The sequence below is a fragment of the Anabaena sphaerica FACHB-251 genome (assembly GCF_014696825.1).
GTDB lineage: Bacteria > Cyanobacteriota > Cyanobacteriia > Cyanobacteriales > Nostocaceae > RDYJ01.
Window position 1 is genome coordinate 115,343 of the sequence record NZ_JACJQU010000010.1, and the last position, 57,671, is coordinate 173,013.

Annotated in this window: 52 protein-coding genes and 1 CRISPR repeat array (2 of these 53 running past the window's edge); of the genes, 32 read left to right on the plus strand and 20 right to left on the minus strand. The window is 37.3% G+C overall.

Annotated elements, in window-relative coordinates; translation table 11 throughout:
- On the plus strand, nt 1-1,576 hold the 3' portion of the coding sequence (gene cas3 / locus H6G06_RS17015; RefSeq protein WP_190562210.1) for a CRISPR-associated helicase Cas3'. It extends 482 nt beyond the left edge of the window; the window shows 1,576 of its 2,058 coding nt (coding positions 483-2,058); the start codon falls outside the window, past its left edge; it ends in the stop codon at nt 1,574-1,576.
- A gap of 46 nt (nt 1,577-1,622) precedes the next feature.
- On the opposite strand, the gene H6G06_RS17020 is transcribed toward cas3, so the two are convergent.
- Nucleotides 1,623-2,564 (minus strand): RpnC/YadD family protein, encoded by a 942-nt coding sequence (locus H6G06_RS17020; protein ID WP_190562212.1) that lies wholly within the window; start codon nt 2,562-2,564, stop codon nt 1,623-1,625.
- Nucleotides 2,565-2,692: 128 nt separating this feature from the next.
- Between H6G06_RS17020 and H6G06_RS17025 the strand changes: the two genes are divergently transcribed.
- From H6G06_RS17025 to H6G06_RS17065, 9 genes are all read left to right on the plus strand, one after another.
- The gene (locus H6G06_RS17025) at nt 2,693-4,504 is read left to right on the plus strand and encodes a hypothetical protein (RefSeq protein WP_190562214.1); all 1,812 of its coding nucleotides are present in this window, start codon (nt 2,693-2,695) and stop codon (nt 4,502-4,504) included.
- A complete protein-coding gene (locus H6G06_RS17030; RefSeq protein WP_190562216.1) occupies nt 4,497-5,459 on the plus strand; it encodes a DevR family CRISPR-associated autoregulator in 963 nt (320 codons plus the stop codon). Before H6G06_RS17025 ends, H6G06_RS17030 begins: the two co-directional genes overlap by 8 nt.
- On the plus strand, nt 5,440-6,192 hold the full coding sequence (locus H6G06_RS17035) for a hypothetical protein (protein WP_190562218.1): 753 nt from the start codon (nt 5,440-5,442) through the stop codon (nt 6,190-6,192). The genes H6G06_RS17030 and H6G06_RS17035 overlap by 20 nt, the downstream gene beginning before the upstream one ends.
- Nucleotides 6,170-7,219, plus strand: coding sequence for a CRISPR system precrRNA processing endoribonuclease RAMP protein Cas6 (cas6, locus tag H6G06_RS17040; RefSeq protein ID WP_190562220.1), 1,050 nt, complete (start codon nt 6,170-6,172; stop codon nt 7,217-7,219). Before H6G06_RS17035 ends, cas6 (H6G06_RS17040) begins: the two co-directional genes overlap by 23 nt.
- A 79-nt stretch (nt 7,220-7,298) precedes the next feature.
- The gene (cas4, locus tag H6G06_RS17045) at nt 7,299-7,883 is read left to right on the plus strand and encodes a CRISPR-associated protein Cas4 (protein WP_190562222.1); all 585 of its coding nucleotides are present in this window, start codon (nt 7,299-7,301) and stop codon (nt 7,881-7,883) included.
- A gap of 4 nt (nt 7,884-7,887) precedes the next feature.
- Nucleotides 7,888-8,865 (plus strand): type I-D CRISPR-associated endonuclease Cas1d, encoded by a 978-nt coding sequence (cas1d, locus tag H6G06_RS17050; protein ID WP_190562224.1) that lies wholly within the window; start codon nt 7,888-7,890, stop codon nt 8,863-8,865.
- Nucleotides 8,862-9,155: a CRISPR-associated endonuclease Cas2 gene (gene cas2 / locus H6G06_RS17055; RefSeq protein WP_190562226.1), complete on the plus strand. Its 294-nt coding sequence runs from the start codon at nt 8,862-8,864 to the stop codon at nt 9,153-9,155. Before cas1d ends, cas2 begins: the two co-directional genes overlap by 4 nt.
- 210 nt (nt 9,156-9,365) lie before the next feature.
- Nucleotides 9,366-13,852: a CRISPR direct-repeat array (repeat unit 37 nt; unit sequence GTTTCTAAACCACAAATCCCCGCAAGGGGACTGAAAC).
- A 97-nt stretch (nt 13,853-13,949) separates the two neighbouring features.
- Nucleotides 13,950-15,092, plus strand: a complete 1,143-nt coding sequence (gene cas6, locus H6G06_RS17060) for a CRISPR-associated endoribonuclease Cas6 (RefSeq protein ID WP_190562228.1) — start codon at nt 13,950-13,952, stop codon at nt 15,090-15,092.
- 81 nt (nt 15,093-15,173) lie between these two features.
- Nucleotides 15,174-15,653: a hypothetical protein gene (locus H6G06_RS17065; protein ID WP_190562230.1), complete on the plus strand. Its 480-nt coding sequence runs from the start codon at nt 15,174-15,176 to the stop codon at nt 15,651-15,653.
- 78 nt (nt 15,654-15,731) lie between these two features.
- Here the strand turns inward: H6G06_RS17065 and H6G06_RS17070 are convergent, their stop codons facing one another.
- The 4 genes from H6G06_RS17070 to H6G06_RS17085 all read right to left on the minus strand — a co-directional run bounded on the left by H6G06_RS17070 (nt 15,732) and on the right by H6G06_RS17085 (nt 17,774).
- Entirely contained in the window at nt 15,732-15,920 is a 189-nt protein-coding gene (locus H6G06_RS17070; protein WP_190562232.1) for a hypothetical protein, read from the minus strand.
- Between the two features lie 14 nt (nt 15,921-15,934).
- The gene (locus H6G06_RS17075; protein ID WP_190562234.1) at nt 15,935-16,249 is read right to left on the minus strand and encodes a hypothetical protein; all 315 of its coding nucleotides are present in this window, start codon (nt 16,247-16,249) and stop codon (nt 15,935-15,937) included.
- Between the two features lie 188 nt (nt 16,250-16,437).
- A complete protein-coding gene (locus H6G06_RS27470; RefSeq protein ID WP_190562236.1) occupies nt 16,438-16,815 on the minus strand; it encodes a hypothetical protein in 378 nt (125 codons plus the stop codon).
- Nucleotides 16,812-17,774, minus strand: a complete 963-nt coding sequence (locus H6G06_RS17085) for a phospholipase D-like domain-containing protein (RefSeq protein ID WP_242039733.1) — start codon at nt 17,772-17,774, stop codon at nt 16,812-16,814. Before H6G06_RS17085 ends, H6G06_RS27470 begins: the two co-directional genes overlap by 4 nt.
- Before the next feature lie 145 nt (nt 17,775-17,919).
- On the opposite strand from H6G06_RS17085, the gene H6G06_RS17090 reads away from it, so the two are divergent.
- Nucleotides 17,920-18,192 (plus strand): hypothetical protein, encoded by a 273-nt coding sequence (locus tag H6G06_RS17090; protein WP_190562335.1) that lies wholly within the window; start codon nt 17,920-17,922, stop codon nt 18,190-18,192.
- On the plus strand, nt 18,189-18,554 hold the full coding sequence (locus tag H6G06_RS17095) for a clan AA aspartic protease (protein ID WP_190562238.1): 366 nt from the start codon (nt 18,189-18,191) through the stop codon (nt 18,552-18,554). The genes H6G06_RS17090 and H6G06_RS17095 overlap by 4 nt, the downstream gene beginning before the upstream one ends.
- Nucleotides 18,555-18,763: 209 nt before the next feature.
- On the opposite strand, the gene H6G06_RS17100 is transcribed toward H6G06_RS17095, so the two are convergent.
- Together H6G06_RS17100 and H6G06_RS17105 are read right to left on the minus strand one after the other, a co-directional pair.
- Complete coding sequence (locus H6G06_RS17100; RefSeq protein WP_242039734.1) at nt 18,764-19,171, minus strand: hypothetical protein; 408 nt, start codon at nt 19,169-19,171, stop codon at nt 18,764-18,766.
- A 167-nt stretch (nt 19,172-19,338) separates the two neighbouring features.
- Complete coding sequence (locus H6G06_RS17105) at nt 19,339-20,304, minus strand: tyrosine-type recombinase/integrase (protein WP_190562240.1); 966 nt, start codon at nt 20,302-20,304, stop codon at nt 19,339-19,341.
- A 535-nt stretch (nt 20,305-20,839) separates the two neighbouring features.
- Here H6G06_RS17105 and H6G06_RS17110 point away from each other — a divergent pair.
- The 4 genes from H6G06_RS17110 to H6G06_RS17125 all read left to right on the plus strand — a co-directional run bounded on the left by H6G06_RS17110 (nt 20,840) and on the right by H6G06_RS17125 (nt 24,766).
- The gene (locus H6G06_RS17110; protein WP_190562242.1) at nt 20,840-21,394 is read left to right on the plus strand and encodes a hypothetical protein; all 555 of its coding nucleotides are present in this window, start codon (nt 20,840-20,842) and stop codon (nt 21,392-21,394) included.
- Nucleotides 21,395-22,451: 1,057 nt separating this feature from the next.
- On the plus strand, nt 22,452-23,150 hold the full coding sequence (locus H6G06_RS17115) for a hypothetical protein (RefSeq protein WP_190562244.1): 699 nt from the start codon (nt 22,452-22,454) through the stop codon (nt 23,148-23,150).
- Nucleotides 23,147-23,848 carry an iron-containing redox enzyme family protein gene (locus tag H6G06_RS17120; RefSeq protein WP_190562246.1) on the plus strand — a complete coding sequence of 234 codons (702 nt, stop codon included), beginning with the start codon at nt 23,147-23,149 and terminating at the stop codon, nt 23,846-23,848. The genes H6G06_RS17115 and H6G06_RS17120 overlap by 4 nt, the downstream gene beginning before the upstream one ends.
- A gap of 39 nt (nt 23,849-23,887) precedes the next feature.
- Entirely contained in the window at nt 23,888-24,766 is an 879-nt protein-coding gene (locus tag H6G06_RS17125) for a cupin-like domain-containing protein (protein ID WP_190562248.1), read from the plus strand.
- On the opposite strand, the gene H6G06_RS17130 is transcribed toward H6G06_RS17125, so the two are convergent.
- Entirely contained in the window at nt 24,707-24,919 is a 213-nt protein-coding gene (locus H6G06_RS17130; RefSeq protein WP_190562250.1) for a tyrosine-type recombinase/integrase, read from the minus strand. The genes H6G06_RS17125 and H6G06_RS17130 overlap by 60 nt on opposite strands.
- Here H6G06_RS17130 and H6G06_RS27475 point away from each other — a divergent pair.
- Together H6G06_RS27475 and H6G06_RS17140 are read left to right on the plus strand one after the other, a co-directional pair.
- On the plus strand, nt 24,843-25,031 hold the full coding sequence (locus H6G06_RS27475; protein WP_242039736.1) for a glycoside hydrolase family 19 protein: 189 nt from the start codon (nt 24,843-24,845) through the stop codon (nt 25,029-25,031). The genes H6G06_RS17130 and H6G06_RS27475 overlap by 77 nt on opposite strands.
- 133 nt (nt 25,032-25,164) lie before the next feature.
- Complete coding sequence (locus tag H6G06_RS17140; protein WP_242039737.1) at nt 25,165-26,241, plus strand: alpha/beta hydrolase family protein; 1,077 nt, start codon at nt 25,165-25,167, stop codon at nt 26,239-26,241.
- A gap of 314 nt (nt 26,242-26,555) precedes the next feature.
- On the opposite strand, the gene H6G06_RS17145 is transcribed toward H6G06_RS17140, so the two are convergent.
- Nucleotides 26,556-27,473 (minus strand): ribosome-inactivating family protein, encoded by a 918-nt coding sequence (locus H6G06_RS17145; protein WP_190562252.1) that lies wholly within the window; start codon nt 27,471-27,473, stop codon nt 26,556-26,558.
- Between the two features lie 163 nt (nt 27,474-27,636).
- Nucleotides 27,637-28,212, minus strand: coding sequence for a CVNH domain-containing protein (locus H6G06_RS17150; protein ID WP_190562254.1), 576 nt, complete (start codon nt 28,210-28,212; stop codon nt 27,637-27,639).
- A 381-nt stretch (nt 28,213-28,593) separates the two neighbouring features.
- Between H6G06_RS17150 and H6G06_RS17155 the strand changes: the two genes are divergently transcribed.
- The 3 genes from H6G06_RS17155 to H6G06_RS17165 all read left to right on the plus strand — a co-directional run bounded on the left by H6G06_RS17155 (nt 28,594) and on the right by H6G06_RS17165 (nt 32,373).
- On the plus strand, nt 28,594-30,267 hold the full coding sequence (locus H6G06_RS17155; RefSeq protein ID WP_190562256.1) for a hypothetical protein: 1,674 nt from the start codon (nt 28,594-28,596) through the stop codon (nt 30,265-30,267).
- A 128-nt stretch (nt 30,268-30,395) separates the two neighbouring features.
- On the plus strand, nt 30,396-31,124 hold the full coding sequence (locus H6G06_RS17160; protein ID WP_190562258.1) for a chromophore lyase CpcT/CpeT: 729 nt from the start codon (nt 30,396-30,398) through the stop codon (nt 31,122-31,124).
- A 67-nt stretch (nt 31,125-31,191) separates the two neighbouring features.
- Entirely contained in the window at nt 31,192-32,373 is a 1,182-nt protein-coding gene (locus H6G06_RS17165) for a peptidoglycan-binding domain-containing protein (protein WP_338422949.1), read from the plus strand.
- Nucleotides 32,374-32,620: 247 nt separating this feature from the next.
- Here H6G06_RS17165 and H6G06_RS17170 read toward each other — a convergent pair whose 3' ends face one another.
- From H6G06_RS17170 to H6G06_RS17185, 4 genes are all read right to left on the minus strand, one after another.
- Nucleotides 32,621-36,199 carry a WD40 domain-containing protein gene (locus H6G06_RS17170; RefSeq protein WP_190562262.1) on the minus strand — a complete coding sequence of 1,193 codons (3,579 nt, stop codon included), beginning with the start codon at nt 36,197-36,199 and terminating at the stop codon, nt 32,621-32,623.
- 594 nt (nt 36,200-36,793) lie between these two features.
- The gene (locus H6G06_RS17175; protein WP_190562264.1) at nt 36,794-37,087 is read right to left on the minus strand and encodes an HNH endonuclease; all 294 of its coding nucleotides are present in this window, start codon (nt 37,085-37,087) and stop codon (nt 36,794-36,796) included.
- Between the two features lie 125 nt (nt 37,088-37,212).
- Nucleotides 37,213-37,668 (minus strand): hypothetical protein, encoded by a 456-nt coding sequence (locus H6G06_RS17180; protein ID WP_190562266.1) that lies wholly within the window; start codon nt 37,666-37,668, stop codon nt 37,213-37,215.
- 104 nt (nt 37,669-37,772) lie between these two features.
- Nucleotides 37,773-38,435 (minus strand): acetoacetate decarboxylase family protein, encoded by a 663-nt coding sequence (locus tag H6G06_RS17185; RefSeq protein ID WP_190562268.1) that lies wholly within the window; start codon nt 38,433-38,435, stop codon nt 37,773-37,775.
- 582 nt (nt 38,436-39,017) lie between these two features.
- On the opposite strand from H6G06_RS17185, the gene H6G06_RS17190 reads away from it, so the two are divergent.
- Entirely contained in the window at nt 39,018-40,415 is a 1,398-nt protein-coding gene (locus tag H6G06_RS17190) for an ATP-dependent DNA helicase (protein WP_199306761.1), read from the plus strand.
- A 310-nt stretch (nt 40,416-40,725) separates the two neighbouring features.
- Here the strand turns inward: H6G06_RS17190 and H6G06_RS17195 are convergent, their stop codons facing one another.
- Nucleotides 40,726-41,400, minus strand: a complete 675-nt coding sequence (locus tag H6G06_RS17195) for an SAM-dependent methyltransferase (protein WP_190562269.1) — start codon at nt 41,398-41,400, stop codon at nt 40,726-40,728.
- A gap of 270 nt (nt 41,401-41,670) precedes the next feature.
- Here H6G06_RS17195 and dnaN point away from each other — a divergent pair, with 270 nt between their 5' ends.
- The gene (gene dnaN, locus H6G06_RS17200) at nt 41,671-43,443 is read left to right on the plus strand and encodes a DNA polymerase III subunit beta (protein WP_242039738.1); all 1,773 of its coding nucleotides are present in this window, start codon (nt 41,671-41,673) and stop codon (nt 43,441-43,443) included.
- Between the two features lie 17 nt (nt 43,444-43,460).
- Here dnaN and H6G06_RS17205 read toward each other — a convergent pair whose 3' ends face one another.
- Genes H6G06_RS17205 through H6G06_RS17215 form a run of 3 tightly spaced genes read right to left on the minus strand, consistent with a single transcriptional unit; the run spans nt 43,461 to nt 44,440 of the window.
- Nucleotides 43,461-44,066 (minus strand): hypothetical protein, encoded by a 606-nt coding sequence (locus H6G06_RS17205; RefSeq protein ID WP_190562271.1) that lies wholly within the window; start codon nt 44,064-44,066, stop codon nt 43,461-43,463.
- Nucleotides 44,056-44,220, minus strand: coding sequence for a hypothetical protein (locus tag H6G06_RS17210; protein WP_190562273.1), 165 nt, complete (start codon nt 44,218-44,220; stop codon nt 44,056-44,058). Before H6G06_RS17210 ends, H6G06_RS17205 begins: the two co-directional genes overlap by 11 nt.
- Nucleotides 44,213-44,440 carry a helix-turn-helix transcriptional regulator gene (locus H6G06_RS17215; RefSeq protein WP_190562275.1) on the minus strand — a complete coding sequence of 76 codons (228 nt, stop codon included), beginning with the start codon at nt 44,438-44,440 and terminating at the stop codon, nt 44,213-44,215. Before H6G06_RS17215 ends, H6G06_RS17210 begins: the two co-directional genes overlap by 8 nt.
- 574 nt (nt 44,441-45,014) lie before the next feature.
- On the opposite strand from H6G06_RS17215, the gene dnaX reads away from it, so the two are divergent.
- Together dnaX and holA are read left to right on the plus strand one after the other, a co-directional pair.
- Nucleotides 45,015-46,553: a DNA polymerase III subunit gamma/tau gene (gene dnaX / locus H6G06_RS17220; protein WP_190562277.1), complete on the plus strand. Its 1,539-nt coding sequence runs from the start codon at nt 45,015-45,017 to the stop codon at nt 46,551-46,553.
- Nucleotides 46,550-47,545, plus strand: coding sequence for a DNA polymerase III subunit delta (gene holA / locus H6G06_RS17225; protein ID WP_190562279.1), 996 nt, complete (start codon nt 46,550-46,552; stop codon nt 47,543-47,545). Before dnaX ends, holA begins: the two co-directional genes overlap by 4 nt.
- A 99-nt stretch (nt 47,546-47,644) precedes the next feature.
- On the opposite strand, the gene H6G06_RS17230 is transcribed toward holA, so the two are convergent.
- Nucleotides 47,645-47,941: a hypothetical protein gene (locus H6G06_RS17230; protein ID WP_242039739.1), complete on the minus strand. Its 297-nt coding sequence runs from the start codon at nt 47,939-47,941 to the stop codon at nt 47,645-47,647.
- 196 nt (nt 47,942-48,137) lie between these two features.
- On the opposite strand from H6G06_RS17230, the gene H6G06_RS17235 reads away from it, so the two are divergent.
- Nucleotides 48,138-51,242, plus strand: coding sequence for a UvrD-helicase domain-containing protein (locus H6G06_RS17235; protein WP_190562281.1), 3,105 nt, complete (start codon nt 48,138-48,140; stop codon nt 51,240-51,242).
- 576 nt (nt 51,243-51,818) lie between these two features.
- Here the strand turns inward: H6G06_RS17235 and H6G06_RS17240 are convergent.
- Nucleotides 51,819-52,259, minus strand: a complete 441-nt coding sequence (locus H6G06_RS17240) for a hypothetical protein (RefSeq protein WP_199306762.1) — start codon at nt 52,257-52,259, stop codon at nt 51,819-51,821.
- Between the two features lie 228 nt (nt 52,260-52,487).
- Between H6G06_RS17240 and H6G06_RS17245 the strand changes: the two genes are divergently transcribed.
- The 6 genes from H6G06_RS17245 to H6G06_RS17270 all read left to right on the plus strand — a co-directional run.
- Nucleotides 52,488-55,256: a DEAD/DEAH box helicase gene (locus H6G06_RS17245; protein WP_190562283.1), complete on the plus strand. Its 2,769-nt coding sequence runs from the start codon at nt 52,488-52,490 to the stop codon at nt 55,254-55,256.
- Between the two features lie 146 nt (nt 55,257-55,402).
- Entirely contained in the window at nt 55,403-55,657 is a 255-nt protein-coding gene (locus tag H6G06_RS17250; protein ID WP_190562285.1) for a type II toxin-antitoxin system ParD family antitoxin, read from the plus strand.
- 3 nt (nt 55,658-55,660) lie between these two features.
- A complete protein-coding gene (locus H6G06_RS17255) occupies nt 55,661-55,972 on the plus strand; it encodes a type II toxin-antitoxin system RelE/ParE family toxin (protein WP_190562287.1) in 312 nt (103 codons plus the stop codon).
- Nucleotides 55,973-56,073: 101 nt separating this feature from the next.
- Nucleotides 56,074-56,733, plus strand: coding sequence for a hypothetical protein (locus H6G06_RS17260; protein WP_190562289.1), 660 nt, complete (start codon nt 56,074-56,076; stop codon nt 56,731-56,733).
- A gap of 48 nt (nt 56,734-56,781) precedes the next feature.
- Complete coding sequence (locus H6G06_RS17265; protein ID WP_190562291.1) at nt 56,782-57,633, plus strand: DNA methyltransferase family protein; 852 nt, start codon at nt 56,782-56,784, stop codon at nt 57,631-57,633.
- Nucleotides 57,633-57,671 carry the 5' portion of an N-6 DNA methylase gene (locus H6G06_RS17270; protein WP_190562293.1) on the plus strand. The gene runs 603 nt beyond the window's last position, so the window shows 39 of its 642 coding nt (coding positions 1-39); its start codon is at nt 57,633-57,635; the stop codon falls past the right edge of the window. The genes H6G06_RS17265 and H6G06_RS17270 overlap by 1 nt, the downstream gene beginning before the upstream one ends.

The window sequence follows — 57,671 nt, forward strand, 5'->3', positions numbered from 1 at the left end:
AGTTAACCAAGCTTATGCTAATCTTGCGGAAGCAGATATAGATACAGAAACAGAAGCAGCTACCGATAAAAAACCAAGTTTTTTACCTTATGCTCAGGAAACCTGTGAATTAACATGGCAAGTATTACAAGCACATACAGAATCAAATCAAGTACATGAAAATGTGGGATTTCGCACCGAGGAAACTTGGATTAATCAGGTGCATACAGCAGAAGATTTACTGCAACAACAACGCCGACAAAATAATCAAATGCAGTTTGAAAATAATTTTGAAGCGGCATTTTTTAGAGGTGAAAACTACACCGCTACAGAGTTAATTCGTTATGTTGATAGTCGGAGTTTATTTGTTTGGGAAGAAGGTGGATTATTTATTGATTTTACACAAGAACCCATTGATCCACGTAAGTTAATTTCTTTTTCAGTTCCCGTTTCTACACTGTGTAAAGTTTGGCGAGAATTTAAAAACCTAGAATTTGGTGCAGATTGGATTTTCAAAAGAATTGAAGCACCCAAAGACAAAGCAGAAACTTATAGTCAACCTGTTTGTACAGAGATTAAATCCCGTGAATCACTGATAAATAGTATTAAAATTTTGGTGAATCCACGTTATATTTATTATGATGAAAATATTGGTTTACTAATAGGTGTAAATGAATTTGGTAATGGGTTTATTTCTCCACCAAAATCACAGCGTTCAATAGTCAGTGAATATCGTTATCAAATGGATACTTATGTTGGACATTTGGGTTGTATGTGGACTTGTTGGCGTAAACCATTTAAAACATTGTCTTTGAAAAATGGTAAAGTCGAACCTACGATTTATAATAGTGTTAAAAATGAACTATTACCAACAGGGACAAAATTAATTAAAAACAAAATATTTCCCCAGATTCAAGAATCAGAAGCAGCAGTATTATTTGAATTATTGGTGTTTTTTGCTATCTTTACCCATGACCTGGGTAAACTACAAATTAAATGGCAGGAAGTGATGCGAAAATGGCAAGCGATCGCCCATTCTTCATTCCAAGGTCAAAACCCCAAACAACATTTACTGGCACACACTGATTATAACCCAGAAGACAGTCAACAAAAAATAGCACTTAAAGACCACGAAAAAAAACACAAACGTCCTAACCACGCTGTTGAAAGTGCATTCCTAGCTAGGGATATTCTCACACAATCTTTAGTTCCCTTATTACGTGATTATTTTGAGGCTGATAATGAACAAATTCAGAATATTTGGTGGGTAGTTCTCATGGCTACGGGTCGTCATCATTCTGCTTGGAGTAATGGTTGGGAACAATCAGATACAGTCAAAATTAAAAATATACAATTACATCCAGAAGCACAAAGAGCGATCGCCCAAAGTTGGCAAAGTATGACACGCTTTTTACCCCCAACCTTACCATTAAAATCAGCAAATCTCAGCAAAACTATGTATCCAGTTAAAAGTAAATTTGATTTGAGTCAGTTAAACTCTGCTGATACATTCGAGTATTTTCATTTGTATTTGTTGGTAGTCAGAGCGTTAAGGCTGTGTGACCAGCGTTCAGTACAACTGAATTTTCATGTTTAATTTTTATGTAGAGAAGTTATCCACAACATCTCTACATTAATCATTATTAACTATTTTTATTTTCCTGGCTTAATTGTTGCTGAAAATCAGTAATAGAACCTATAGTAATTGCCTGTTCTAATAACTGGTTGAGTCGTTCATGATCATAAATTTGATTGATTTGTTCCACTAATTCAGAAGGAGCATCTTGAAATCTAGTTCTGATGATTTTAACAATAGATTTCTGAATACCCTCAGCTATTCCTAAACGTTCAATACTTGACACATATCTCATTTCTTTTTCACCCTCGAAACGCTGCAATTCAGTTTTGAAATTCAAGTCTAAATCCGGTGGTAAAGTCATCAGTCTATCAATCAAATCGAATAACTGAAGAATTTTTTCCCTACTATATCCTAACTCATACATCCGCTTAACTAAACTTAATTTCCACTGCAACCGTCCTGTTAAATTTTTAGTTGTGGCTTGTGTACGTAGGTGCGCCATCACCAATACTGCAAAAGGATTATCACTTTGTTCTAATTCTGACCAGCGAGGTTGATAATCCAGTAATTTTACAATAGGAAACTGAAGACTTAACCCACATCCCCAACGTTCATAACTGTATTCTTGAGGTCGCCAATTTGCTTGATTATCTCCCAAAATAGCCAAGCTAACAACTTCTTGACCATAACGGTCAAAAATCCTGTAATGATAGGAAAACATCCGTTTAGGAAAACCAGTATCTACTTGACTTTGGATTTCTAAATGGATTAGTAACCAGGTTTCTCTACCATCATTCAGCCAAACTTTAATCAGCTTATCAACAAATTGCTTACCAACCTCCGATTCTCTCATCAATTGCTGGAGTTCTTGGTCAAGAAACTCATAACCTCGCGTCCAGTCAATTTCGTTGTAAATATGGGGAAAGAAGAATGTTAAAAATGCCTCAAAGTATTTTTCTACCCCTTCCTTCCAAGCACCATCATAATCGGCTTTTACTTCACTCACAGTCGTTTTTCAGTAGATGTTAGAACTATCATAACGACTTTTTTCTACATAAAGTTAATCGGAATACCCCTCTTCCAAGTAGGTATATACTGTTTGGAAGTAGACAACTCCTATGGGTTGAAAACCAGATGACACAGCAGTTATTTGTTACCAAAAAATTCGGCACTTATGCTGACACTCTGATGATGTTGGGTCTGGTGCAGCTTGTGGAGTATGCACTGAGAGAAACACATCAAAAACGTGATATTCAAATTGTAGATCAAGGTACGTGCTACTGTTTGCAATTAAAACAGTCTATCAATTTAGAATTGGTAGCTAAACTCAATTATACCGATCCTTTTCCACCAGTTAAAGGTCAAAAAACTGACGTTAGTAAAATACCACAAGAACATGAATATTTTGATGTAGTAGAAGTAAGGGAAAGACGTACACTTTTTTTGAATTATCTTTTTCAACAAAAGGGTAAAGTTGAATTTAATGAAGATGCACCAAAACCACCTCATCCTAGTACCCAAAATGGCGTGATTCTCACTTCCATGCGTCATGACCGAAATCATAATGAACTATGGTTTTTAGGATGGCAAATTGGCGAAAATTATGGTAAATTCTTGGTGGCTTTATTTACTGCATTTAGTCAAGAAACAGACGATTTCACTCAATTAGTAAACGACTTATTTACCCAAGCTACAGGACAGAAATTACCAGAAACAGCAAGTGCAGTCAAAATCTATTTACCAACATCTGTACAAGGGGTGAATCGAGTTAAAGCAGACAGCAATAAAGTAGATCCTCAAAAAACAGATTGGTTAAGTTTATGGTTGATTGCTGGGGGTTTATTTCAATTTGGAATATCAGAACGCATCAAAATAGCTGAACGAGTATTTGATTGGCGAGTTGTAGTTTTAGAACCCCAAGATATTCAACTTACTAAATATCGGGAAGTTTTGGATAAACTTCGTCAATTTAACCCCCCTAGTGGTGGTCATGGAATTGCACGGTTTGATGCGGAATTGGTTTTGAAATTCTGTCAAAAATTATTAGATTATCATCAATCTCAAGCTGATGCAGAAACCGATGAATTTGAGCTTTTTAAACCAGTGAATCAATTTGTTAGTAACTTTATTGGTACTCACTTTGGTTCTAAGGGTCAAGTTTATGGTGTCAAAGAGGTTTTTACGTTAGGTTTACCTGGTTGGATTAGTCCTGAAAATCAGCAAGAATTAACAGAATATAATCAAGTTTTGAGTGAACATTTATCAGTTATCACTACCTTATCTGCGGAAGAAGGACACAGTGAATTATTGGCAGCTTATCGGGATTTTATCACTGGTACAAATTTGTTCAATTTCTTTCGTTTTCAGGTTAGTTATGCTGATTATGTTGTCAAACGTTTAGCAGACCCCAAAGCTAAATTCTTTCCGCGTTTATTTTCTATCAATGGATTAAACCTTATGGTGAAAAATTTTAACCATCGTCAAAATGAAAAAGAATTAGATTTAAGAGATATTACCGAAGACCCTGGATTTTTACGCATTGCTAAGGCTATTAATAGCGCAACTGTCTATGCAGGAAAAGACGAACATGGTTGGGATAGAATCTATGGTTTAGCACAACGGTTGAGTAGTCAAGCGGGTTCTAAAAAGGATTTTATCATTGAATTATCATCTTTTATTGCTAGTTATGAAAACGAAAACTTGCGAATTGATGAAGAACTGAAAAAGAAAGGTAAAACCCGGAGAATTTGGACTAATAAAGATGATTTAGATAGGGTCATCAATCTGATTGAAGAACATGGTTCTAGTTTAGTTGCTAACCTATTAATTGCCTATGGTTATGCTAAGGGTTGGGGTAAATCCCAAGAATCAAATCAAAATGATACTAATGATGGAACAGATACAGAATTAGATAACATTGCAGAAGGAGAAACCGAAAATGACTAAGACACAATTTCCCGTTTATTCCATTTCTATTAGTGGTTTATTATCTCTACAACTTCATGCTTTAAATAACGAAGGTAACGAGGGTAATCAATCTTTAACTAGACGTTATTATGTAATTCAAAATGGCATGGATGAGGCTGAGTATGTAAATGGTATTTCTGGGGATATGTTCAAACATATTCAATCAGAACATTTACAACGCATAGCTGTAGAATCTGGATTAACTTTATCAGAAGGTGGTAAACAATTAAATCCTGATAGAATTGGTTATGATTTAGATAAAAATAGCCAATTTTTCACAGATAAAGATGCTGATTTAGCTGCCAAAACAGATAAAGTAATTCAACTTTGCACTATCAGCGATTTAGAGGGTTTTATGGTGACAGTCAAAGGTGGACAAACCCTCAAACGAGATTCTACCATTGAATTTGGAGCGATTGTTGGTAGACCAAATCAAGTAAAAACCCAGAGTTATTTTCATGCTAAATATGGTGTAGAAAATCCCACTCCCTATAATGTTCAAGTTAGTTCGGGTTTATATGCTACTGTTCTCAATATTGAGGCTTTTAGAATTGGGTATAATCCCCACAATTTTGGTTATAGCATTGATGTTTCTGAGCGCAAAAAACGCCTCGATGCTTTACTAAAAAGTGTGCTGTACACCTATTTACAACCCAATGGAGCAAAACGCAATACTAACTTACCCCATCCTGATAGTTTTGAGGGGATAATTACTGTTAGTTCTCGTCGTTGTCCCGCACCAATGTTAAGTGCATTGGAAGATAGTTATCAAAGTCAAATTAAGAGTTTAGCAGCTACTTTAAATAATCTCAACGGTGTTGATACAATTCGCTGTTTTCAGTTTGAAAATATGGCTGAATTTGCCGACAAAATTGAAATTTTGATCACCCAAAGTTTACCTTGGGAAAGTGAAAATGCCGAAGCAATCTCCTAAATCTAAAACTTCCCCACCATCAGAAACCGTAACTAAATGGCTAACTGTAACCTATCAACCTGTTAGCCTATTTTCTCTCAAACGTTCTGATGCCACAAGTATGGCTGCTAGGTCTAATTTAGTACCTACTCCTTATGCTATCAAAATGGCATTGTTGAAAGTGTTGTTAGAAAGTCAAGGAAGACAACATTTAACAGACTTTGACGCATGGATTAAAACAGAATTTACTTGGATTCGAGATTTAATTATTTATATCTGTCCTCCTGAAAAATTGGTTGTCAATCGCAACGGTTACAAGCTACGCTATTACGATCAAACCGCAGATAAGGCTGATAAAACTCGTCCAACTCTACCTATGCAGGATGGTTTTGTATTTCGGGAGTGGGTACATTTACAAGGACATTTACAAATTTGTTGTAGTGCAGGAAACCGTTTATCAGAATTAGAAAGGTTGTTTAGTCAAATTAATTATTTCGGTAAAAAGGGTTGTTTCTTTCAATATTTACCCGATGGCAAACAAGAAACTTCTGAACCCTTATTTCAACCTAATTTAACTACAGGTTTTACAGTCCAACCAATGGATGATTTAGGTGAAAAAACTACCTTTAATCGCATCAATCCTTTTTCCACTGATAAAGCCCAACTTGGTAAAGACCGAGTAATTAAATCTGGATTTCTTCCCTTAAAACTCGTTGCAACCAGCGCCCGTTATGACATTTACCACAGATACTAACAATACACTAGAACATCATAAATTTGCGGGCATTAGTTTAATTCTCAAACAAGTTCTCAAACAGGATGCAAATTCAACAAATTCTGTAGCTTTAGAATCTTGGTTATCAGATATTCAACCTGCACCTGTTTGGATTCCTTTACAGATTCATGATGGTATTACTAAAATTATGCCTGTGTTGCCAGATTCGGGGTTATATTCACAACTGACGGCATCAATTTGTCAGTATATATGTGGAGGTAATGTATCTCAATGTTTAAATTGGAATAATAAATCTTATCAATTTACAGGTGTTGAGGTTGATAGTGATGCACTTCATGTAATTCTCGTTTCTATTTCTGCCAATGAACCCCTACCACCAACATTAGGTAGGGCGATTCATGCCCAATGTTTTCAATGGTTTGCTACTGCTAATCCTGCATTATCTGAACATTTACATCAACAAAATATTTTACCATTTACTGTAGGTATACAATACACTTCACGGCAAAGAATACAGTTAAAAATTACTTTGTTAAAACCTGAACTTTTAGCACCTTTACTGTGGGGATTGAGTCAAAATATAGGTAGTGAAATAACTTTAGCAGGAATACCCTGTAGATTAGGTCAATGGCTAAATGTTGTAGAATCTAGCAGCTTTGAAAAACTGATGAAATTACCAACACAAAATACCATTGAATTGCAGTTTGTATCACCTACCAGTTTCAAACAACATCAAAATATTCAACCTTTCCCTTTACCGGAGTTAGTATTTAATAGTTTGTTGCGTCGTTGGAATCATTTTGCACCTTTAGATTTACACTTTCCTGAAGTTAAATGGCAAGGTTTGGTTTCTGCTTTTGACCTCAAAACCCATGCTTTAAAAATGGAAGCTGGTGCAGAAATTGGTTCTGTAGGTTGGGTAAAATACCGTTTTTTAGACCCCGAACAAGCCCGTATTGCTACTATTTTATCTCGCTTTGCTGTCTTTTCTGGTGTGGGTCGGAAAACAACTATGGGGATGGGACAGGTGAGAATTAAAAATTAAAAATTAAAAATTAAAAATGGGGAAATAACGAATTACCAAATACCCATTACCAATTACCCATTACCAATTACCAAATAAAATGAATGAAGATTATTTACCTTTAGCTTATCTCAATGCTTGGGAATATTGTCCCCGGCGTTTTTACCTGGAATATGTGTTAGGTGAAATGGAAGATAATGAACACATTATTTTAGGTCGTCATATCCACCGTAATATTAATGAAGATGGTACTTTTCAAGATGGTGAAACTTTAATTTATCAACAACAATGGGTGTGGTCTGAACGTTTAAAAGTTTCCGGTGTTATTGATGCTGTGGAAGAATGTGATGGTCAACTTGTGCCGGTGGAATACAAAAAAGGCAAGATGGCACAGCATTTAAACGACCATTTTCAATTATGTGCTGCCGCTTTATGTTTGGAAGAACGCACAGGTAGAAATATTACCTATGGTGAAATATTTTATCATGCTAATCGTCGTAGACAAACTGTGGCTTTTACTCCCCAATTACGACAAATGACTGAGCAAGCGATCGCATTGGCTCATGTTGCTAGTCAAAACAAAATGCCAGCACCTATTGATCATACCAAAAAATGCCAATCCTGTAGTTTACAACGGATATGTTTACCCTTTGAAGTCAAACAATTAAAATCTCAGGAATCCTAAAATTATGACCACTCTGTATGTAATTCAACCTGATGCTATTCTTAGCAAAGATTATGAAGCTTTCCAGGTGGCTTTAAAACAGGAAGATGGGACTTGGAAAAAATGTAAAGTCGCTGCTCAAACTGTGAATGAAATCATGTTGATGGGTAATCCCCAAGTGACTGGTGATGCTTTTGCCTATGCTTTAGAATTAGGAATGCCTATACATTATCTTTCTAGTTTTGGTAAATACTTGGGTTCGGCTTTACCTAAATCTTCTCGTAATGGTCAACTGCGGTTAGCACAATATCAAGTTTATTATGATCCTGTGAAAAGATTGGAATTAGTAAAAACCATTGTTACTGCAAAAATTCATAATCAATATAATGTATTGTACCGCCATAATGAAAAAGATAATCCCCTCAAAGAACGTAAAAGTTTAGTTAAAAATCAACAAACTTTAGATCAAGTTCGGGGTGTGGAAGGTTTAGCAGCTAGAGAATATTTTGCTTGTTGGCAGAATATGGTAGGCAAACAATGGATTTTTAATGGTAGAAATCGTCGCCCACCAACTGATCCTGTAAATTCATTATTGAGTTTTGCTTATGCTTTATTACAAGGTCAAGTAATGGCAGCAGTAAATGTGGCAGGTTTAGATCCTTATATCGGTTATTTACATGAAGTCCATCATGGTCAACCGGCGATGGTGTTGGATTTAATGGAAGAATTTAGAGCATTGATAGCTGATAATTTAGTGTTGTCAGTGTTGCACAAGAAAGAAATTCAACCCCAGGATTTTAATGAAAGTTTGGGTGCTTATCGTTTGAAGGATAATGCTAAGAAAACATTCTTGCAAGCCTTTGATAAAAAGATGAATGATGAATTTAAACATCCGGTGTTTGATTATCGTTGTACCTACAGACGCGGAATAGAATTACAAGCACGGTTATTGAGTCGTCATTTACAAGAAGGTGTACCCTACAAACCATTATCATTAAGATGACAACACATTTTTATCTGATTATTTACGACTTACCAGATAGCAAAGCTGCCAACAAACGCAGGACAAGATTACATAAAATGTTGGGTGGTTACGGGAAATGGACTCAATATAGTGTGTTTGAATGTTTTTTGACTGCGGTACAGTTTGCGACACTGCAAACTAAGATGGAAAAACTGATCAAGCCTGATGAGGACTCTGTGAGAATTTATGTACTAGATGCTGGGAGTGTGAAAAAGACTATTACTTATGGTTCGGAAATTCCTAGACAAGAGCAAGCTATAATCATATAATTGATACATGAGCTTGAATTTTTGGCAAACCGAAGCGGGGGCAAAAACCCTGGGGGGTCCGCCAAATCGCCAGAACCTTGATAATTGAATACTTTGAGCGTTTCATCAGTTTCAGTTGGCAGTTGACCCGAAGCCTGAAATGAGGTTTTTTGAGAGGTCTGCCAAAATCGTCTCTAGATTCCGGTTCTAGACTGTGTTTCAAAGCGCCGGGTTTCTAAACCACAAATCCCCGCAAGGGGACTGAAACACGCTTGCGACGGGCTTTTGCTTTTTCGGTTTGCTCATAGTTTCTAAACCACAAATCCCCGCAAGGGGACTGAAACCAACTTTTAAAACACCATTATCAAAATAAAAATTACGTTTCTAAACCACAAATCCCCGCAAGGGGACTGAAACATGAAAATGGCAAGTTCTTCGCTGTTCTCAAAGTTGGTTTCTAAACCACAAATCCCCGCAAGGGGACTGAAACTTTTCTGGAAATATCACCAAAAAGAAAGTCTTCATTTAAGGTTTCTAAACCACAAATCCCCGCAAGGGGACTGAAACTCTACCTCTGGCGCTTGCTGCGGCTGCGGGTCTTGTTTCTAAACCACAAATCCCCGCAAGGGGACTGAAACTTGCCTTGACCATCACAAACCACTGTCCCTGATGGCATCGGTTTCTAAACCACAAATCCCCGCAAGGGGACTGAAACATCTTATGTTAACCCAACACCGCATCACAAAGCAAGGTTTCTAAACCACAAATCCCCGCAAGGGGACTGAAACGCTTTGTATTGCTTGATCCTTCAATTACGGCTTGCACCTGTTCAGGTTTCTAAACCACAAATCCCCGCAAGGGGACTGAAACTGTCAAGAGACTTTCCAGAAAAAGTTAAAAACATTGTTTCTAAACCACAAATCCCCGCAAGGGGACTGAAACATCTCTGGGAACAGATCACACAATTCTTTGAGTTGCACCGGGGTTTCTAAACCACAAATCCCCGCAAGGGGACTGAAACTCAAGATAATGGCGATATTTTAGCCAGAATTCCTGAGTTTCTAAACCACAAATCCCCGCAAGGGGACTGAAACCCTGTATCACCACCTGTAGCAGGAGGAGAAGCTATGTTTCTAAACCACAAATCCCCGCAAGGGGACTGAAACTTGACAAGGGTTTTGGATTTATGTTACACTATTCAGTTTCTAAACCACAAATCCCCGCAAGGGGACTGAAACCAAACTCAACTTGCTGGCATTGAAAATGCGATTAATGAGTTTCTAAACCACAAATCCCCGCAAGGGGACTGAAACCTTTCCGTCGATAACCAGATAACAAAAATCCGAACAGTTTCTAAACCACAAATCCCCGCAAGGGGACTGAAACGTACCAGTAGCAGAACGAAAAGTCACTTGCCCCAATTGAGGTTTCTAAACCACAAATCCCCGCAAGGGGACTGAAACGAGAGTTTGTACCGTCAATATAAATTGCACACCAATGTTTCTAAACCACAAATCCCCGCAAGGGGACTGAAACTTCAAATGCGAAGAGTTGGCGCTCGTTCTCCAGAGAAAGTTTCTAAACCACAAATCCCCGCAAGGGGACTGAAACAAAATCATGGAATTTCAAGTGAATCAATTAGCTCTGTTTCTAAACCACAAATCCCCGCAAGGGGACTGAAACGTTCAAGAGTGCCGAGGGAGGTCATAGCGGTTGGGGTTGTTTCTAAACCACAAATCCCCGCAAGGGGACTGAAACTTTCAGGTAGAAGCGGAAAAACAAAGCATTTGGCTAGTAGGTTTCTAAACCACAAATCCCCGCAAGGGGACTGAAACTATTTTTTTACATTAAATGTATCCGGAATATCACTGGTTTCTAAACCACAAATCCCCGCAAGGGGACTGAAACCTTTTAACTGATTTATATACGCTTCATGAACACGGGTTTCTAAACCACAAATCCCCGCAAGGGGACTGAAACTTGATTTTTTGCGGGTCGTTGGCCAATGCTTGCAGAAGTTTCTAAACCACAAATCCCCGCAAGGGGACTGAAACGCAATATAGATACTCTAATGGTGTACGCTCCGCTTTAGTTTCTAAACCACAAATCCCCGCAAGGGGACTGAAACTGTCATCAAATCAGCCGGTCTATTTAGCAGAAATTGTTTCTAAACCACAAATCCCCGCAAGGGGACTGAAACTTTAATGCACATATTACAGGTGGAAAGTTTGCAAACGAGTTTCTAAACCACAAATCCCCGCAAGGGGACTGAAACATGCCCATCCATTGCTGGGCATCGTAGGAATAATCGTTTCTAAACCACAAATCCCCGCAAGGGGACTGAAACGCATAAATGATATATTAAAAATATCCAAATTACTTTATTGTTTCTAAACCACAAATCCCCGCAAGGGGACTGAAACATAGCATCGAGTTCAATTAAATAGATTTTTTCCTAGTTTCTAAACCACAAATCCCCGCAAGGGGACTGAAACTTAAATTGTGGGGGCGGGCGCTTAAAGTTAATTGGAGGTTTCTAAACCACAAATCCCCGCAAGGGGACTGAAACGAAAATCCTGTAGTGTAGCCTTTTCAGAGAACGACGCGGTTTCTAAACCACAAATCCCCGCAAGGGGACTGAAACACTTAGTTTTACTGCCCGGATCTTTATCCATTTCCGACCGAGTTTCTAAACCACAAATCCCCGCAAGGGGACTGAAACTTCCCGTTACGGTTTTTCCGTTACGGTTCGTCCGTTCCGGGTTTCTAAACCACAAATCCCCGCAAGGGGACTGAAACCAATACATTTCAATGGGTTTTGGTTAACGATCTGTAGCGTTTCTAAACCACAAATCCCCGCAAGGGGACTGAAACATCATTGTGTTATCAAGATGGCGTAGCTCGGCTGTTGTTTCTAAACCACAAATCCCCGCAAGGGGACTGAAACAAGTCTAAACTCGAAGGCGAGCGGATAACAAAAGCTGTTGTTTCTAAACCACAAATCCCCGCAAGGGGACTGAAACGATTTTTGGAGCAACGGTTCACCAGTGGCTTATTGTTTCTAAACCACAAATCCCCGCAAGGGGACTGAAACCAAATCTGCTTAAACTCTCAACACTTTATTACTAAGTTTCTAAACCACAAATCCCCGCAAGGGGACTGAAACAATTTATATACCTAGATGTAAAGGCATAGTATTTTTGTTTCTAAACCACAAATCCCCGCAAGGGGACTGAAACATGCTGTTTGCAGCATTACGAGTAACTTGATTAAAAGTTTCTAAACCACAAATCCCCGCAAGGGGACTGAAACTTATCTGTAAATAATTGCCTCATAGATGCGTAAAGAGTTTCTAAACCACAAATCCCCGCAAGGGGACTGAAACGCTTTATTACCTTAATATGTTGCCGGAAGCCCTAGGTTTCTAAACCACAAATCCCCGCAAGGGGACTGAAACTTGGTCTTCTGATTCAAACATACTCATTTTGCTGTGTTTCTAAACCACAAATCCCCGCAAGGGGACTGAAACACAGATTGAGAGGGGGCAGTTCCCTGTAGGTACACTGTTTCTAAACCACAAATCCCCGCAAGGGGACTGAAACTCAAAAGTAATAAACTTATCTTTCCATGCAGGATGTAAGTGTTTCTAAACCACAAATCCCCGCAAGGGGACTGAAACACCTCTTTTAGTTGTCCATCATTCCCTCTTACAACCGTTTCTAAACCACAAATCCCCGCAAGGGGACTGAAACTTAACTAAGTTAACCTTATCGTATTTGCCGTAATTTAAGGTTTCTAAACCACAAATCCCCGCAAGGGGACTGAAACAATCATTTACCATGCTCAAAAATGCTTTGCAGTACGCAAAGTTTCTAAACCACAAATCCCCGCAAGGGGACTGAAACACGCCACTTCCTGAGCAGCTAACGCTGCCTGAGTCGTTTCTAAACCACAAATCCCCGCAAGGGGACTGAAACTTAACTAAGTTAACCTTATCGTATTTGCCGTAATTTAAGGTTTCTAAACCACAAATCCCCGCAAGGGGACTGAAACAATCATTTACCATGCTCAAAAATGCTTTGCAGTACGCAAAGTTTCTAAACCACAAATCCCCGCAAGGGGACTGAAACACGCCACTTCCTGAGCAGCTAACGCTGCCTGAGTCGTTTCTAAACCACAAATCCCCGCAAGGGGACTGAAACCCAAGTTCCGCCATATCTTTCATAACAAGGCTTACCATTGTTTCTAAACCACAAATCCCCGCAAGGGGACTGAAACGCACTGCCATTACAGGCAATATTCTCAACCCATTGGGTTTCTAAACCACAAATCCCCGCAAGGGGACTGAAACGTATTCCTCCCCAGCCAGGAAGACGGGAATTACATCGTTTCTAAACCACAAATCCCCGCAAGGGGACTGAAACATGCCCCCCACAATCTACTTACGTCACTTCCTAAAAGTTTCTAAACCACAAATCCCCGCAAGGGGACTGAAACTATTCCTCTAAAGAAGAAATGCGGGAAGTCGCAGCAGAAGTTTCTAAACCACAAATCCCCGCAAGGGGACTGAAACTCGTTTTCTGTTAAACCTTCATATAACCTTATTTGTGTTTCTAAACCACAAATCCCCGCAAGGGGACTGAAACGCGCGACTTCATAATGTTGTTGTAATAACTTTAGTGTTTCTAAACCACAAATCCCCGCAAGGGGACTGAAACGAGAGCGATCGCCAAAAATCTCTAATTACAATAAATCCCCACAGGGGGACTAAAAGAGAGTAGAATGAATAATAATCACAAAATATAGCTCAAAATAATGCCAAGAGCAGCAGCATCTAACAGACGAAAAACTCCAGTAAAAAACACCTCTTTAGAATGGCCTGAAAATACCGAATTAATTGGTTTAGTATTCGACCTAGAACCAGCTACTTCCGCATCCTTATATTCTCAATATACCATCGCTCTCCACGCTTGGTTTTTAGATCAAGTACGCCAAATTAACCCAACACTTTCTGCATATTTACATGATGGTGAATCAGAAAAACCCTTTAATATTTCTGCTTTAGAAGGTCAATTAGTAGCCACAGGTAAACAACTACAACTACAAGCAAATAACACTTATCATTGGTATGTTAACGTGTTTTCCCAACCAGTAGTACAGTTTTTAAAACAATGGTTAACCCAACTACCATCAATCATAAATTTAAGAGATGCCGAATTACAAATCAAACAAATAAATATTGTTAACCCACCAACTACTTATGAGCAAATTTTAGCATCATCCACCCAAAAACAAAATCAAATTAATCTGAGTTTTATTTCACCTACCAGTTTTCGCCGCAAAGGACATCATTTCCCCCTTCCAGTTCCAATTAATCTTTTTCATAGTTACCTCAGACGTTGGAATGATTTTTCAGGAAACCCAGTAGAACAAGATGCTTTTTTAGAATGGATAGATGAAAATGTCATCATTCATAAACACAGTTTAGAATCTGTCAAAGTCGCCGCAGGTAAACGGGGTTCAGTCACAGGTTTTACAGGAGCAATTTCTCTGGGGTTAACAAAAAACGCCTTTGCTAATATCGAATTTACCCAATTATTTTATGCTTTAGTACAACTTGCTCCCTATTGTGGTACTGGACATAAAACCACCTTTGGACTAGGACAAACCAGCTTAGAATGGATAGAACCAACATCAAATATATCCACAGAAATTACAACTAATTTATTACCAGAACGCATAGAACAACTAACAGAAATATTCACAGCACAAAGAAAACGGACAGGAGGCGATCGCACGGAAAAAATAGCCACAACCTGGGCGACAATATTAGCAAGAAGGGAAATGGGGGAATCCTTACAAATAATAGCCCAAGATTTAGAAATACCATACTCTACAGCAAAAACCTATGTTAAATTAGCTCGTCGAATGCTGAAAGATGCCCCTTCAAATGTTTAAAATAGCTACGATTCCCCAACCCCAAGCCAAACAATGGTACAAAGATTCTGATAAAATTAAACTAATGGCAGAGGTGCAGTTATGGGTAAAGGATTTGGCAAACCAAGTAAATCCAAGCTAGATATATTGGCAGAGTCAGCGATTCATTATTGCCAACAGCGTAGCCCTGAGAAGCTAGATAGTATTTTTGATTATGAATCCCCAGAGTTCAATCACAAAATCTGCTCCAAAGTTATCGCTGCTTTAGATATTGATACTCTATCTTGGTTTTGCAGTTATCTTGCTTCAGAAATTAACTACACTGAAGACAATAATAAACCCCATCCCATCGGCGAATTATCAGGGTTTCTCATCAGTCTAGGATTCGAGTTATTTGAAGATTTTACACCATACCCTGGTCGTCGGCTGGTCATTGCTAATACTGAAAAGTTCCAAAGTTTACCCCAAGAAATTCAAGATAAAGTTAATCAGTTTTTTATTGTTAAACCTACTCCCAGTGAAGAATCTCAAGAAATAAATGATGCAATTCTGGAAAAACTAGAAACAGCTAACCTCAATTAAATTAATTCGGTATTACAGCAACTAATTAGCGATCGCGCAAAGCGCCCGCGGTAGGCATCGCTCTTTATCCCCCAAGAATCAACTACCCTGATAAATCCATTCCCTTCCTGCCTTTTCTGCGGCTTCTGGGGTGTAATAAAGTTTACGTTCACCGAAAACTTCACCACCGGAGCTAATTAAGCGGAACTGCCAACAATCGGATTCAGTGTAAAATACTAATAAAGTGACATCCCCAATCCCAGTAACTAAATGAACTTTGCTAGACATGATGATTTTGGTGTTTAATCAGCAGAACCAATACCAAGACCGTGAAGACAATCATTAACATCTTGTAACTCAGCACCACAGTAATAGTATTGTTTATCTCTGAGGTTTACCAAATAAAATCCAGCCTTTCCGCCATTAATTCGGAACAGTTCAATCATTATTTTCTGGGGACTTAACCCAAAACGGTGTAATCTTTCTTCTAAAACAAGGTTAACTGGTACATTCTTGGGATTATAAAAAACACTGTCCCCTGGTTTAAAATACCATGTTGTCCCTTCGCGCTTCACAATCAGATAATGTAAAGGATGGATGATACTGGTGGTGGACATAAGCTAAACTTTTAATAGATGGTGAAGAAAGCCCCTAGTCGCCATCTAGGAGCGTGATTGTAAATTGCTTTTGAATGGTTGTTAACTGCAAGGACTGTGTACAATTTCTATTCAATGGTGTTAAAATACTTTAACTTAAGTAAGACCTACTCTCGTTATCAAACTATTAAAATGCTTATGTTTGATTGTCAAACTAAAACAGCTTTTAGTAATTCTTCAAACAAGGGATTGCCAAAACTCATAAATCGTATAGAAGGCATTTCATCAAAAACATTAGGGTAAAAAGTAACCGTGTAATTCTGCTCTTTATAAGTAAGTAGCCAAATACCCTCAGTCCTTCTCTCAAACTGCACACCATTGTCTTTTAAAATGGCTGAAGATGTAAATAACTGTTCAATTGTTTCTGGTGTAAAGGGAGTAGGAGAAATGGGTTTTTTAATTTCCGCTAGATCGGCATCCAAATCCATTGCTACCATCTCCTCAATTGCTAGACGAGGGGGTGGGGTGTTTAATACCGAATCAAATTCAGACATTAAAACATCTTCTTCCTCTGGGTCTGCACTCATAGCCGCTTGTTCAATAAAGGTTGAATAGGAATTGATTTTAAACAAAAATCTAAGCAACCGGGATGTTCATGAATATTGGCAAGTTGAGTAAATGCTGACTGTTCTTTTTCTCTATCTTCTATAGAGATAGTTGATGGTTCTGGTTTTATTTCCGGTTCTGATTCTGGTTGTACTTCTTGTTCAATGAATTCTCTTTTTGTCAGAGGTCTAGAGTCAAATTCAGCCTGAACATTCCAATTAGGTTTAGTAGCAGGAGCGTAACGTAACAGCTTTTTCTGTACCGCTTCTGGAACATCAAATACTCGCACATTAGGCGATATGTCATACCAAAGTTGCTCAAACCTAGCTACTTCTTCCTCAACTCTATCTAGTTCTCTTCCTCCTTCCCAAGAACAATAAACATGAAATGATTCTACATTTCTCTCCCAGCCACCAATAGATTCATTATTAGAACCGTTAAATGCTAATTTATCGCCTTTTTTATCAGTAAAAATGCCAACTTTCTCATGAAATATATGCTGTGGGTCTAATTGCTGTGAACTCTCTTCTGGTAGCCCATTTTCTTTTAGAGGAATAGCAATTTTAATATCGAGATATTGATTTTGAATTAACCAACTCAGAATTTCAAAGTGTTTAAGTTGGGCAAAGTTTTCTGGAGGTTTTAAGTCCGCATCTAGCCGAGATATTAATGCTTCTCTTAGTTCATATCCCTGTTGAATTGCTTGTAAATCCTGTGGGCTAAACTGACAGCCCATAATTAACCGCATTCGTCCCTCGTTGTGCAACATTGCGCCCAAACCACGAGCAACTTTACTCAAAATAACACTGCTAAAAAAACCTGCTTTGCGGTCATACTGGATGGCACACTCTAAAGCAGGAATGTAGAAATCAGCAATTGTGTTGTGGGTATTGCTGGAGTAACTAATTTTCCAAGGATATTCACGTAAAATTTTCGGCATATTATGTGGTTATTTTTGCCTCGATCAATTTTTTTATAACTTTTAAGCGAAGATAAAATACTGTTACTACAAGCTAACGTTCACATCAAATTTTAGCAAATAAATACTACAATGATTGAAGAAGCAATCATTTGGTGTAATTGTGATGCAATCAATTTTCTGGAGTGTAGAAGAAGTAGCTATTCGAGCTAAACAGTTTTATGAAAACGGTATTCGTCAAAATGTCGAGTATGGTGACAATATTGGTAAGATGATTGTGATTGATGCAGAAACGGGTGAATATGGAATTGATCCAACTGGTGTAGAGACAGCGTTAAAGTTAAAACAGAAAAACCCTAATGCTAGATTGTTTACTATACGGATTGGTTACGATGTTGCTGTAAGTTTTGGTGGTGCAATGGAGCGTACATCTGAATGATTTATGGAAAAATTATTGATGGTAGGGCAATAATTCCAGTGGTTTTTCGTTTACCGTCGCAGCCAGATTTTAATTTAAATTTTGTCATTGATACTGGATTTAATGACCATCTGACTTTACCACCACAGGCAGTTAGTGCGATGAATCTTCCCTTATATTCTAGTACCGAAGCTAGGTTAGCCGACGGTACTCAAGCTTTATTATCTATACATTTGGCAACAATTGTATGGGACGGTATAGAGAGATTAGTTCCAGTTTTAGCTGCTGGCTATAAACCTTTACTGGGAACTTCTCTGATGGCAGGATATCATTTAGAAATTGATTTTCAAGATAATGGTTTAGTTTCATTAGAAAAACTCTAATCGAGTAGTTACAATTGTAGTCAAATATAAATTTTGGAAAAATTGCTATTTTCAAACATGTTTGGTAGTAGAAGCATCTTGCTTCCTGGTTGATGAACAAAAACCCTGAACAACAACTCCGGTTGATGAACAACCTTAACCAGGCTTAATCATAAAATAATACAAACGCGGGCAAGATGCCCGCACTACAATTACAATTAAAAAAATTATCAAAACAGGCTCATTTGTCCCCCTTCATTTAAGGGTAACTCAGTCTGAACGTAAGAGACTTTGGCTTTAATTTCATCCATAGCTAACCACAAATCTAACAAAGCTTTTTCTTCGGGAATGCGTTTCTTCTCATCACCAATGCGGGGAATTACTTTCAACGCTACTTCAAATGTCCGCATGAATAAATCATTGCTGACTAAGCCTGTATTTTTCAAAAATCTGCGGACTGGTTCTGTATTTCCTTCTTCTTGGTAAAGGGTAATAATTGCGTGCAGTCCATCTACTAAATATCTGGCAGAAAATTCAGTATCAATCACTGAGAAGGCGCGTTTTTTCAGGCGTTGTTCTGGGGTAAGTAATTTACAAGAACCGCTTCCAGAATCGAGTAATTTATGTTTTTTCACCAAATCAGAAACATCAAAACCACCGACTGCTAAAGCCAGTAGAATTTGGTTGGCAATATTATGATTTGAGAAAAAATCTGTCTACCTACTAGGTAAAAGCTGATTACTGATTACTGATTACTGATTACTGATTACTGATTACTGATTACTGATTACTGATAGCTGAATACTTACACCAAATCTTCCAACAAAGCAGTAATTTTCCCCTGGGCTTTAGTGCGGTTATCATCATAAATCATTAAAGTATTCAGATTGGCATGGCGGCTCAACTTCTGCACACTCCTAACATCTCCACCACTAGCATCCAAAGCCGCCGTCACCGATGAATGTCTAATTTTATGGGGGCTGACAACTTTAGAAATCCCCGCCACACTAGCAATCTTCACCACAATTTTGCGAATACCATCCCCCGTCAGCCGATGTCCGTAGTGAGGTCGCAAAGAAATAAACAACGGTTGCTTGATATCTAATTCCTTCCTTGTCCACAACCAATCTTGCAAAGCATCGCAAGTTTTAGGATGCAAATCAACATTTTCCTTCTGAGTTCCCTTACCCTTACCCAAAATACTCAAAGTCCGTAATTCTAGATCCAAATCCTCAATATTACAGTGAGAAACTTCCTCCCGTCGCAGAGCATTAGCCCACAATAACCGCAGCAGTGCATAATCCCGTTTACCTTTAATAGTTTCCCGGTCTGGTATCGACAGCATTTTTCTAAAAGCTTCAGGAGTAATACCCGAAGTATCTCGGTAAGGTTGAATTTTCTCACTCTTGATATCAGCTAACGTCCAATCACACTTACCCACCTTATAAGCATAGTTAACTAACGCCTTAATTGCAGCCAAGCGGCGGTTAACAGTAGCTTCCTTCAAACCCAAATCAACCAACTCTGCCTTGTAGCGCAAAACCAGCGTTACAGCCGAGTACCTATCCATTTGCAGAAATTGTCCCACCAAAGCGGGAGTTGGTTGTTGACCGCACACAGACAGGAAAAATTTATTTAAATCTTTAGCGTATTCATGACGGGTATTTTTATTACGCTTGCCCACCAACAATTCTGCCAACAAATCGCGTTCAGCGGTAATGGCAAAGGGGTTTACCTTAGCGAGTGAATTTGACTCATCAGGCGGCAGCATATAATTATCGAAAACATCTCTTTTCGATAATTACTTTAGCATTGATCTGCCTGACCTACCAGCCAGTTTCCCCTTGATAGCCACCGAGGTATGTGCAGAATGGGACACGTTGTAAAGATATGTTAAGCAGATGTTTGAAACCATTGATTTTACGTTGTTTCAATATGGGGTAAAGACAAGATGTGACCAAAAACCTGCAAGATGATTTGAGAAGGCTTGATTTTACGTTGTAAATAACGGCTTTTTTGACTCGAAAGTAACATCAAAACCAGACAGGGCAGGCGTTTCCAGACCATCTTGCAGAAAATTACTCAAATCTCGGCTTCATACCGAAAAGGAGTAACCCACAATTGCTGTCAACTGTTAAGCAGCTTTTATAATTCTCATGTCAAGAGCGGGCATCTTCCCGCTAGGTTTATACAAATTAAATGCACAACAGCTTCAACTTAGTACAGCAGAAAAATTTACGTTGGCAAAATACAAGCAAAGAAATTTACCATTTCCGTTACAATATTCGATATCAAGCACAGATATCATGACTATCAAGAAAACCCCGCCCAGCGAGATGATCCGCGTGCCAACTGTACTAATTTCTGTAGTACGGCAACTATCAAAAATCCACCGCAAAGGACACACAACGGCGTTACTGGAAGCGTTACAGGAAGTGATAGCACAGTTTGATAGCAGTGTGGAATTACCAGTTACCGAGTTACAGCAGGTGGAGGAGAAGCTAGAATCACTCTCTACTCACCTTTGTAAACAAGATGAACTGCTGGCCAGTAAATTGGAAACTTTAGCTAGGCACTTGGAGAAAATAGAGCGATCGCTTGCTTCTGGCAGATACAGTGGTGGTAACTCTAGACAACGGCGTTCAGCGTATCCATACCAATATCAGCAACCAGTAGAAATCAATTCTTTTGCACCGGAGAACTTAGCCATGCGGTTAGGGGTGACAAAACAGAGTTTGATAAATGAATGGGAAACCAAAAGCGAAAAGGAATTTATTAGCTGGTCTAGGAATCGTGACCCTAGCAGTTTAGGATGGAAATTTCAGGTTAGTGATGGGTTGTTTTATCCGGTGAAGCAATAGTAAATAATATTAATTTAATAAGTCTCATCAAACGCCAAGGCTTTCAGAACTAGAAATTTTACGTGACCGTGTTTTGTCTGAACTGAAGTTGGGTAACCAAACATCTGGGTATAAAACTGCTCATAAGGCTCTCAATCGTTTCATTGCTGAACTAACCAGCTAGTATCCTGCTTTTCCGAATTCGCCAACAGTGTCTTTGCTATATCTATATCTATCTACGCCAGCTTTGCAGAACGTAGCCAAGGAATGCACGAATCTCTTCGGGAAGCCACCATCAACTCAACCTAAATCCGCCGTTTTTTTGTTAAGCAATATTTCGCCAACGGTATCCGGTAATCAGGTGACTGGGGAATACTGTGGGAGTGGAGAATGGGTAAGGCGATCGCCTTAAATCTGTAGGACTTGCAAAGGCAGGAATATTAAACGGGAGCAGCGCGATTTTGTGAGGTGCTTAAATTTCGGGTGCTAAATCACCTATTTAGGGGTGCGATAGCGAAGCGCTGCTGCAAGCAGATCGCGGCAGAAAATGTGTTTTTATTGAGAATTAGGCAATTTAATTGAGAATTAAAACCCGATCTAACAAAATCGCATCGCTCCCTATTAAATATTAAACTATACGGTTTAGTTTCTCATAGTAAATACTTATCTCCTCCAACTTAAGTTGAAATTAACTTATCAAAGTTGCCTTGTATAAGTTAAGTAAAGTAAGCAAACTAGAATTGTGAAGTAATTTCATTTATAGATAAATCCCAATGCTGAATAAACATTTTGCAATTACTCTTTTCGGGAATGAATGTCTTCATTTGAATAGTTAAGTTTAGGGTGAGGCTAAAAAACGGTAAATCAAGGTTTTTGACAATTAGCTTTACAAAATTTTACAACCTGTCCAATTTTGCAGGTATCTGATACTGTTGGCGAAAGTGTTACAACTAAGAGTTGCAACCACAAATTGAAGGCTTGAGCTTATGTAATCTTTTGAAATACAAAAATGTATTGCTTTTGCCAACGGTATCGTATCGGTATCTCGGTGGCTATCCTAAAAGATGAACTTAAAATAATGATTGAAGTCTTATCGTTTCTGACAGATAATAGCTCAAAAGCATCATTATTTGTAATCGCTATTAGTCGATTATTTTTATTTACCTTCAAGCTATTTTGGTATTTGCGAAAAGGCAGAAATCTACCTTTGCCTAAAACACTGCGTTCAGTGGAGGCTATGGAAAATTATATAACAGAATATAATCGATTAAATAAAGGTGCTTCTGTTCTTATTGAAATGAGTTATATGCGCTCTAAACTTGTGAATATACGTGGTTTTTACATACAAGATAGACTTATTGGAGGATATATGATAAAAGCAGGAACGGAACGAATTATTGCATCTGTTTCTGCTGAAGGACGGTTATTATTAGAAGAAAGAGTTCCCCAGAAAAAATGTGCCGAGCTTGTGTGTTTATGGCTAGATTATAAAAATATAGAAGAAAAGAGATTATTAAAGTCATGGATATTTTTATGCAGTTCCCTTGATGCACTTGTTTTTTCAACGCGTTACAATATTTCCTCCTTAATTATTGGCACTTATCATCCCCCACTTCAGAGGGAATGGAGTTGTAGGTATTCATGCCTTTACTCAGGTTCTAATTCTGTAAATGGCGCGTTATATCAAGTGTATAAGATATGCCACATCGATATCTTCCCTAGTCTTTATTGGTCACTAGGTTTTTTAAATTCTAATAAAAGAGAAGAAAGAAAATGAAATTTACTGCATCTTTGTGTGAAGAAATTAAGAATAACTGGTTAACAACCTTGCCTAAAATGCTATTTTGGGAGGCAATAACAAAAGAGAAAATTGATCGTTATGCCTATATTTGCTATCTGCTAACAACTCGAAGTTATACAATGCGAAGCGCATTAATTCAATGCAGCACTATTTCTCATTTTCAATTTCATCACCGAAATCTTGTGCGCCCTTTTTTAAGACATGCTTATGAAGAAGAATCTCATTATATACTTGCTGAAAATGATCTCCTAAAACTGGGATTAAATCGGGAAACCATTGAGAAGTTTCCTGTACTTCCTGCGACAGAGGGATATATTGGTTTCATATTTAACCGTATTCAAAATGTTAGTCCTTATTGTTACTTTGGATATCTATTACAACTAGAGTTTATGACAATTAATATTGGCTCAACTGCACTAGAAAAAATCAGAAAATCTCTCCCTAATATGGAGCTAGGAGAACAATTTCTAGAGGTGCATATTAAGGAAGATTTAGAGCATGTTGATGATTTAACCACTCTTATTGAGCAGACAGTTAGGCAGGAAGATAAACGAATGAAGGAAGATATTCGTTACACTGCTTTAACGGCGAATAGCCTATGGATACTAATGATGGAAAATGCTTATCAGTTTAGCCAAACACAAGAGTTTCGTCAGCTTATTAGAACAACCTGAACCTGTTATTCGATGCCAATAATATTCCGCAATTACATCATGAAGTTAGAAATTAATCGTATTAATGCAAATCAGTTATCTTATGAAGATTTTGTCCATCAATACCTTAAACCTGAACAGCCATTAGTCATAACCTATTCTGATATTCAAAAATTAAAACAACTTACTCCTTTTTATATTCGCTCTAGGTTTGAAAAAGAAACCCATCGTAACATCGGTTGGTTTGACTCTGAACTTTCGCCTGTTATTGAAGATAAATTTATCTTTACCCCTGATATCGTTCAGAAAACGTTGGCAAGGTCAGATATTTCATTACGCCCTAAACCAGTACGAGTTTGGCTACAACTCGGTGGGCATAAGACATTTCAGCATTATGATGGAAATAGTATACATGGCTTTAATTTGCAAATTCTAGGGAAAAAGCATTGGGTCATCACCTCTCCTAATACTCCCTTACCAACGGTGCCATTTTCTTTTTTGGGCTTGGTAAAACGTGATTTCAAAGTCACTCCCGATAACTATGACTTTTACAGTTTTACTACTCAGCCGGGAGATTTATTGTTTTTACCTCGTTATTGGTTCCATGAAGTACACTGTTTATCTCAAACAAACATCAATATAAATTGGGTATGGACTCCTTCCTATCCTGATATAAGTTCAAAAATAGGAAAGCGAGAAGCTGAGCTACTTAAAATACGGACTATCTTGCCAATACTCAACTATGTATCGAGAGGAAAATACAATGATTATGGGGGCGCAGGAAAAAAAATTATTAAGCGTTATATACGTGATATTAGTTTATTTGAATGCCTATTCCGTTTGATGGAAGAATTTTATCGTATTCCTCATATGTTATGGCTAATTCAAGATATCTGGCACGGTGTTAGAGAATTTAGTGAAGGTAATTTTCGTAAGTGACGGATGAACGGTATCATGCCCATGTTTGAGACGATGAATGTCGATATAGCTCTCTAACAAATCTATTTGTGACCACTTGAGCGCAACTAACTCAGCACTGCGAAATCCATGCCGGAACATCAGTAAAATCATTGCTGGTCTTGAATGTAGCATTCCTACTAATGATAAGGTTCGCGATCGGGTTGGTTTTTACGAGCGTTTTGCCCAAATGTTAGGTGTCAGTATTGGTGAAAACGTTTATTGCGATCGCATGGCACATTACTAGGTTATTGGCAAGCAAAGGAATTTCTGAATAGACCTCTCCGGAAATTAGGTTTTCAGCTAGACAGGTTAAGGGTTTCAGATTCTTTGTCGGAAATGTCTAATACGGAGTGGGCAATTAAACAAGGTATAAAATCATGAATTTTCTCTCTGCAAAGAAACAGTCATCAATGGCTATAGTGGGAGCATTGATGATAACTCTAGGAGTAGAACAAAGTGCTGCTGCTGCTACATTTAACCCTGCTCCTCAGTTTGATAGTGCAGTCAGTTACTCTACTATGATTCCTAGAAGTGACGGTGGTATAGATTCGGCTGATATTTACTACCCAGTCTTGTCCAGTACAGATCCTCAACAACCACTGCCCATTGCTTTATTCTTACAAGGTGCGCTTGTTGATAAGTCAGACTACTCAACCTTTGCTAACACTGTAGCTCGTTATGGGTTTGTAGTAGTAGTTCCTAATCACATCAGAACAGCAGTTAACCCAATGGGTTCAATTACAGGGCTTCTCGCTGAACAACAGCAAGTTAATGATGTTCTCTCCTACATCAAAAATGAGAAGTCTACACTTTCATCACCTATTGCTAATTCATTAGATCCCAGTACCCTAGTTTTGCTAGGACACTCATTTGGAGGAGCAGTAGGGATAGCTGCAATCCAGGGAAACTGTGTTCCCATCTTATGTACTGGAACTTTTAATCGCCCCCAAGAATTGAAAGGGGGAGCATTTTATGGAACTAACTTCTTGATTGGCCGAGGCAGTGGAGGACTATTGATTGATAATGATAACATCCCTATAGCTTTAGTGCAGGGTAATCGAGATGGTGTGGCAACAACCTTAAATGCTGAACTCACTTATGATGCCATTCAAGATCCTTCCAAGGCTTTTATCAGTATTCCTGGTGCTAACCACTATGGCATTACCAATGAAGACAATCTTATCCGTGATCCTATCAGACCAACATTAGAGCAAGATGTGGCTATTGAAACCATTGCTCGTTGGAGTGCGCTGTTTCTGCGTGGAACTGTACTCAACGACAAAGGAGCATTTGATTATGTCTTCAATACAGGTGATGCTTTGGATCAAAATGTCAGTGTGGAGAGCGTTGCCAAGCCTATACCGGAATACACTTCTGTAGTTAGTTTGCTGGGATTAGGATTAATGGGTGCTAGTTCACTGCTAACACATCAGCAGAAATTATTCAAGAAATAGGTTTTGAGCCGGAATGTAACCTAAAAACCTAAAAACTGCAATATGACAGGAACAGTTTTGATTCCACATTCTTAGGCTTTTAGTAAGTAAGTTTTCGTACTTTATCAAAGGTACATATTGAAACTGATTTGACAAAATTAAGGTGTGCATTACGGCAAATTCTCAATTATACTAAATCCGGTTCTCATACACCCCTAAAAAATACTAGATTTTAACCCATGATGATAATGTTTCGTATTTATTATAAGTGGGTTTTGGCTACCGGATTTGGTATTACTCAAATTCAATTGACTTAAGCCGAAATACACCCTACTCTACTCACTTTCAAAAAACAAGAAAACACCAAGAAGCCCCAAAAAGGTAGTATTATATATCGGTTGGTCGGGAGCATTTAAACCCTGACTTGAGTATCTTGACCAGTTACGGAGAACTCGGTCGTGCGTCCGGTTAAAATTTAAACTTCTCCCTGGGTTCCGAAATAAATCAGCGATCGCCTGCTCAATAAGCCTAAAACGTACAGCTTCAGGTATGGCTACAGCAAAGCGTCCTAATGCAGTTGCTACGCTTTGAAGATTGCGATTCGGGTCATTATCAACTAGATTTCTGAAACTTTGTTGAAGGTCAGATATACTGAAAGTACCCCGTGTAAGGTCTCCATCAAACAAACTATTATAATTCTCATCCCGGTCTAATGGACGTGGATTGATTGCGCTAGCTTCACTAACACTTGTGACAGTAGCACCCCTCAAGTAATAATAAGTTCCCGATACCTGCTCAGGGTTAAAATTACGAATATAGCCTTGCAGATATAAATTATCACGCCTAACTACGAATCCAATATTGCTACCTTCAAATGGAACTGCAACGATAAAGTAGTCTGTGTCAGGCCGATTGAATGGTCTGCGTATTGTTACGCCATCTAAACTAGGGTGAGCAACCTCCTCAGTTTGATTCAATCGAATTAAATTGATCGCTTCTGTAAATTGTTCTGCACTGTCAAGTAAGTTTACTCGAATTATCTTGTTTTGACTGGGGTCTGGATTGTTTTGAGCTATTAAGTAAAACAACGATGGATCGAGAGAAGTTTCTGGTTGCGTCCGTTCTTCTCTAGCCGAAACTGGTGAAGCAAGTGTAGTCAAAGGTGAGGCAATTACAGTCGAAGAAATAGCAATAATTGCTCCTAAGCGTAGTGCTAATTTTTGTTGGAAAAGCTGTTTTGAAATTAGTTTCATTGTTACACCTTTGGGGAAATTTTAATGACGAAGAATTAATTTTAAATTTGAAATTTTAGATTTTGGATAAAGACTATGACGTTCTTGATTTTATGCCTGGAAACAATCGCGATCATCTCAATCCAACCTAAAATTTTGCTGCTCTCATTTTGATGAGAATTTCTTATTCTAATTCTTGGAGAATACGCAATTGTTCTCTCTGATCTGTAGTTAGAAACCTTATAGCCCCTGGTAGACGAGGTATCAAGTTATTGCCAAATTCATCAACGTTAATATCAGGAACATCGGTTGTACCTGCGGAAGTTTGGGGAACGCAGCAATATCGAGAATCCCTGTACCGTAAAAGCCCAGAATCATTGTCAATACTCTCCAGTGTCAGCCGAGAAATTCTGTCGTTTCCGGCTTCATCCTTGCAGATAGCATATAAAACACCTCTGACAACTCTGGCTTGCGAACAGCTTTCTAAAAATGTACTGCGATAAGCATCTTGTGCATTACTGAACTCTAATCTACCGTTAATATTATTGATTCCATCTAAATCGATTTCGGCTCTTGTAGTGCTTCCAGTAGTAGTTTGACAATCTGCGAATAGCGCCGCACCCGTATTACCTCCTTTACGTACCGCCTCATTTGTACAACTATTAAAATATGTACTGCTAGCTTCAGCTGATTTGATGAAAGCCGAGATTGGTAAGGTAGTAGCCAATAAAATCCAACCAAATTTGATAGTTAATCTCATAGTCTAGATCCTAGAGTTGCTGGATGTCCTAGTTTGCCTAATTTTCTCTACTGACACAAGGCAACTTTGGCATGATACAAAGCAAATTTAGCAAGTTGGGGTAATGAATGGCATTATGTTGTTGTTGATGCCTGATGAAAGACGCTTTTATGAACAATCAGAAGTTGACACTTTCTCAGCTATCGGAATTTCGCTAGGCACAAAGTTGAGCTAATTTTCTAAGCTTGAGAGAAGGGCAATCGCATTTTTGATGATGGGATGATGTGGGCGATTGCTTTTTTACGAAACCATTAAGTTGAAATTAACTTACTAAAGTTGCCTTGTGTAATTCAGGGAAAGTACGGAAACTGTAAGTACCTAATAAGGATAAAAGTAGCAAATATGAACAATAATACATTAGCTCAATTGAACTTGAGCGCACTAAACGAACTTAGTGATGAAGTTGTTGCTAATTATATCGGTGGCGAAGCTTATGAATCACTGGGAGAACCAGATATTACTTTATACGAAGGTACAAATTACAGTGGAAGAGGTAAAGGTTTCAATGCAAGTATAGGTGCTGCACCTTACAACCTTGTTAGTAAAAACAAATATATGTCACATCATCCTCGTTATTGTACTCGTAAACTTCCAGAGCAATCTAACCTAGTTTCTTTTACATTAGAAGATATTTTCTCTCCTCTCGACGGTGGAATTGTTACTGATGTTACAATCACCTTAGATTATATTAATGATCTTAAACCAAACAAATTCAAAGATGTCATAGCTATTGCTAACTTCACTAAAGACTTCTTACTAAATTATCCCATCCCTAGTGGTTTATATGAAGTTTTAAATAGGGATCTAACTCAACAGTTACTAGCCGATCCCAAATTAAAACTTTCCCCTGTTTTAGAATCATTAAGTATTAATTTGGATGTATCACCAAAGATTATTCCTTTTGAATTTAACACTACAAATACTCGTACACCCAGTGGGGATATTAACGATATTGTATCGTTTGAGTTAGAAGACATTCTCCTTCCTGTAAGAGGTAGTAGTGTTACTGATGTTAAGGTCAGCTTTGATTTTATTGATGGAATTGAGTCAAGTGAATTCAGAGATGTCATTCCCATTGCTACTTATATCGAGAATTTCCTAACTAATTATTCAAATCCTGATGATTCTTTTGAAGTTATAAACAGTAATCTAGCTGATGCACTTTTAGATGATTACGATCAAGAACTTTCTTCTGTTCTAGATTCTTTAATTGTAAATTTAGATGTCGAACCTGGAACTATTCCTTTTGAATTTAACACCATTACTACTCGTACTAGCAATAGTGAAGCTCAGGATATTGTTTCACTAAAGCTAGAAAATATCCAGCTGCAAGTTGAGAATAGTGAGGTTGCTGATGTCACTATTAATTTAGATTATACTAATGGACTTGACCCTGCGCTATTCGCGGATGTTATAGCTATTGCTAATAACGTCAAAGATTACCTAACTAATTATCCAAATAACCCCAATGATTTTTTGGAAGTCATTAATCGTAATCTCACCGAAAAACTATTTAGTAGCTCAAGTTTAGAACTTGGCTCTTTGTTGGACTCTTTAAGTGTTGAACTGGATGTATCTCCTAAAATTATTCCTTTTGAGTTTAACAGCACAACTACTCGCACTGCCAGTGGTCAAGTTAATGATATTGTTTCGTTTCAATTAGAAGATATTTTACTTCCAATTGATGGGACCAGTATTACTGATGTTGCTGTCAGCTTAGATTATATTGATGGAATTAATAATAGTGGTTTTAAGGATGTTACACTTATTGCTAATAAAATCACTGATTTTCTGACGAATTATTCAGAGCCTAATAGCTCTTTTGAAAGAGTAAACGGCAATCTAACCAATTCATTATTTGGAGATTGCAGCTTAGGACTTTCTTCTGTGCTAAATTCTTTGACTATTACCTTAGATGTATCGCCTGGAACTATTCCTTTCCCTTTTAATAGCACAGTTACCGCTACACCGAGCAATATAATAGATATTTCGTGTCAGCAATATGGCATCTGTTAATTCAAAGGTAGCATCTCTCGCTCTGCTTAAATGCTGTCGGCAGTATATTACGGGTAAATATTTCGCGCATTACAGTGTATTTAGTGCGAAATCCTACTTTATCAGTTTATTAGCACATTCTTATAGTCATGAAAAAAGTGAGAGCATATTATTTAACAGTTTTACTAACGATGTTAGCACTTCCTGATCGTGCTGTTGCAGTTGCCCCACCAATTTCACAACAAGTACAGCAAGTAGCACAGTGGTTTACAGGGTTATTTGATAATACAAAACAGGTAGACAGCAACCCAGCGACTCCTGCGATTACGATGTCTAACTGTAGCGTAGAGTTAACAGACAATAGGTTATTTGCTAATGCACAGAATATTTATTTAGAACAAAAAAGTGATGCTTTTGAACGTATTAGGTTCTATTCTTTTAGTGAAGGAACTTCTGGAGTAAATCTGAGTATTCGTAGTTTTGTTGATAATACCCCGCTTAGGAGTTTATGTAATCAGCCAAAACAACAGCGAATTATTGATACTAGCAATATAGGTAATTTAAGTTGTGACCTTTCGTTAATTTGGGATAATAATCGCTACATAGGCAACAATAGCCCAAATGGATGTGTAATAAGTTTTGGCGGTAAGGTCGTTTCTAGTGTGGTGTTTTTTGAAAATGGTGTTGATTCATTGGATCAGATTTTTAGTGCCAATGACGTTTTGTTGGTCAGTACACCAATTGAGTTTCGTCGGACTACATCTATTCCTGAACCATCTTTTATCTTGGGAATTATAGCTCTTGGTGTTTGGGGAAGTGCTTCGCTTGTTTCAAAGCAAGCAAATTATAAATATTTTTTAAGTACAAATAAAAAATAGCGGGCGGAGTCCTTGGCGCAACTGAAAGGGTAAAAGTAGCGAGCGATTTCAGAAAGCACTTGGTAACATTGCTGTTGATGGTGTGTTTGGTTCTGAAACTCTAACCAGACTGAAATCTTACCAAGCTAAAAAAGGTCTGATAGTTGATGGTATCGCTGGACGTGAAACCTTTTCAAATTTGGCATTGTCCAGCTTGTCAAAAAATTTAAAAGAGCAAGATTTAGAAATTGAAATAGGGCTGGGTGAGCCAGAGCAATATGGTAAGTTACAGTTGATTAATGATACCCCCTACATGGCGATTGTTCTTCTTTATGAGTCTGGCAACAAGTATTCTTCTAAATACGCACATATTCCGGCTTGTTCCAAGAGAACACTTCTTAACACCTACAGTAGTTCGTGGGAAATTAGCTATAACGACAGTAGAAAGTTTTCTCTTGGTGATAAAGCCGATAAGAAGAATGATGTGTTTGAAGTTAAGCTATCTCAGCTAAAGGAAGAGGATACACAACTTTGTGAGTACGATAATTTAGCAGCTTCGAAATTAAAAGCAGTTAATGTTTCTTTAAATCCCATAAACGAGATATTGATGTTTCCACGTAAATTAGATATTGATACAGTTTTTAAACGTGATTTTAATAAGTTAATAGGTAATTTTGAAGGACAATTTGAAGAATTAGGAGAAAAAGCACTCAAAAAATCTAAGGATGTATTAAAAACGTTGAAAGAAGAAATCTTAAAATTCAGGTCATATTTGTCTGGAGAAGATATAAAACTTTTATATACTACAAGCGAAGATATTGTTCAAAGAACAGATGCATTTGTAGCTCGTTATATAGCAAAAGATGGTGCTATAAATAACGAAAATAAATTTTTGTATATAGAAGCAGCAATTGAATTAAGAAAGATCGTAGAGGCGGGTGAATTAGATTTAGATAGTTCTGATGTGCTAAAAAAAATAAGAAATGTTTTAGCAGAACTGCAAGAAAAATGCCCCGAAATTCAAATTGATGTAGAACTAAGCGATAAGTTGATTATGAGTATGATAGACTATTTTAAAACGAATAAAAATATTTCTTATAAACTAATTTCTCTTTTACCTAAAGATAGTCCAAATCAATCTTCATCGATTTTAAAAAATGCTAAATCTCTGAGGTCAATGTCAAGTTGGTGCCAATGGTTAAAAAGTCAGCATCCAATTTTGTTTTATACTAGAAATCAATCTCAGACAATCCCTAAAAAGTGCATTTAATTGCGATCGCATGATTGATTTAGAATTTTTCTCAGATATGCGTAAACTTAATTACATTCAAATTAAGTCAATTGCTCTGGATTCTAGTTCCAGAAATTTACAGTCTTGTCATCACCAGTAAAGGCGATCGCATCCAATACTTTACTATGAGCGATCGCACTTCTGCTGACAGTATTAAGGCAGGAGATCGCCCCCTTACCATCTATTTCAAAGAAGTGATCGCCCTCTCCCCAACTCTCCCAAAACCCTACCCCAAACTCTCCACCGCCCCCAAACTCAATAAAGCCGATCGCTGTGCTGCTGTTAAACCACTCACTCCCCTGATATTCATTCCTTCATAAAGGCGATCAACCTTCAGAGTTTTCATATACTCAAAAGTTTCCATATCCCAAAACTTAATTCCCCCATCTTGACTAGCATGAACCAAGATACTACCAAAAGAATTAAAGGAAATAGAACATACTCCACTACTATAAGTATCCAACACCTTTAAACAAGTAAAATCACTGATATCCCATAGGCGAATTGTTTGATCAGAACTCGCCAATGCCAAAATACAACCATCTGGACTAAAACAGACTGACCAGACGGTAGAAGTATGTCCTGGCAATACTTTTACGCAAGTAAAGTTACTGGTGTCCCATAATCTAATTAAGCCATCAATACTACCACTAGCCAGCATTTTACCATCTGGACTAAAACTCACTGACCAGACTGCATCAGTGTTACCAGACAAAGTTGCTATACATTTACCTTCAACCACATCCCACACTTTAACCAAGCAGTCCTGACTAGCTGTAGCTAAAGTTTTGCCATCTGGACTAAAGCTAACTGACCAGATTTCACCCGTGTGACCTGTTAATGTTTTTATACATTTATGGTTGTGAATATCCCAAAACTTCACGCTCTTGTCCCTACTAGCACTAACCAAGGTTTGACTATCTGGACTAAAGCTAACTGATGTTACTCCACTGCTATGACCATATAAGGTTGTAATACAATCACCAGAAATCACATCCCACAGTTTAATGCTTTTGTCATCACTGCCACTCGCTAAAATCGAACCATTTGGACTAAAGCTAACTGACCATACCCAATCTGTGTGACCTGGTAAAGTTTTAGTAGAAGACCCAGACTCAACATCCCATAGCTGAACTAAACCATCACAACTACTAGTCGCCAACAGACAATTATCAGGGTGAAAACTGACAAAATGCGCCCCACTGGAATGACCCTGTAAAGTTCTCACGCACACGCCTTTACTTACATCCCAAAAACGCAACCGAGAATCCCTACTAACACTAAATAAAATTTGATCATCTGGACTAAAAACAACTGAGTATACTTCACTGGTATGTCCTTGTAAAATTTTCAAGCACGTACCTTGCTGCACATTCCATAACCTGATACTGGTGTCATTACTACTTGTAGCAATAGTTTGACCATCTGAACTAAAGCAAACTGACCACACCCAATTTTTATGACCGTGAAATGTTCTGATGCACACACCTTCACTCACATCCCATAACCGAACAGAGCAGTCACTACTCCCACTGGCGAGAGTTTTACCATCTGGACTGAAACGAACCGAACATATTTTACCATCATGACCTGACAGAATTTTTATACAGATACCTTTACTGATATCCCACAAACGAATATCGCAGTCATCACTACCACTGGCGAGGATAGAACCATCTCGATTAAACCTGACTGAACATACCGCACTAATATGACCATGCAGTATTTTGAGACATTTACCTAAATAGATATCCCACGAGCGAATTGAATTGTCTTGACTACCACTTGCTAAAGTTTGTCCATCGGGACTAAAGCTGACAGACCATACTATTCCTGTGTGTTCATCGAAAATTTTCAGGCATTTTCCTGTTTGTATATCCCACAATTTGATTAATCCGTCATGACCACCACTTGCTAAAGTTTGTCCATTTGGACTAAAGGCAACTGTCCAAATAATCCCTTCATGCCCCTTAAATGTCAACAAGTTTTTTCCATCTGCGATTTGCCATAAATGAATTTGCCCATCCATATCACCTGTAGCTAATAGTTTTCCATCTGGACTCAAGGCCAGTGAATAAATACTCTTTAAGCTTTTGGCAAATACAGATTTATCAAAAGCAGTATTTTGGAAATTCACTCCTACTAAATTTACACCTTGTAAGTCCGCTTGCCTAATTGCTAAATCAGAAAAGTCATATCCTTGTAAATTGATATTTATATATGCCAACAAATTAATAATGTTACCTACGGCATAGCCTGTAAATAATTCATTTTGATGTCGTTGCTGTTCGATGATAGTTTGTAATTTTGCTGCTAGTTTATTTTTATTACCTAATTCTGTTAATAGTTGCTCAATTACTGGTTGAATAATTAATTGCTGTTGGGTTTGTCGGATGTAGTCTTTGGCTGTAGCTTTGATGAGGGCATGAAGACGGAATAAACGTAAATTATCTGATGTTTCTGCTATTAATTCTTGAAAAATATTTTCTACAAATCGCTGTGTCGTATATTCCGTGATTACTGGTTGCAGAAAGAAGCTATCGCCACTTTTCTCTATCAATGATTTTTGTAGTAAAGAGTTAACTACTGATGGTAATTGACGTTTAGAATTTGATGTAATTATATCCTCTGTCAATTCTTTTAAAGATACTGGTTCACGATTAATTGCTAACCAGTACATTACTTCTTCTTCTACCAGTGTTAACCGTTGGAATTGACATTCTAGTAAATCGTTGATGTCATCAAAAATTATTGTTCCCTGTTCCATATATTCTAATACAGGGGTAATATTACCATTGAAAATTTCTTGAGTTCCCGCAGCTACCATTTTTAACGCTAGGGGATTACCACCATAATGTTTAATGAGTAATTGCCATTCTGTTTCTGTACCTGTAAATTGTCCTTTGTGCTGAAATATTTTTTGTCCTTCTTGGGTATTTAATCCTGGTAAAAGTAGTGTTTTTACCCTGGCTTTATCCCCTTCTAAGGGAATTAATTCTTTGAGTTTTACTCTGGAAGTTAAGAGGATACAACTTTGATGGGGTGTTGCTGACAATCGCTTGAATAGCTGACTGTAATTCTCATATCCTGGACGATATTGTCCTGTTTGACCACCGTCAGATAAAATGGTTTCTAAATTGTCTAATATGATTAAACAACGATGGTTTATTAAACATTCCATTAACTTGGTTAATTTGCCATCAAAGCTATCAGGTATGACGATTTCTTCTCGAAATACCCATAGTAAAAACTGCAATATACTATTTAAAATTTCTTCTGCTGGTGGTGCATTTTGCAGACTTCGCCACACTACTACTTCAAATTCTGCTTGAATTTTTAAACCTACTTTGGCGGCTAAGGTGCTTTTACCAATACCACCAATTCCCAAAATTGATATTAAACGACTTTTTTCTTCTAATATCCATTCTCGTATTTTGACTAATTCCTGAGAACGTCCAAAAAATATGGATACATCTGGTGCTTCTCCCCAATCATATTGAGGGTTTGTGTGTCTGATTTCTAATTCATCAGGGGGTTGAGGTCTAGTATAGTCATCTTGACATAGTTCTAATTTAAAGGCGGCAAAGGCAGATTGTAAAGAACTTTTATCTACCGGTTCTAAACGTCCAATAATTCTAGATATGGTGTGTAATGCTAATTGTGTGCGATCGCTCAGTTCTTCTAATGAAAAGCTATCTCCAGCATTTTCGTCAAACTCGGCTTGAGTTTTTGCAGCTTGGAATTTATCCCAACCTTTGAGGGTAAGAATTACACCTCTTCTGCGTTTGTTTGCTTGCTGTTTCATCAGATTTACTTTCAACGGAGTAGATGCCTCATAATTACAGCCGTTTTCATGTATTTAGACCACACTCTAGATTAATTTCTTTCTTCCTTTGGTCTTTTGTACCTTTACGCAAAACCTGAATCAAGATGTGGTTCATTTACCTAAAAATAGCTGTAAACGATACTGAAGCATTTTAACGATTTATTCAAAATTTTGCTATTTGCCCTCAAATAACAATACCTTAGTAAATTTACGAGGGTAAGATGATGATGCTTTAACCATTCGCTGTCTGGGTAGACCGAGTGAGTGGCACAAGCAGTTGTCAAAAATGCCTTAGAACCAAGTTGGGAAGCCCGCTTTGAATCAAATTCCTATTTGATACAAAAAATCCCCTTCTACACCAGGGGACTGTGATTACCAATTTTTTCGCAAATATAGTTCAATCGTACTATATAAAAATAATATTGACAATGGGTGTGACTACTAATGGAGGTTTTCAATATTCTTGGTTTCCCCTTCAACACTGGCAGTTAACAGGCGAACTGACAAGTCAGCACTTGCGCTATCGCTTACCGTAGGCGATGATCGCCCAAGAACAGCCATCAAAACTTTCCTCTAAGAAAATCCCGACATATCAAACAGTGACAACTGACCAGGAGAAACGTTACCCTTACCTCCTCTATGGTATCCTAGATGACATCCAGAACAGAGGCAAATTAGGTTCTCAACCCTGTTATCGGCAGGATTCATATTGTGGTGATGAACTTGTAGGTTATAGGCACGGGGTTTAATATTTTCAGGTGGTTTCTCTCCAGGACGTAAGCAAACACGCCCGCATTTTTGACAACGCCAATCAGCTTTTTCTTTGATATCTCTAGCTAATTTTTTCCAGTGTTTTGGGTATCCCATGATAGTTGAACCTGGACAATTATGCACTTAAAGATTTTAACAGGTAGTTTTTATACTACCATCAACTATGGCACTGTCTTCCACTAAGAGCCGGTAAATTATCGCAATATAATTGCATCCTCATATCATTCAGGATTTGACAACAAAGTTGAAGCAACAGAAATATGATATTGTCGTTTTGTTTCTGTAACTTGAACATCCATAATAAAATATTTAATATCAGAGAAATACTTATATTTTCTGGCAATTAGTTCGTCAATCAATTTTTTAACTTCCTGTTGAGTTTCTGTATCTTGCTTTGATAACTCTTTCTCCAAAAAAGTATCAATTTCAGATGTAGGCATGACCGCCGCATTCCAAGCGATAGCAGCTAAACCGAATAATGATTTACGTTGCTTTAAGGTGTATACAGGATCTATATAGGGAGAAACGAACTCTTGCAGAATTTTTGACATTTTTGGAGCGTCTTTTGGTTCTACTATCATATTTTCAGCTAATTCTCCAAATCCCGCCTCCTGTATATTTTCTTTAATTTTATTGAGACGTTGCTGTTTTTTAGAAGAAAATTGTTCTTCTTGCATTAAATCCTTGAAATCCCTAGACTTTCTTGCCATAGTTACACCCTTTTTGTATTTCTAAAATTTTTATTCAAATAAGATAAAGGTTTCAATTTCCGTATGAACAATCAATTATCACTCAAATTAATGACTTCATTACCAAGTAATTTAGGTACACCAGCCAATAATTCTAACTTTTGTAAGTTTACAGTAAACCAAGGCTGACCTAAACCTAAAGAAGCAAAAGGACTGTGTTGGGGAATTTCTAAATTAGATTTTAATAAGCTAATTTGAGACTTAAAATTATTTTGAAAATATAGCAACTCAGAACCTAAACCGCCGAAAGCATTACCTCTAAATTCTTGTTGCCACCATGTAGATAAGCTCAACCAGTCTTTTTTATAAGACAATTGGTATAACTCCCGTTGATTTTGTTTAACACTAAGCTTACCATGATTATCCCAACTAAATTCAGCCATTTCTTTGGGTAATCCCCAAATTTCCCTACCTCCAGCCACAGAATCTTCATTATCTACATAAATATGGGAAATCCAAGCACCAATATATCCTTGATAGCGTACAAAAGCCGGAACTACAATCAATTCATTATATTCCAACAAAGAACCAGCTTCATAGGAAGATACATAAGTTCCCGCCAGAGTTTTACCGGGTAAAAGGGAAACAATCTCTAATTCGGAGGGAACAAAAGGAATAGCTTGCTTGATATCAACTAAGTGCAAGGTTTGAATCGCATAGCCTTCAAGTTTCCAAGGAGCAGTTGGATATGTCATCTTTCTGGAAAATGCTTACGTCTTTTATTTTAATCTCTGATGCCACTTCATCTCTATTTCTCAGGTATCATATCATGATATGTTAAATACTTATTATCATTAAGAAACTGCATGAAGGCAAGATGCAGAGGGAAAAAGAATTTTTGGATTTCTGCACAAACAATTTATATCGCAAGTGCTGAAGGGGGACATAATATCACTCCCAAAATTAATTGCTTCAAAAAGGCTTACCTCTGACCGAAAAAATTTTAGATTTTAGATTTTGGATTTTAGATTAAAATCAAAGTCTAAAAATCTAAAAACAAGGTTTTTAGCCTCTCCATAAATGGGGAAAAAATACAAATGTTCTTCGCATTCAAGGGGAGCATCCCAATTTTTCAAAATCACAACACTGACCCAAAAAACCTTTACACTTTCTTATCCTTCGCGTTCTTTGTGTCCTTAGTGGTTCGTTTCTCTCAAGCCTTGGGTAATCGGATAAAAATCAACTTACACATTTGGGATGCTCCCCTTAAATATTTGATACTAAAAGGAGTGTAGTTTTGAATTAACCAAACAGCTAACGCTGCATTGAGTGGATCAATGAATGGAATTAACGAAGCAACTATGCTACAAACACTTCCTAATTTCCTAACCACAAATTCTTTTCCATTTCAATTTACTCAACAGCAGCAAAAAGCCTTAGATAAAATGTGGACTTTTGTACAACCAACTGTTACTGCTGCTTTATTTCTGTTAGTAGGATTTGCCGGAACAGGAAAATCAACAATAGTTTTTCAACTTGTAAAAGTGCTGGTAGCTACAGGTAAAAAAGTTGTGTTAACTGCACCCACAAATAAAGCAGTAGGTGTACTACGACGGATGGCGGCAGAAAATGGAGTAACTAACGTAGAATTCTTTACAATTCACCAATTACTAGGATTAGGAATGGTGACTAGAGGTAAAGAGAAAATACTTGAACAGACTGGACCATCCTACATCAATTTATTTGATGTTGTCTTTATTGATGAATGTTCCATGATTGGCAAACAACTGTGGCACTGGATTGAAAATGTTGCTAATCAATCATCACCCTGGACACAAATCAAAATTATTCTCATGGGTGATCCTGCACAATTAAATCCAGTTAATGAAAGAAAATCTCTCAGTTTTCAAGTAGCAAATAAAGCAGTATTAACTCAAGTTGTCCGCCAAGGAATTGATAGTCCTTTATTAGAGTTTGTTACTGCTGCTCGCTATGCAGTTACTCAAAGTAAACAACCATTTAATCCCTTTGCTAAATATTTACCTGATAAAAGTAATGGTTCGCTCATGGTAAAACGTCAAACTTTGCTGCGGTATGCGTGCAAAAAGATGTCTAAAGAGTTTGTGCATAATCCAGATTGTTTCCGTATTTTATCATGGACGAATGCCCAAGTTGACTTTTATAATCAACAAATTCGTACATATTTGTATGGGAAGAATGCCAACAGATTTATTTCTGGAGAAAGATTGATTACTAGAGATCCGGTGATAGCGCCTGATGGTAAAACTGCCATTCTTTCTACATCTACAGAATTTAATGTTGTAGATGTGTTGGCAGAACGTTATAACAATTATGATGCTTGGAGATTGAAAGTAGAAACAGATGAAGGAATTGTACGTCAAATCTACGTTTTACATGAAGATGAAGAGAAACGATTTAAACAAGAAACGCAACGTTTCTTGAGAAGTGCCAAACGCAATCCTTTTCTGTGGAAGCAATACTATAAACATTTAGAGCAGTTTGCTAATATCAGAAATTGCTTTGCATTAACTGTTCATAATAGTCAAGGTAGCACTTTCTTAGAAGCAGGTATTGATGGACAAGATTTAAGTAAGCGATTGAATCCAGAACGGGGAGATGATAATAAATCAATTCTAGCTAAAATTAAGGAGTTTAATCGCTTGTATTATGTTGCTAGTTCACGAGCTAGACAGCGTATTTTGGTAATTCGGTAATCTATAAACGGCTAAGAATCATCAACTAAAATATAGCATTGTACCTCACGCTTCTTGGGAACGGCTATAACCACATTTTGTAATGGGAGAGGAGCGCAATAAAGGTATTGCTTCTCTCCATTAAGTTACAGTTAAATGATGTCCCAATTTTGAAAAAATAAACGAAGCAACACTAAAAAATCTCTTAACTTTGTGTACTTTGCGTCCTTTGCGGTTCAATCATATCAAGACCTTGGAGCATTTTAAGTAACTAGATAAAAATAAATTTACACATTAGGAATGCTCCCAACTTTGTTGGTGTAATTCCTGATTATCTATGGATTTTCAACATTTGATTTCCACCTTTTTGAAATTCATAACCAACGGGTTGTATTTCGATGTTTAACTGTTGACTAGAAAAGAGATTAAACACTGCATCAAGATAAGGTGATGGTTCACAATCAAGTTTCAACAAGGGAAAAATTCTCACTTCTTTTGCGATTCTCAAGAGTTCATAAATAGATGCAATGTGAAAATCTAGAGATAGTTGTTCGGAATAAAGAAAGAGTAAATGAGAACAAACGCATAATTCAAATTGATTATCACCAAATTCTAATTTGGGTAAAGATTGTGATAAATAACGTCCTGCTTTTCTCCCAGTTTCATAGTCCAATAAAAATTTCTCCATTGCTGCAAGACGAGCGTCACCAAGTTGTTGTGCATTATGAAAATTATTCCAAACATAGCGGGCTGCATTTTGTTTTACCTGGGATATAATTGGTTCATAAGTTTCTTGAACTCGTTGTCTAATTTGGTCTTCAGAAAACTCATAAATGGGGTCAATAGAAATAACTGAATATCCCAGTTCTGTCATTTCAGCGTTGAAGCTGGCTGGACCATCACCACAACCCAGAATTTTCTTGTTTAGGTCTGTGTCCGATAAATTAAACATTAGCTTATACTCTTGTAATGTTCTACCCCAAGGTACAACTTCTTTTAATTTCATAATTTTTCAGATTTAGTTTTGTTTAGGATTTTACGCTAGTCTACTATAATAATTTTACCCTACCCGTGAGAAAAACCTGAGATAACAATCATTATTTTATAAATATTTGAATTTGGTTAAAATTTAACTGAATATTTAGGATTACTATAATTAGAATGTTGATTATATTTATAGATTAAATGATTGCTTGAAAAATTGATTTATAGATTCACAAATTTTGTTTCTGCTACCGCAGTCTTCTAGTAATGATGCAATCAGAGATAAAGGATCATGACTCAAACAGCGCAAAAACAAAAGGTAAAGACTGCAAAGCAGACAAAACAAACAAGTGCTGCTACTACTGAAACAGAAAAGGCAAAACAAACAAATACTGTGACTCCTCAAATAGAAAAGACAAAAACTAAAAATGCTGCTACTACTGAAATAGAAGATGGAGTATCAACAAATATCACAGAAATACCTGTGCGTAAAAAGAAAAAAACTACCTCTCTTAATTCTGACACTTCAGATAAAACAACTCAAAAGCAAAGGAATAATATCTCTTCTGACACTTTAGATGAAATAACTCAAAAGCAGAGTAGTAATATTGGCTCTGATAATTTAGAGGAAACAATTACAAAGAGAAGGAATAATATCAATTCTGATACTTCAGGTAAAACAACTCAAAAGCAGAATAATAATATCAATTTTGATACTTCAGAGGAAACAATTGCACAGCAAAAGAGTAATATCAATTCTAATGCTTCAGGTGAAATAATTCAAAAGCAGAAGACCAAGAAAAAATCTCCCAAAGAGGAATCAAATCCTCAACCAATCATAGAATCAGGAATGGAAGTGATTTGTGAACAAACTAAGTTTTACAATGCGCTGTTTTTAGTCCATTGCGCTACACCAGCTAAACCTAGTCATCCTATTCTTGCTAATGTCCTAATTATTGCAGATGTTGAAACACAACAAATACATCTCACTGTCACAGATTTAGCATTAACAATTCAAGCGAGTTTTGCAGCGCAGGTGTTATTAAAGGGGGAAATTACTGTACCAGTGCAAATGTTATTTGAAATAGTCAAACATTGTCCTCATGGGAATATTTCTCTAAATAGTCAAACTCAAATAACACAGCTGACAGAAGAGGAGCAGTCAACAAAGATATATTCTCTTGGTATATCTGATACCGATGGTAAATATGAAATTAAAGGTATCGCTGCTGAAGAGTTTCCACCTACTAATATCATTGATACAACTCCTGTTTCTCTGCCAACAATAGTTTTCAAAGATGGTTTAAAAAGTGTACTTTATGCAGTTAGCACTGATGAAAATAAATATATTGTCACTGGAGTTCATGTCCAACTTACACAGGAGAAATTAAAGTTGATAGGTACTGATGGACATCGAGTTGCTATTACTGAAGTTTCAACTCAAGGAATTGGTAGAAAACCACGTCAACAAGTTACATCTGACGAGATGATTAAATTTACTCTGCCTGGTCGTGTGGTAAGAGAAATAGCACGAAATTTAGGTGATGATGTAGAATCAATAAATATGCTGTATGATGCCCAAAGTAATCGTTTGGGTTTGGCTTGGCAAGATGTCATTCTTAGCTGTCAATTTCTGGAAGGAATTTATCCTGATTGTGAACAATTGTTAGCTCAATTTAGTTTTGAAAAAGAGGTAATTTTAGAAAAAGCACCGTTGGTTAAAGCACTGGAACGGTTAGCTGTATTAACGGATAAGAAAGCACAAGGAATTTATTTGCAGTTTGATGGCAGTTTGCAGCAATTACGGTTATCTATTGAACGGGAATTTGGTAAAGGGGATTTGGTGATTGTTGCTAATTTACCATCAGAAATGATGTTGAATATTCAGTTTAATCTCAAGTATTTGATAGAAGCTGCTAAAGCTATTCCTAGTACGAGTATCAAAATGCACTTACAGCAATCAGATCATCCGGCTATGTTAGTTCCTCATGGAGATAGACCAAATCCAGAGGTGGAAATGTCTATGCGTCATTTCTTGCTACCATTGTATACTCCGAATAATTAAGGCTAACAGCTGAATGCTTACAATTCTACGCCTAAGACTCGTAAAATTTCTTTAACGGGCGCTTTCTGTTGTTCTAACTGCTCAACTCGATGTATTAACCGCTTAGGGATGTACTTAGAAGATTTTACTAAGCGATCGCCCTGAGTCCAAAACTCAAAATGATAATAAGCCTGTGGGTAATCTTTGCCATTTTTGCTGATCGTGCGCCAGTGGATGTTACCGCTACCTTCTCCTTTATGCCGTCGCATTTTACTAGGGCTGTTATTACTAGGGGAGAAGTCAGAATTACTAGGGCTTGATGGGATATCCCCTAGTAAATTGCTAGGGCTTTGATTACTAGGGGTGACAGAAATGCCTAAAAGAAGTAGAATTTCTTGGACTGGACGTTTAGCAGCCTCAGCTTCTTGAATATCCCCCAGTAATTTTTTAGGTATGTATCTGGTCTTTTTCTGACCGTTTTCTTTCCAATGATAATAAGCCTGTTGGTAATCTTTACCATTTTTGGTGATTGTGCGCCAATAAATAAACCCATTGCCATCGCCCTTTCGTCGTCGCTTTTTACTAGGGCTGTTACTAGGGGATATCTGTGACTGTTCCCTATTTTTACTAGGGTTATTTTTCATATACCCTAGTAAAACGCCATAACCAGTGCATATTCAGGGGTTTGGCGATTCCCCCTGGCACTCTTTCAAAGGTGATCACATTGGTGAACAGCGATCGCTCTGGTTGATGAGCAATGACACAGGTGATAAAATTAACAGGTAAAAAGCTAATCATCCTCCTTAACTTTCTGCACTTCATCAAACAAATCCTCAATAGTGCAATCTAATGTTTTGCAAAGTTTGGCCAGTTTCACGAAGGTTTCTATCCCTCCTCGCTCTCGCTCCCAGTTACGCACAGTAGAAGGATCAACACCCACTAAATCAGCTAATTGGCGTTGAGTTAGTTTTTTTTGTTTTCGCAGTTGCGCGACTTTTGAGATGTAAATTTTTTGCATGAATTAATTGATATTATTAGTATATCAGGAAATTATTAACGCTAAATAGTTAGCACCACAAAGCAGGAGACAAGAAGCAGCCATAAACACCTTACTATCATGTTAGGAGCAAGAAGGACTGTATATTAAGGCTATAGGGGATAAAGAAAGTTGAAAAGAGAAAAGTAGATTAAATTGTCAAATTCTTTGTTAAACTTCTTCATCAGTACAGTTGACTAAGTTTAATTAGGTTTAAATAATACAACATATTTGAGGTGAATGAGGAACAAATTTTATTAACAAAGATTTATGAAAAAAGATTTTATACTTGTTTTATGTTAAAGGTTCTCTGTTCCTGATTGTCTCAATTTTGTACGAACTATTTTTAGTTTTTACTATTTTGTCCGCTCAAATATCAGATAAGATTCGATTTTGTGTTGATTTCTAACAAAAAGATGTTAAATTATATTAGTTGATATAACAACTTTATCAACTTTTTTCTGTATCTCATTAATCGCAAATAATCTATAAATTTCAACTAAAATTCTATCCCCTTAACAGGGGCAAGGGCGACGAATTAAGATGAATAAATCCTATGTCTACAGTCGCCCTACATCAAAAATATCGTCCCCAAACTTTAGCCGAATTGGTGGGACAACCTTACATCAAAACTGCTTTAACTAATGCTGTCAAACACTCACAAATTGCCCCAGCTTATTTGTTCACAGGTTCTAGAGGTACTGGTAAAACTTCCACTGCACGCATATTTGCCAAATCTCTCAATTGTCTTAATAGCAAAAAACCAACTGATAAACCTTGTGGAATTTGTCAATCTTGCCGTTCAATTGAAAGTAGCAATAGTCTAGATGTGAGTGAAATTGATGCTGCTTCTAATAATGGTGTAGATGATGCCCGTGCTTTAATTGAACGCTGTACTTTAGCGCCAGTAGCAGGACGTTATCGAATTTTTATTCTTGATGAGTCGCATCAACTCACAACCCAGTCCCAAAATGCTTTACTCAAATGTATTGAAGAACCACCACCTCATGTGGTTTTCATTCTTTGCACCACAGAACAGCACAAGGTTTTACCTACTATTATCAGCCGTTGTCAGGTGTTTAATTTCCGCACTTTATCCATTAAAACTATTGTGCAGCATCTCCGTATTATAGCAGATGCGGAATCTATTTCTGTTGATGATGAGGGATTAAATGCGATCGCTCGACTCAGTGATGGTGGTTTACGGGATGCGCTGCAATTACTCGGTCAAGCCAGTCTTTTGCATACAGATATCACTGCCCATCATATCATGGAAATTGCTGGTGGTGTCACAGAAGCAGAGTTAATCGCTATTTTACAGGCTATCTCTACCAACAACACTTTTAACTTGCTGCAAGTTGCAAGAGAATTGGTAGACTCTGGGAAAACGCCGAAGTTGATTATCTCAAATTTACTGCAAACATACCGTGATTTGTTAATTATCAAGTCTGCACCAAAGGAACAAACTTTGCTGACTGGTTGTGTCAGTTATAACCAACTCAAAGCTTTTGCCAAACACTGGAATTTTGAGACTCTGAATTTGTCTTTAGCAGAGTTACAAAAAGCGGAAAATTATCTGCGGTATACGGTAAATGCGGGTGTGTGGCTGGAGGTTTGTTTACTCAATTTACTGCCTGGTTTATTGTCTGTGGGAACAACGAAAACCAATGTTAAACCAGGGCATGATAACAGATTGTTACCTACATTCGGCACGTACACCGTTAATAAGGTGAATGATAAATCTGGAGATGGGGGTGAGGATAGTTTGTTACCAGCAGTTGTAACCAATACTACTAATACTGCCGACTTACTTAATACCGCTAATACTGCTAATACTGCTAACCTAGCGCAAATTTGGCAGCAGGTGATGGATAAGGCTAAACCGAATCATCAAAAGCTGTTAGCTCATGGTCATCTGGTGAAATTGCAAGGGTCTAAGGCAATTTTAGAGGTGACACCAGCTTACCAGAAAAAGTTTGAGAGTGGTAAAGAGGCGATCGCTAAAATGCTGCAACGAGCTACCCAAAGTCCCAAACCTTTAACTGTGTTAATTAAAACTGCCAATCACAGTCATAATGGAAGGGTAAGAGGATGATTGTTTTGCTCACTGGTGATGACCAACACGCGATTCAGTCACAGCTAAACCAGTACAAAGCAGAGATTGATGCTCAATGGCTGACTTTATGTTATCACCGATTTTCAGATAATCAGCTTGATAAGGCTTTGAGTGTGGCTCGTACTCGTTCCCTGACTGATGGTAAAAAACTGGTAATAGTGGAAAATTGCCACCTCAAGCAGTGGGGTGATACTGAGTTAGAAACTTTGCAACAGTTGGTGCAAGTGCCTGATTCGACTATTTTGGTGTTTGTGGCTAATAGTGTGGATAAGCGGCTGAAGGTCTACAAACATCTGGTCAAATATGGGAAGTTGTTGGAGTTTGCGTTGATACCACCTTGGCGGTATGATTTGATTGAACAGGCGATAGTTTCGCTGGCTGCAAGACTCTACACGAACACTACAGATAATGCTGTTACAGCCAAGAAAATTAAACTGCTGTTGTCAGAGGAGGCGGTAACATATTTAGCACAAGCTATTGGTAATGATATGACTCGTGCTGCTTCTGAGTTACGCAAACTGTCTATCTATGCTCAGGGTAGAAAGTTAGAGCTTGCAGAGGTACAGGAGTTAGTTCCATGTCAAACTCAGAATAGCCTACAATTGGCTGCGGCTATGCGTGAAGGGAAAAGCCATCAAGTTTTGCAATTGTTGGATGATTTACTGTCTCGTTCTCAACCTTTAATGGTGATTGTCAGCACTATTTTAACGCAGTTTAGAACTTGGTTATGGGTGAAGTCTGCGATGGTTTCTGGGGTGAAGAAGGATGGTGAATTAGCTCAAGTTTGTAATATCAGTAATCCTCGTCGGGTTTACTATTTGCGTCAGGAGGTAGCGAATACAAATATTAATGCTTTGGCTAGGGCGGTAACGATGATTTTGGATTTGGAGATGTCTATTAAGAGGGGTGCTGATGGTAGGGATTTGTTGGTGGTGATTCTTGGTGTTTGTAGGTTGTTTCAGGTGGTTTAATTAGGAGGAAGTTGAGGGATCATTTTGGATTTTGGATTGGATGTTTGATGTCTGTCTAAAATCCAATTTCATTGATAATATTAGTAGCAAGCTAGAATTTTATAGGTTATGTTTCTCTTTTAAATATTCCCATTTAGCTTGATCTGGATCAAAGTCTGGTGGTACAGGTGGAGAATTTTCAAAGAAACTCTGAAATGCTTTTATCTTAGATTTTCTCTTTGGTGTTTCTGGTGCTGGTTCACTTGCTGGGGTTGTGGTATTATCAAGCGTTTCAGTAGCTTGCCAAAGTACAATTTCTACATCTCCGGGTGGTAATTTCAGGGGATCGGTAATTACTAAGTTACCAGATGAATCAATTTTTCCTTTGAGTTTGTATGCTTGCATAGTATTTTTCATTAGATTCTATTTTTATATTATCTCGGATTCGCTAAATTGCATCGTGTATTTATCCAGTGCAATCTTCATTTATCACTACGTGAGTTATTAAGTTGATGTTAAATTATACCCTGTCCATGTTACAACTATAACAATGATCTAAAATAATACTGTTAGCAATTTAGTCACAATTGCTGATTATGATAGAGGTGTGCTTATGGATAGCAGTTCACAGATTGATACTGTTAAAAAGTTTGCAGAGGTTATTGGTGATAATGATGACCTCTGGGAAATACTTTTGGGAAGAGAAGTTATCCACATTGTTAGAGGAAAAGGAAGAGTTTCATTTTTATTAAAAGATGATAGCTCACTAAACAGTACGATTCTAGAGATTGGGGTAAGCTACCCTGCTTGGAGTCAGTCTGCCTATAATTATGTTGGTAATTATACTTGTAGGTATGAAAAAAATAGATTTATTAGAGAATTTAATGCTTTAGAACCACCTCTTTCTTTGGAATTACCCCTTTCTTTGGAAAAAAGACTTGCATTAATAGAGCAAATGGAACAAGAAAATAAAAAAAGGTGTGAAGCCGAGAAATTGGAAGCACAAAAACGAGAAGCAGAAAGACGCGAGGCTCAAAGATTAGAAACTGAAAGAAGAAATGCTCAAAAACTGGAAGCACAAAAACGAGAAGCAGAAAGACGCGAGGCTCAAAGATTAGAAATTGAAAGAAGAAATGCTCAAAGACTGGAAGCACAAAAACGAGAAGCAGAAAGGCGCGAAGCTCAAAGATTAGAAATTGAAAGAAGAAAAGCTCAAAAACTATCTTTACTACAAAATATAAAAAATGAACTTGAAAACAACTTTCTTAATGCTGATAAATTTTATCAAGTAAATTGTACAGAATATATATTATTTAAAGAATACCAATCGGAAAAATTAAAGTACATCCAAAATTGGGTAAATACTAATTTAAACTCCTCTCCTGACCTTGAACAAGCAGCGGCAATTGGCACTCTTGAAAATCATATACAAGTAATAGCTAGAGCAGGAAGTGGTAAAACCTCAACTTTAGTCAACCGAGCAATATTTTTACAGAAACATTGTGGTATTGCACCAGGAGAAATGTTGCTTTTAGCCTTCAATCGCAAAGCAGCGGCCGAAATGCGAAAACGTCTAACTTTACAACTACAAAATTCTATTCCTCATGTAATGACTTTCCATGCCTTAGCTTATGCCTTAGTTCATCCCGAAAATATTCTTTTTGATGAACCAGATGGAGAACAGAACCAAAGCCGCGCTTTACAGCTTGTAATTGATGATTACTTACGCCATCCAGGATTTTATGCAAAAATACGCGATTTGATGATGGCAGCATTTCGTGAAGACTGGGAGCGAATAATCTCAGGTGGCTATGATAAAAGTCCAGAAGAAATGCTTCGTTATCGTCGCTCATTGCCAAGAGAAGGAATTGATGGTAATTACTATAAATCTTTTGGTGAAAAACTAATCGCTGATTTTTTATTTGAACATAATATTAAATACAAATATGAGCGTAACTTTTGGTGGAATGGCATAAATTACCGTCCTGATTTTACAATATTGACTGGAGAAAAACAGGGAATAGTTATTGAATATTTTGGACTTGAAGGAGATCCAGATTATGATGATATGTCTCATGAAAAGCGAGAGTATTGGGCAAATCGTCCTAATTGGCAGTTAATAGCACTGTCACCAAGACCTCTTAAAGAGCAAGGAGCAGAAGTTTTTTGTGCATTACTCAAGCATAAGTTAGAAAGATTAGGTATTCAATGTAACCGACTGAGTGAAGAAACAATTTGGTCAAGGATAAAAGATAGATCAACAGATAGATTTACGACAGTAATGAAAGGATTTATTCAACGTTGTCGTAAACTTTCTTTAACTTTAGAAGAGTTAGAAAAAATTATTTATAAACATGAATGTGTGAGTAAGATTGAAGAACAATTTTTATATTTAGCACAGAAATTTTATAAATCCTATTTAAGATGTCTTGAAGATAGAGGTGAAGAAGATTTTGATGGACTAATGCAGAAAGCGGTGGAAGTAGTTGCATCAGGACAAACTATATTTCACCGTAGATTAGGAACTGGTGATTTAAAAAGTCTCAGATACATCATGATTGATGAATATCAAGACTTTTCAGAACTATTCTATAATTTAATAGCAGCAATCAGAAAGCAAAATCCTCAAGCCCTCTTTTTCTGTGTTGGTGATGACTGGCAAGCAATTAATGGTTTTGCTGGTTCTGACCTCAGATTTTATCAGGATTTTCACCAATTATTCCAGCCATCACATAAATTAAATATAGCTACAAATTACCGTTCAGTTACTTCTATTGTTGATATTGGTAATAAGTTAATGCAAGGTTTGGGTACTCCTGCTCGCGCTGATAAAAAGATTCCTGGAATAGTTAATATTGCTGATATGTCTAGCTTTGAACCAACTCCCACAGAGCAAGAAAATTATCCTGGAGACAATATAACACCTGCTATCTTACGTCTAATTAACAAGACTATTCAAGAAGGTAAAAAAGTAGTATTACTCAGTCGAAAAAATAGTTTACCTTGGTATGTGAATTATCAAAATAAAAGGAGTAAATATAAAAATGGTACACTTGATAGTTTTTTAGAATTAGTGCGTTCATACCTTCCTGAAGAATCAAGAAAATTAGTAACTATATCAACTGCACATAAATATAAAGGTCTGCAAGAGGATGTAGTTATAATACTTGATGCTATTCCTCGTTGTTATCCATTGATACATCCTGATTTAATGTTTACCCGTGTGTTTGGTGATAGCATTGAGCGTGTAGTAGATGAAGAACGCCGTTTATTTTATGTGGCTTTAACTCGTGCAGTTGAAACTTTATTTATTGTCACAGAAAGTAAAAATTCATCACCTTTCATTGAAGAATTAAACAGGAAAACGAAAATTTCTGTATTAAATTGGTCAGATTATCAAACTTTTATTGGTGTGGGGACTGTACGGTATATTACTATTAAAGTTGGTAATCAGGATGGTAAAGGTAGCAACGGTACTATTGCAATTAAAGACTTGCTCAAAGCCGAAGGCTATATTTGGAAACCAGAGGTTTCACCTGCTTGGTATCGCACCTATCCAGCAGAAGGTTTTTCAGTTCAAAAATATTTTAATAACGCCAATTGGATTTCTCAAGCTGTAGGAATTGAAGTGAGGTTTTGTGACGATGAGGAAAATAAATCAGAAGTTTATCATATAAATCAAGGTCAATACTACTTGGTTAATGAAAATGAGGAGTAAAAGCAATTAATCTACTAAAAAAAATCCCCTCAATCGCGTTGTGGCAATCAAGGGGTATTTCCTTCTAGTTTTACGCAGTTAGACTGGTTTATTTAACAGCGATTATTTACAACTACCCTTTGTAATTTGTAATTCAAAAGGCGGAAGTTTAACGTTGATATGATCACCACATTGAGATATTGCTAATATCCCCATAAGTGCCAATGGCATTAATAAGACGCTGTAGTTTAGAATTGTTTTTGGTATAAGTTTCATATTTTTCATAGAGATCATCCTCTTTTGCTGTACTAATTAATAGAGTTCCTAAGCACTTATCCTTCTTTTGTCACTCTGGGAAAATGTAATATCTGTAAGAGCTACGACGCATTTGTTTTTACTTTTTGTTGAGAAATGCTAGTTCTTATTGCAAAATAAGACTCAAACTTTTATTCAATCTAAGTCTCCTAATTCAGTTTTGATTACTGTTTCTCACAATTGACATAAGATAATATAGAAAAAATTCCCCCAATCACTCAGGAGGTAATCAGGGGAATGTATTGCGTTTATGGATTTTAATAATGGATATAGTTTTAAAATTTATTCATCAAGAGTAAATAGGATTTCATCCCATGAACTATGGCTATCAGAAGGAGATAGCGGCTTATTAAAGAAAGTCTCATCAAGAATCTTCAGACATGACATATCATCAAGATTCATACGCCTCCAATTGGGAAGCTTTATTGAATTACTTTCTCCCCTGATTTGATACACTAACACCTGTACAAATTCATTTTTTAATCCTATAATGTGAGGTTCTGCAATACGATGTAATTCGTGGTAATAAAAATCAATCAAGCGTTTTTGATTCATTGCTTGCTTTATAAGTTCTATTGTAGATGCTGACATTGACGGTTGTGAAATAGGCTTGCTCTTTTTGCTGTTTATCCCATTTATACCTCTAGGCTTAGAAAAACCAAAAGTATCACCACTACGGTTAGGAACACCAAAAGTATGACCACTGGATTTTTTTCTATTCATAAATATTCATTAGCAAAGTGTTTTTCGACTAATTATAATTATAGTCTAAGTATTTTAAATAATTCCATACTTTAAATCTAGTTAATAAGCTGATTTTTTGTGTTAAATAAGTTTTTTAGTGAGATGCTAACCTTTTCAGAGGTCATGCAAGTTAGTATATACAGTAATTATATTTAACATCTTCCCCCACTGGGGGATTTATGAGGGCAAAGTTCAAAAAACCCCACCATGAACACCCCCAACTACAGCTTATTACTACAAAGCCTGTGGACACCACCTACCACACCCATTCCCGAAAATTCCCCCTCAAATCACCATCCTCCAGAACCAACAGAAATCACCGAATTTCTAGCAGAAGAAATACTCTATCAACAAACAATTCCCGCCACCGAACCCAACCTCAAAACCATCCCCAAAGACCTACCAAAACAACTAATCAAAGCACTACAATCACTAGGAATCACTCAACTTTACTCCCATCAAATCAAAGCCTTACAAGCAATCAGAACAGGTAAAAGTTTCATCCTCACCTCCCCTACAGCCAGTGGTAAAACCCTCAGCACATACCCCGGCATTATCGAAGGTTGCATCAATCAAGAACACCGAGCCTTAGCATTTTATGGACTACGAGCTTTAGCACTAGACCAATTCCATAAAATCTCACAATTACTTTCTACTATACCCCAAAAATATCGCCCAGTCTTAGCAATGATGACAGGAGATATTAAATCAGCAGAACGAGAACAAATACTTGCCAGTGAACCCCATATATTAGGAGTCACTCCCGAATTAATTCACTTCCAACTCAAACAACTTTGGAAATCACCAAATTGGGCAAACTTTTATCAACGATTACGCTACATATTAATTGATGAAGCACACACCCTTTCCGGTAGCTATGGCGCAAATATGGCTTGGTTAATTCGCCGCATTAAACTAGCAGTAGATAAATACGGTGGTGACTCCCAAAAACTGCAATTTATCTTCCTCAGTGCTACTTGTGGTAATCCTAAACAATTAGCTTTAAAAGTCTCCGGTTTAAAACCAACTAAACTCAACCCCAAACCCTTAATTTGGATTCGTAAAAGTGGAGCATCTGCACCACCCAGACAAGTAATTGTCACGCAACCAAGTTACAATTTAACTGCTGATACTGCCCGGATAATTCAATTTTTACTCAATCAAAATAAATCAGGAATCGCTTTTTGTAACTCCCGGCGCAGTGTGCGAGAATTAACAGAACTGTTAAAATCAAACCAAGTTACCGCATTTTACAGTGGCATTACGTCCGAGCGTCGAGCCGAAGTAATTAATCAACTTCAATCTGGTATAATCAAGTGGATAATTGCCACAGAAGCCTTAGAAGCAGGAATTGATTTACCAGAATTAGAATGTTGTGTATTGCGTGGTTGGCCAGGTTCTAAAATGGCGTATCAGCAACGCAGTGGTAGAGCAGGACGTTCTCAACCAGGACTCACAGTGCTGCTTCCCAATGCTTTAAATCCCATAGACTGTTATGTGGCAGAACATCCAGAAATGCTAGTATCTGGAGAAGCTGAAGAAGTATTTTTTAATGATGAATATCCCATCTTTGCAGCCAAACATTTGATGTGTGCAGCCGCAGAAACAGGCATTCCCACTAACAAAATTAAACACTATTTTGGTGCAGCCGCTTTTGATGTTGCCAAACTGTTGTTAGCCCAAGGACATTTACACAAAGGTAAAAATGGTTTGTGGGCTAAAGGTTATCCCCATAAAGATGTTAATTTTCGGGGTGGTTTATCGCAAACAACTATCAAATTAGTAGATGCAATTTCTGGGGAAGAATTAGAGGAAATATCTGAAGATATCGCTCATCGAGAAGTGCATCCCCAAGCTATTTATAAACGACAAAATGCGAAGGGACAAATGTTGACTTATCAATGTATTTCTTTAGACCTTAACAGTAAACGAGCGATTTTAAAACAAATAGCAGATAGTTCAATTTTTACGGTTGCAACTACGGTATCACAAACCAGTAGTTTAACTGTGTTGACTGACCCAGTAAATTTACCATTGCTGTTTTCTTCAGATGGTATAGAAGAAAAGAAACAGGAGGAACAGGAACAGAAAATAAAGGGGAAAATTTCGCACTCTGCACCTTTAGCTGAAGTTGAAGAATGTCAAGTAGAAGTTACGCACGAGTTACGGAATAAACTAACCGCAGAGACGCAGAGAACGCAGAGACATGAGGGTTTGAAAGAGGGTTTCAGAGAGACTTTGCAGAAGTCATGTCAGGAATATTTAACACTGGAATTGAGTTTTGGTGAAGTGCAGCACATTACCAGTGGTTTCAATTTAATGACGCAAATTCATGAGCAGACTTGTTTAAATAAACGCTGTCTTAACTATAAAGAACCCTTACCTCAACAACTACGCTGTCCCCTGTGTCGCAAACTTACCCGCAAAGCTGTAATTGTGAAAACTTTATCAGAAGAAAAGTTTAAGCAACCTTTCCGCACTCAGTTTTCCGCGCCAATGGTGAAAGTAACAATTAACTCCAGTGCGCGGGAATACATCCAACAGTTTGCTAAGGAAATTAGAACCAGTTTAACCCGCAGTAAAGAACCTATTCCTTCTGGTTATCAACAGTTGTGGGAATATTCCAGTACCTTCATTGCTATCCACAGCTTTGGACATCAAATTATGAGGGCGTTACAGCTTGTAGCTAAAGTTGACCCCAAACAGGTGAATTTTACTGTGGTGAAGGAGTTGGGGGACGGTAACAACTACACTGGTTATTTCTATGATACCAGTGATGGTGGGAATGGCGCGGCTGAAGCTGTGTTTAAACATTTGCCAAAACTTGCGGAGGTTGCGGGGGCGATCGCACGAGATTGTAATTGTAATACTGGTTGTGCTAAGTGTTTAATTCAACATGGCTGTCCTGATGGGAATACTGCTTTATTGAAGCAGATGGGTTTGGTGTTGTTAGATGCAGTTGGTATAGCTGAATAATTAATAACAGCAAGTAAAGGGTTAGTAGTTAGCTTTATTCGTCTTGATTAAACTGGGGTAATAGAGCCGCACAATAACAAAGTTTGTTATTTTCTGTTATTCCCAGTATAATAATTAATGGAAGCCTTTTTAGATAGAGGTTGCAAATGAACGTTTCTCTAACCACCGAACTGGAAAACTGGGTTCAATCTAAAGTTGAAAGCGGTATGTATACTTCCGCGAGTGAAGTAATTCGGGAAGGATTGCGGCTACTCAAAGAACAAGATACCTTGAAAGAAATACGTCTTGCTGAGTTACGGCGAGAAATTCAAAAAGGTATTGATAGCGGAGAATCTACACCCTTAAACATGAGTGAAATTATCGCCAAAGCAAAACAACAAAGGCAGGAGAAGCAGTCGTAAATAATGCCAAATATTCTGAAGAAACCCCTTGCCGAAGCAGATTTGTTAGATATTTGGAATTTCATTGCTAATGAAAGCCTTGAAAAAGCAGATATTTTCCTACAAAAGATAGAAAACAAGCTCAAAATTCTGGCAGAAAATCCTGGCATGGGTAGAAAACGTGATGAATTACTGCCAAATTTACGGAGTTTTCCAGTAGGAAGTTATCTCATTTTCTACCACCCTATCAACCAAGGAATTGAAGTTGTCCGTGTTTTGCATGGATCAAGGGATATACCCAACTTTTTTGTAGATGATTCCTTAGAAGACGAGTAAACAAGCCAATAGAACAATACAACGTTTAATTAAAAAAAATACTACAAAAAAGGCAGTAGCAGCGTTACGCTGCTGGGGAGAGATGTAATTTTCTCCCAATTATGCCAATAATTAACCTTGCTGATATTCAACGAATTAACAAAACACAGCAACAGCTTCTATTTCCTAACCAAAAACACCAACAAAATCACGCTGCTTTTGATTCTATCATAGCAGATAACTTTCAACTGGTGATGAAACAATTGTTTTTACAACTTCCTATACAACCTTTATTAAATGCCAATCCTCAAATTGCTCAATTAGTTAATCAAGTACAAGAACTTGCACCCGAACTTTTTCACCACCGGAGGAAGTTATTAGTTGATAACCCAGTCATTGCACCTCTGACAGTAAATAATGAAAATTACTTTATTCAAATCATCACAAATATAGCATTTAAACGGGGTATTCCCAGAATTTATGAATGGGCGGTGCGTTATCCTAAATTAAGCTGGCAAGACCGAGTAAAGTTGTGGACTACAACTGTTCAATATTCAGTTAACCCTAATCAAATACAACTTGTAATTGTAGCAGTAGACCCCGTAAAACCAGGACAAAGGATAGATATAAACTGGAATCAAAAATTGCATCAACAAACTGAAAAATGGTTAATCAAATTACTCAGTCAAACTCAAGATAATAATTTAATATCAAATCAGGTGAATCAGGAAATAACATCATCAATAATAAATTTAAACAATATTCCTGAAGTTAGAATTTAAGAGGCTAATGCCTCTCTCATTGGCAAATACAAATAACAATAAATGCCAATGAAACTCACATATTCTGAACATGGATGGCTACTACCAGAACTACTTAAATTAGACGATGAATATCAAGGTAGATGGGAACAATGGCGTTGGACAATGGAAACAGGGGAAATACCTAAAGAGATTCCACAAACTGAGTTTTTAGACTTAGGAAATACCCAAACTTTGCAGATGGTAAAAAACTGTCTGCAAGCTATTCCTCAAGGGAGTTGGGGTAGTCATTCCAGATTTATTCCCTATTTCACAAATTACTTACTTTACGCTTTAGGACATCCCAGCATTACAAAAAATCCTCCAGAACCAGAAGGATGCAATGGTGCAGAAAACCGTCTTGTTCAAGCATTGGAATTAAAGCTTTTAATTACTTGTCCCTTTGATTATTTAGGACATTTATTAGCTACTGAAGGTTACGGAAAATCAAAAGCTAAATTCTATCCTACCCCAATTTGGACAGCTAAAGCAATGGCTGTTACAGCCGTTTCTAGTGCTACTGCTGCACCTCCTTTTCATGTTTATGAACCAGCTATGGGTACAGGAAGATTAGCTTTGGAAATGTCTAACTATGCTGTTAGTTTGACAGGTTGGGAATGGGATGTACTGCTAATAAAGATAGCGAGTTTAAACTTTATGCTTTATGCTCCCTATTTTGCATTACCTATTCCTAGTTTGGGTGGAGATTTGGTTATTGGTAATACTCTAACAGGTAGCGGTGTTTCTTTTATCCGACCAAGTTTAAATTATGAAATTTCCCCATCAACACCTCAGCATCAATCATCTAATAGCTTGGTGATTAATGGTATCAAATACGAAAATAATCATACAGGAAATCAGTTGCAAGGAAGTTTATTCTGATGAAAGTAGAAATTAATGATTGGAAACAACTGTTCCAA

What these genes read in the sequence shown, in the direction of transcription:
- cas1d (WP_190562224.1), top strand. Translation starts at nt 7,888, where the DNA reads ATGACCACTCTGTATGTAATTCAACCTGATGCTATTCTTAGCAAAGAT.
- H6G06_RS17245 (WP_190562283.1), top strand. Translation starts at nt 52,488, where the DNA reads ATGAACACCCCCAACTACAGCTTATTACTACAAAGCCTGTGGACACCA.
- H6G06_RS17090 (WP_190562335.1), top strand. Translation starts at nt 17,920, where the DNA reads ATGCAATCAATTTTCTGGAGTGTAGAAGAAGTAGCTATTCGAGCTAAA.
- H6G06_RS17075 (WP_190562234.1), bottom strand. Translation starts at nt 16,249, where the DNA reads ATGTCCACCACCAGTATCATCCATCCTTTACATTATCTGATTGTGAAG.
- H6G06_RS17105 (WP_190562240.1), bottom strand. Translation starts at nt 20,304, where the DNA reads ATGCTGCCGCCTGATGAGTCAAATTCACTCGCTAAGGTAAACCCCTTT.
- H6G06_RS17125 (WP_190562248.1), top strand. Translation starts at nt 23,888, where the DNA reads ATGAAGTTAGAAATTAATCGTATTAATGCAAATCAGTTATCTTATGAA.
- H6G06_RS17025 (WP_190562214.1), top strand. Translation starts at nt 2,693, where the DNA reads ATGACACAGCAGTTATTTGTTACCAAAAAATTCGGCACTTATGCTGAC.
- H6G06_RS17145 (WP_190562252.1), bottom strand. Translation starts at nt 27,473, where the DNA reads ATGAAACTAATTTCAAAACAGCTTTTCCAACAAAAATTAGCACTACGC.
- H6G06_RS17115 (WP_190562244.1), top strand. Translation starts at nt 22,452, where the DNA reads ATGATTGAAGTCTTATCGTTTCTGACAGATAATAGCTCAAAAGCATCA.
- H6G06_RS17250 (WP_190562285.1), top strand. Translation starts at nt 55,403, where the DNA reads ATGAACGTTTCTCTAACCACCGAACTGGAAAACTGGGTTCAATCTAAA.
- H6G06_RS17190 (WP_199306761.1), top strand. Translation starts at nt 39,018, where the DNA reads ATGAATGGAATTAACGAAGCAACTATGCTACAAACACTTCCTAATTTC.
- H6G06_RS17185 (WP_190562268.1), bottom strand. Translation starts at nt 38,435, where the DNA reads ATGACATATCCAACTGCTCCTTGGAAACTTGAAGGCTATGCGATTCAA.
- dnaX (WP_190562277.1), top strand. Translation starts at nt 45,015, where the DNA reads ATGTCTACAGTCGCCCTACATCAAAAATATCGTCCCCAAACTTTAGCC.
- cas4 (WP_190562222.1), top strand. Translation starts at nt 7,299, where the DNA reads ATGAATGAAGATTATTTACCTTTAGCTTATCTCAATGCTTGGGAATAT.
- cas2 (WP_190562226.1), top strand. Translation starts at nt 8,862, where the DNA reads ATGACAACACATTTTTATCTGATTATTTACGACTTACCAGATAGCAAA.
- H6G06_RS17155 (WP_190562256.1), top strand. Translation starts at nt 28,594, where the DNA reads ATGAACAATAATACATTAGCTCAATTGAACTTGAGCGCACTAAACGAA.
- H6G06_RS17255 (WP_190562287.1), top strand. Translation starts at nt 55,661, where the DNA reads ATGCCAAATATTCTGAAGAAACCCCTTGCCGAAGCAGATTTGTTAGAT.
- H6G06_RS17035 (WP_190562218.1), top strand. Translation starts at nt 5,440, where the DNA reads ATGCCGAAGCAATCTCCTAAATCTAAAACTTCCCCACCATCAGAAACC.
- dnaN (WP_242039738.1), top strand. Translation starts at nt 41,671, where the DNA reads ATGACTCAAACAGCGCAAAAACAAAAGGTAAAGACTGCAAAGCAGACA.
- H6G06_RS17265 (WP_190562291.1), top strand. Translation starts at nt 56,782, where the DNA reads ATGAAACTCACATATTCTGAACATGGATGGCTACTACCAGAACTACTT.
- H6G06_RS17095 (WP_190562238.1), top strand. Translation starts at nt 18,189, where the DNA reads ATGATTTATGGAAAAATTATTGATGGTAGGGCAATAATTCCAGTGGTT.
- H6G06_RS17260 (WP_190562289.1), top strand. Translation starts at nt 56,074, where the DNA reads ATGCCAATAATTAACCTTGCTGATATTCAACGAATTAACAAAACACAG.
- H6G06_RS17070 (WP_190562232.1), bottom strand. Translation starts at nt 15,920, where the DNA reads ATGTCTAGCAAAGTTCATTTAGTTACTGGGATTGGGGATGTCACTTTA.
- H6G06_RS17150 (WP_190562254.1), bottom strand. Translation starts at nt 28,212, where the DNA reads ATGAGATTAACTATCAAATTTGGTTGGATTTTATTGGCTACTACCTTA.
- H6G06_RS17205 (WP_190562271.1), bottom strand. Translation starts at nt 44,066, where the DNA reads ATGAAAAATAACCCTAGTAAAAATAGGGAACAGTCACAGATATCCCCT.
- H6G06_RS17210 (WP_190562273.1), bottom strand. Translation starts at nt 44,220, where the DNA reads ATGATTAGCTTTTTACCTGTTAATTTTATCACCTGTGTCATTGCTCAT.
- H6G06_RS17120 (WP_190562246.1), top strand. Translation starts at nt 23,147, where the DNA reads ATGAAATTTACTGCATCTTTGTGTGAAGAAATTAAGAATAACTGGTTA.
- H6G06_RS17215 (WP_190562275.1), bottom strand. Translation starts at nt 44,440, where the DNA reads ATGCAAAAAATTTACATCTCAAAAGTCGCGCAACTGCGAAAACAAAAA.
- H6G06_RS17235 (WP_190562281.1), top strand. Translation starts at nt 48,138, where the DNA reads ATGGATAGCAGTTCACAGATTGATACTGTTAAAAAGTTTGCAGAGGTT.
- H6G06_RS17240 (WP_199306762.1), bottom strand. Translation starts at nt 52,259, where the DNA reads ATGAATAGAAAAAAATCCAGTGGTCATACTTTTGGTGTTCCTAACCGT.
- H6G06_RS17030 (WP_190562216.1), top strand. Translation starts at nt 4,497, where the DNA reads ATGACTAAGACACAATTTCCCGTTTATTCCATTTCTATTAGTGGTTTA.
- H6G06_RS17180 (WP_190562266.1), bottom strand. Translation starts at nt 37,668, where the DNA reads ATGCAAGAAGAACAATTTTCTTCTAAAAAACAGCAACGTCTCAATAAA.
- H6G06_RS17230 (WP_242039739.1), bottom strand. Translation starts at nt 47,941, where the DNA reads ATGAAAAATACTATGCAAGCATACAAACTCAAAGGAAAAATTGATTCA.
- H6G06_RS17195 (WP_190562269.1), bottom strand. Translation starts at nt 41,400, where the DNA reads ATGAAATTAAAAGAAGTTGTACCTTGGGGTAGAACATTACAAGAGTAT.
- H6G06_RS17130 (WP_190562250.1), bottom strand. Translation starts at nt 24,919, where the DNA reads ATGCTACATTCAAGACCAGCAATGATTTTACTGATGTTCCGGCATGGA.
- holA (WP_190562279.1), top strand. Translation starts at nt 46,550, where the DNA reads ATGATTGTTTTGCTCACTGGTGATGACCAACACGCGATTCAGTCACAG.
- H6G06_RS17110 (WP_190562242.1), top strand. Translation starts at nt 20,840, where the DNA reads ATGACTATCAAGAAAACCCCGCCCAGCGAGATGATCCGCGTGCCAACT.
- cas6 (WP_190562220.1), top strand. Translation starts at nt 6,170, where the DNA reads ATGACATTTACCACAGATACTAACAATACACTAGAACATCATAAATTT.
- H6G06_RS17175 (WP_190562264.1), bottom strand. Translation starts at nt 37,087, where the DNA reads ATGGGATACCCAAAACACTGGAAAAAATTAGCTAGAGATATCAAAGAA.
- H6G06_RS17140 (WP_242039737.1), top strand. Translation starts at nt 25,165, where the DNA reads ATGAATTTTCTCTCTGCAAAGAAACAGTCATCAATGGCTATAGTGGGA.
- H6G06_RS17160 (WP_190562258.1), top strand. Translation starts at nt 30,396, where the DNA reads ATGAAAAAAGTGAGAGCATATTATTTAACAGTTTTACTAACGATGTTA.
- H6G06_RS17065 (WP_190562230.1), top strand. Translation starts at nt 15,174, where the DNA reads ATGGGTAAAGGATTTGGCAAACCAAGTAAATCCAAGCTAGATATATTG.
- H6G06_RS17170 (WP_190562262.1), bottom strand. Translation starts at nt 36,199, where the DNA reads ATGAAACAGCAAGCAAACAAACGCAGAAGAGGTGTAATTCTTACCCTC.
- H6G06_RS17085 (WP_242039733.1), bottom strand. Translation starts at nt 17,774, where the DNA reads ATGCCGAAAATTTTACGTGAATATCCTTGGAAAATTAGTTACTCCAGC.
- H6G06_RS27470 (WP_190562236.1), bottom strand. Translation starts at nt 16,815, where the DNA reads ATGAGTGCAGACCCAGAGGAAGAAGATGTTTTAATGTCTGAATTTGAT.
- cas6 (WP_190562228.1), top strand. Translation starts at nt 13,950, where the DNA reads ATGCCAAGAGCAGCAGCATCTAACAGACGAAAAACTCCAGTAAAAAAC.